General features: G+C 40.1%; 55 protein-coding genes (1 of these 55 running past the window's edge). 27 read left to right on the plus strand and 28 right to left on the minus strand.

The genetic code is table 11. The annotated features are described in order from the left end of the window. Nucleotides 1–42: 42 nt before the first annotated feature. The 4 genes from VB715_RS17255 to VB715_RS17270 all read right to left on the minus strand — a co-directional run bounded on the left by VB715_RS17255 (nt 43) and on the right by VB715_RS17270 (nt 3,634). Nucleotides 43–528: an AIM24 family protein gene (locus VB715_RS17255; protein ID WP_323302459.1), complete on the minus strand. Its 486-nt coding sequence runs from the start codon at nt 526–528 to the stop codon at nt 43–45. Nucleotides 529–535: 7 nt separating this feature from the next. Continuing rightward, nucleotides 536–1,195 (minus strand): TIGR00266 family protein, encoded by a 660-nt coding sequence (locus VB715_RS17260; protein ID WP_323302460.1) that lies wholly within the window; start codon nt 1,193–1,195, stop codon nt 536–538. A 111-nt stretch (nt 1,196–1,306) separates the two neighbouring features. Next, nucleotides 1,307–2,566, minus strand: coding sequence for a cell division protein FtsZ (ftsZ, locus tag VB715_RS17265; RefSeq protein WP_323302461.1), 1,260 nt, complete (start codon nt 2,564–2,566; stop codon nt 1,307–1,309). 264 nt (nt 2,567–2,830) lie between these two features. After that, nucleotides 2,831–3,634 (minus strand): cell division protein FtsQ/DivIB, encoded by an 804-nt coding sequence (locus VB715_RS17270; protein WP_323302462.1) that lies wholly within the window; start codon nt 3,632–3,634, stop codon nt 2,831–2,833. Nucleotides 3,635–3,832: 198 nt separating this feature from the next. Here VB715_RS17270 and ctpC point away from each other — a divergent pair, with 198 nt between their 5' ends. Then, complete coding sequence (gene ctpC, locus VB715_RS17275) at nt 3,833–5,125, plus strand: carboxyl-terminal processing protease CtpC (protein ID WP_323302463.1); 1,293 nt, start codon at nt 3,833–3,835, stop codon at nt 5,123–5,125. Nucleotides 5,126–5,238: 113 nt separating this feature from the next. Here the strand turns inward: ctpC and VB715_RS17280 are convergent, their stop codons facing one another. The 5 genes from VB715_RS17280 to VB715_RS17300 form a co-directional block, all read right to left on the minus strand. Further along, complete coding sequence (locus tag VB715_RS17280; protein ID WP_323302464.1) at nt 5,239–6,138, minus strand: J domain-containing protein; 900 nt, start codon at nt 6,136–6,138, stop codon at nt 5,239–5,241. Between the two features lie 294 nt (nt 6,139–6,432). Beyond that, nucleotides 6,433–7,263: an inositol monophosphatase family protein gene (locus tag VB715_RS17285; RefSeq protein WP_323302465.1), complete on the minus strand. Its 831-nt coding sequence runs from the start codon at nt 7,261–7,263 to the stop codon at nt 6,433–6,435. A gap of 82 nt (nt 7,264–7,345) precedes the next feature. Then, complete coding sequence (locus VB715_RS17290) at nt 7,346–7,714, minus strand: 2Fe-2S iron-sulfur cluster-binding protein (RefSeq protein ID WP_323302466.1); 369 nt, start codon at nt 7,712–7,714, stop codon at nt 7,346–7,348. 162 nt (nt 7,715–7,876) lie between these two features. After that, nucleotides 7,877–8,824 carry a 4-(cytidine 5'-diphospho)-2-C-methyl-D-erythritol kinase gene (ispE, locus tag VB715_RS17295; RefSeq protein WP_323302467.1) on the minus strand — a complete coding sequence of 316 codons (948 nt, stop codon included), beginning with the start codon at nt 8,822–8,824 and terminating at the stop codon, nt 7,877–7,879. A 48-nt stretch (nt 8,825–8,872) separates the two neighbouring features. Further along, nucleotides 8,873–10,144 carry an ankyrin repeat domain-containing protein gene (locus tag VB715_RS17300; RefSeq protein WP_323302468.1) on the minus strand — a complete coding sequence of 424 codons (1,272 nt, stop codon included), beginning with the start codon at nt 10,142–10,144 and terminating at the stop codon, nt 8,873–8,875. Between the two features lie 234 nt (nt 10,145–10,378). On the opposite strand from VB715_RS17300, the gene glgA reads away from it, so the two are divergent. Together glgA and VB715_RS17310 are read left to right on the plus strand one after the other, a co-directional pair. Further along, nucleotides 10,379–11,851 (plus strand): glycogen synthase GlgA, encoded by a 1,473-nt coding sequence (gene glgA / locus VB715_RS17305; protein WP_323302469.1) that lies wholly within the window; start codon nt 10,379–10,381, stop codon nt 11,849–11,851. A gap of 137 nt (nt 11,852–11,988) precedes the next feature. Further along, entirely contained in the window at nt 11,989–12,660 is a 672-nt protein-coding gene (locus VB715_RS17310; RefSeq protein WP_323302470.1) for a potassium channel family protein, read from the plus strand. A 48-nt stretch (nt 12,661–12,708) separates the two neighbouring features. On the opposite strand, the gene clcA is transcribed toward VB715_RS17310, so the two are convergent. The 4 genes from clcA to pgl all read right to left on the minus strand — a co-directional run bounded on the left by clcA (nt 12,709) and on the right by pgl (nt 16,987). After that, nucleotides 12,709–14,115 carry a H(+)/Cl(-) exchange transporter ClcA gene (gene clcA / locus VB715_RS17315; protein WP_323302471.1) on the minus strand — a complete coding sequence of 469 codons (1,407 nt, stop codon included), beginning with the start codon at nt 14,113–14,115 and terminating at the stop codon, nt 12,709–12,711. 52 nt (nt 14,116–14,167) lie between these two features. Beyond that, the gene (locus tag VB715_RS17320; protein WP_323302472.1) at nt 14,168–15,430 is read right to left on the minus strand and encodes a site-2 protease family protein; all 1,263 of its coding nucleotides are present in this window, start codon (nt 15,428–15,430) and stop codon (nt 14,168–14,170) included. A 49-nt stretch (nt 15,431–15,479) separates the two neighbouring features. Continuing rightward, nucleotides 15,480–16,193 carry an FHA domain-containing protein gene (locus tag VB715_RS17325; protein ID WP_323302473.1) on the minus strand — a complete coding sequence of 238 codons (714 nt, stop codon included), beginning with the start codon at nt 16,191–16,193 and terminating at the stop codon, nt 15,480–15,482. A 77-nt stretch (nt 16,194–16,270) separates the two neighbouring features. Beyond that, complete coding sequence (gene pgl / locus VB715_RS17330) at nt 16,271–16,987, minus strand: 6-phosphogluconolactonase (protein ID WP_323302474.1); 717 nt, start codon at nt 16,985–16,987, stop codon at nt 16,271–16,273. 287 nt (nt 16,988–17,274) lie between these two features. On the opposite strand from pgl, the gene VB715_RS17335 reads away from it, so the two are divergent. The 3 genes from VB715_RS17335 to nusB all read left to right on the plus strand — a co-directional run bounded on the left by VB715_RS17335 (nt 17,275) and on the right by nusB (nt 19,676). Further along, nucleotides 17,275–18,093 carry an HpsJ family protein gene (locus tag VB715_RS17335; protein WP_323302475.1) on the plus strand — a complete coding sequence of 273 codons (819 nt, stop codon included), beginning with the start codon at nt 17,275–17,277 and terminating at the stop codon, nt 18,091–18,093. Nucleotides 18,094–18,274: 181 nt separating this feature from the next. Beyond that, complete coding sequence (locus tag VB715_RS17340) at nt 18,275–19,033, plus strand: DUF502 domain-containing protein (protein ID WP_323302476.1); 759 nt, start codon at nt 18,275–18,277, stop codon at nt 19,031–19,033. Between the two features lie 10 nt (nt 19,034–19,043). Beyond that, the gene (nusB, locus tag VB715_RS17345; RefSeq protein WP_323302477.1) at nt 19,044–19,676 is read left to right on the plus strand and encodes a transcription antitermination factor NusB; all 633 of its coding nucleotides are present in this window, start codon (nt 19,044–19,046) and stop codon (nt 19,674–19,676) included. A 44-nt stretch (nt 19,677–19,720) separates the two neighbouring features. Here nusB and VB715_RS17350 read toward each other — a convergent pair whose 3' ends face one another. Further along, complete coding sequence (locus tag VB715_RS17350; protein ID WP_323302478.1) at nt 19,721–20,296, minus strand: REP-associated tyrosine transposase; 576 nt, start codon at nt 20,294–20,296, stop codon at nt 19,721–19,723. Nucleotides 20,297–20,780: 484 nt separating this feature from the next. Here VB715_RS17350 and bchB point away from each other — a divergent pair, with 484 nt between their 5' ends. The 8 genes from bchB (at nt 20,781) to VB715_RS17390 (ending at nt 31,854) form a co-directional block, all read left to right on the plus strand. Further along, nucleotides 20,781–22,307, plus strand: coding sequence for a ferredoxin:protochlorophyllide reductase (ATP-dependent) subunit B (gene bchB, locus VB715_RS17355; protein ID WP_323302479.1), 1,527 nt, complete (start codon nt 20,781–20,783; stop codon nt 22,305–22,307). Between the two features lie 575 nt (nt 22,308–22,882). Continuing rightward, nucleotides 22,883–26,098 carry an endonuclease gene (locus VB715_RS17360; RefSeq protein ID WP_323302480.1) on the plus strand — a complete coding sequence of 1,072 codons (3,216 nt, stop codon included), beginning with the start codon at nt 22,883–22,885 and terminating at the stop codon, nt 26,096–26,098. A gap of 94 nt (nt 26,099–26,192) precedes the next feature. After that, nucleotides 26,193–26,687: a PEP-CTERM sorting domain-containing protein gene (locus tag VB715_RS17365; protein ID WP_323302481.1), complete on the plus strand. Its 495-nt coding sequence runs from the start codon at nt 26,193–26,195 to the stop codon at nt 26,685–26,687. 102 nt (nt 26,688–26,789) lie between these two features. Beyond that, complete coding sequence (gene psb32 / locus VB715_RS17370; protein ID WP_323302482.1) at nt 26,790–27,482, plus strand: photosystem II repair protein Psb32; 693 nt, start codon at nt 26,790–26,792, stop codon at nt 27,480–27,482. 127 nt (nt 27,483–27,609) lie between these two features. After that, nucleotides 27,610–28,926, plus strand: a complete 1,317-nt coding sequence (locus VB715_RS17375; protein ID WP_323302483.1) for an ABC exporter membrane fusion protein — start codon at nt 27,610–27,612, stop codon at nt 28,924–28,926. 5 nt (nt 28,927–28,931) lie between these two features. Beyond that, complete coding sequence (gene devC / locus VB715_RS17380) at nt 28,932–30,083, plus strand: ABC transporter permease DevC (RefSeq protein ID WP_323302484.1); 1,152 nt, start codon at nt 28,932–28,934, stop codon at nt 30,081–30,083. A 10-nt stretch (nt 30,084–30,093) separates the two neighbouring features. Further along, nucleotides 30,094–30,792 (plus strand): DevA family ABC transporter ATP-binding protein, encoded by a 699-nt coding sequence (locus VB715_RS17385; RefSeq protein WP_323302485.1) that lies wholly within the window; start codon nt 30,094–30,096, stop codon nt 30,790–30,792. 63 nt (nt 30,793–30,855) lie between these two features. Next, entirely contained in the window at nt 30,856–31,854 is a 999-nt protein-coding gene (locus VB715_RS17390; protein ID WP_323302486.1) for a TIGR00341 family protein, read from the plus strand. A 70-nt stretch (nt 31,855–31,924) separates the two neighbouring features. Here VB715_RS17390 and VB715_RS17395 read toward each other — a convergent pair whose 3' ends face one another. Continuing rightward, complete coding sequence (locus VB715_RS17395) at nt 31,925–32,695, minus strand: nuclear transport factor 2 family protein (protein WP_323302487.1); 771 nt, start codon at nt 32,693–32,695, stop codon at nt 31,925–31,927. A 74-nt stretch (nt 32,696–32,769) separates the two neighbouring features. On the opposite strand from VB715_RS17395, the gene murG reads away from it, so the two are divergent. Beyond that, the gene (gene murG, locus VB715_RS17400) at nt 32,770–33,825 is read left to right on the plus strand and encodes an undecaprenyldiphospho-muramoylpentapeptide beta-N-acetylglucosaminyltransferase (protein WP_323302488.1); all 1,056 of its coding nucleotides are present in this window, start codon (nt 32,770–32,772) and stop codon (nt 33,823–33,825) included. Between the two features lie 82 nt (nt 33,826–33,907). Here murG and VB715_RS17405 read toward each other — a convergent pair whose 3' ends face one another. Continuing rightward, entirely contained in the window at nt 33,908–34,822 is a 915-nt protein-coding gene (locus VB715_RS17405) for a YihY/virulence factor BrkB family protein (protein ID WP_323302489.1), read from the minus strand. A gap of 158 nt (nt 34,823–34,980) precedes the next feature. Then, nucleotides 34,981–35,523: a pyridoxamine 5'-phosphate oxidase family protein gene (locus VB715_RS17410; RefSeq protein WP_323302490.1), complete on the minus strand. Its 543-nt coding sequence runs from the start codon at nt 35,521–35,523 to the stop codon at nt 34,981–34,983. 87 nt (nt 35,524–35,610) lie between these two features. Between VB715_RS17410 and VB715_RS17415 the strand changes: the two genes are divergently transcribed. From VB715_RS17415 to VB715_RS17425, 3 genes are all read left to right on the plus strand, one after another. Further along, nucleotides 35,611–36,387 (plus strand): ABC transporter ATP-binding protein, encoded by a 777-nt coding sequence (locus VB715_RS17415; RefSeq protein ID WP_323302491.1) that lies wholly within the window; start codon nt 35,611–35,613, stop codon nt 36,385–36,387. Nucleotides 36,388–36,613: 226 nt separating this feature from the next. Then, a complete protein-coding gene (locus VB715_RS17420) occupies nt 36,614–38,290 on the plus strand; it encodes an ABC1 kinase family protein (protein WP_416336955.1) in 1,677 nt (558 codons plus the stop codon). A gap of 27 nt (nt 38,291–38,317) precedes the next feature. Beyond that, nucleotides 38,318–38,680 (plus strand): hypothetical protein, encoded by a 363-nt coding sequence (locus VB715_RS17425; RefSeq protein ID WP_323302493.1) that lies wholly within the window; start codon nt 38,318–38,320, stop codon nt 38,678–38,680. Nucleotides 38,681–38,788: 108 nt separating this feature from the next. On the opposite strand, the gene VB715_RS17430 is transcribed toward VB715_RS17425, so the two are convergent. After that, on the minus strand, nt 38,789–39,130 hold the full coding sequence (locus VB715_RS17430; protein ID WP_323302494.1) for a histidine triad nucleotide-binding protein: 342 nt from the start codon (nt 39,128–39,130) through the stop codon (nt 38,789–38,791). A 184-nt stretch (nt 39,131–39,314) separates the two neighbouring features. On the opposite strand from VB715_RS17430, the gene VB715_RS17435 reads away from it, so the two are divergent. From VB715_RS17435 to VB715_RS17450, 4 genes are all read left to right on the plus strand, one after another. Beyond that, nucleotides 39,315–39,488 (plus strand): hypothetical protein, encoded by a 174-nt coding sequence (locus tag VB715_RS17435; protein WP_323302495.1) that lies wholly within the window; start codon nt 39,315–39,317, stop codon nt 39,486–39,488. Between the two features lie 124 nt (nt 39,489–39,612). Continuing rightward, nucleotides 39,613–42,642 carry an exonuclease subunit SbcC gene (gene sbcC, locus VB715_RS17440; RefSeq protein ID WP_323302496.1) on the plus strand — a complete coding sequence of 1,010 codons (3,030 nt, stop codon included), beginning with the start codon at nt 39,613–39,615 and terminating at the stop codon, nt 42,640–42,642. Between the two features lie 4 nt (nt 42,643–42,646). Next, on the plus strand, nt 42,647–43,015 hold the full coding sequence (locus VB715_RS17445) for a hypothetical protein (protein WP_323302497.1): 369 nt from the start codon (nt 42,647–42,649) through the stop codon (nt 43,013–43,015). 178 nt (nt 43,016–43,193) lie between these two features. Then, on the plus strand, nt 43,194–44,333 hold the full coding sequence (locus VB715_RS17450) for a DUF3747 domain-containing protein (RefSeq protein WP_323302498.1): 1,140 nt from the start codon (nt 43,194–43,196) through the stop codon (nt 44,331–44,333). Between the two features lie 130 nt (nt 44,334–44,463). Here the strand turns inward: VB715_RS17450 and gcvH are convergent, their stop codons facing one another. The 6 genes from gcvH to hypD all read right to left on the minus strand — a co-directional run bounded on the left by gcvH (nt 44,464) and on the right by hypD (nt 49,801). Further along, complete coding sequence (gcvH, locus tag VB715_RS17455; protein ID WP_323302499.1) at nt 44,464–44,859, minus strand: glycine cleavage system protein GcvH; 396 nt, start codon at nt 44,857–44,859, stop codon at nt 44,464–44,466. An 83-nt stretch (nt 44,860–44,942) separates the two neighbouring features. After that, nucleotides 44,943–46,775: a GspE/PulE family protein gene (locus VB715_RS17460; protein WP_323302500.1), complete on the minus strand. Its 1,833-nt coding sequence runs from the start codon at nt 46,773–46,775 to the stop codon at nt 44,943–44,945. A gap of 279 nt (nt 46,776–47,054) precedes the next feature. Beyond that, nucleotides 47,055–47,258, minus strand: a complete 204-nt coding sequence (locus VB715_RS17465) for a phycobilisome linker polypeptide (RefSeq protein WP_190670989.1) — start codon at nt 47,256–47,258, stop codon at nt 47,055–47,057. A 203-nt stretch (nt 47,259–47,461) separates the two neighbouring features. Continuing rightward, nucleotides 47,462–47,947 carry an allophycocyanin subunit beta gene (apcB, locus tag VB715_RS17470; RefSeq protein ID WP_323302501.1) on the minus strand — a complete coding sequence of 162 codons (486 nt, stop codon included), beginning with the start codon at nt 47,945–47,947 and terminating at the stop codon, nt 47,462–47,464. Between the two features lie 68 nt (nt 47,948–48,015). After that, nucleotides 48,016–48,501: an allophycocyanin gene (locus tag VB715_RS17475; RefSeq protein ID WP_323302502.1), complete on the minus strand. Its 486-nt coding sequence runs from the start codon at nt 48,499–48,501 to the stop codon at nt 48,016–48,018. 190 nt (nt 48,502–48,691) lie between these two features. After that, entirely contained in the window at nt 48,692–49,801 is a 1,110-nt protein-coding gene (gene hypD / locus VB715_RS17480; protein WP_323302503.1) for a hydrogenase formation protein HypD, read from the minus strand. A gap of 241 nt (nt 49,802–50,042) precedes the next feature. Between hypD and VB715_RS17485 the strand changes: the two genes are divergently transcribed. Continuing rightward, a complete protein-coding gene (locus tag VB715_RS17485) occupies nt 50,043–50,486 on the plus strand; it encodes a SufE family protein (RefSeq protein ID WP_323302504.1) in 444 nt (147 codons plus the stop codon). An 8-nt stretch (nt 50,487–50,494) separates the two neighbouring features. On the opposite strand, the gene VB715_RS17490 is transcribed toward VB715_RS17485, so the two are convergent. Next, nucleotides 50,495–51,031 (minus strand): transcriptional repressor, encoded by a 537-nt coding sequence (locus tag VB715_RS17490; protein ID WP_323302505.1) that lies wholly within the window; start codon nt 51,029–51,031, stop codon nt 50,495–50,497. A gap of 190 nt (nt 51,032–51,221) precedes the next feature. After that, nucleotides 51,222–52,106 (minus strand): D-alanyl-D-alanine carboxypeptidase, encoded by an 885-nt coding sequence (locus VB715_RS17495; protein ID WP_323302506.1) that lies wholly within the window; start codon nt 52,104–52,106, stop codon nt 51,222–51,224. A gap of 457 nt (nt 52,107–52,563) precedes the next feature. On the opposite strand from VB715_RS17495, the gene VB715_RS17500 reads away from it, so the two are divergent. Next, a complete protein-coding gene (locus VB715_RS17500) occupies nt 52,564–53,823 on the plus strand; it encodes a dihydroorotase (protein ID WP_323302507.1) in 1,260 nt (419 codons plus the stop codon). A 36-nt stretch (nt 53,824–53,859) separates the two neighbouring features. Here VB715_RS17500 and VB715_RS17505 read toward each other — a convergent pair whose 3' ends face one another. After that, nucleotides 53,860–55,569 carry a DnaJ domain-containing protein gene (locus VB715_RS17505; protein ID WP_323302508.1) on the minus strand — a complete coding sequence of 570 codons (1,710 nt, stop codon included), beginning with the start codon at nt 55,567–55,569 and terminating at the stop codon, nt 53,860–53,862. Between the two features lie 330 nt (nt 55,570–55,899). Here VB715_RS17505 and VB715_RS17510 point away from each other — a divergent pair, with 330 nt between their 5' ends. The 3 genes from VB715_RS17510 to VB715_RS17520 all read left to right on the plus strand — a co-directional run bounded on the left by VB715_RS17510 (nt 55,900) and on the right by VB715_RS17520 (nt 57,615). Continuing rightward, nucleotides 55,900–56,400 carry a L,D-transpeptidase gene (locus VB715_RS17510; protein WP_323302509.1) on the plus strand — a complete coding sequence of 167 codons (501 nt, stop codon included), beginning with the start codon at nt 55,900–55,902 and terminating at the stop codon, nt 56,398–56,400. A gap of 38 nt (nt 56,401–56,438) precedes the next feature. Then, the gene (locus VB715_RS17515; RefSeq protein WP_323302510.1) at nt 56,439–57,185 is read left to right on the plus strand and encodes a L,D-transpeptidase; all 747 of its coding nucleotides are present in this window, start codon (nt 56,439–56,441) and stop codon (nt 57,183–57,185) included. Between the two features lie 85 nt (nt 57,186–57,270). Continuing rightward, nucleotides 57,271–57,615, plus strand: a complete 345-nt coding sequence (locus VB715_RS17520; protein ID WP_323302511.1) for an SH3 domain-containing protein — start codon at nt 57,271–57,273, stop codon at nt 57,613–57,615. 12 nt (nt 57,616–57,627) lie between these two features. Here the strand turns inward: VB715_RS17520 and VB715_RS17525 are convergent, their stop codons facing one another. Beyond that, nucleotides 57,628–57,671 carry the end of an NADH-quinone oxidoreductase subunit M gene (locus VB715_RS17525; protein WP_323302568.1) on the minus strand. 1,435 nt of this gene lie beyond the right edge of the window, so only the last 44 of its 1,479 coding nucleotides appear in the window; its start codon lies off the right edge, out of view; it ends in the stop codon at nt 57,628–57,630.

The following is a 57,671-nucleotide window of genomic DNA, read 5'->3' on the forward strand; positions in this document are numbered from 1 at the left end:
AATTCCCTTAATGCTAATAGGGAGCTTCAGCAAAAAGTTCTCTTATTTTAATAGAGAATATAACTGAAAAATAAGTATCTTTTTCGAGATTTCTTTGATGCTACATTTTGAAGTGCGAAATGTGGGACTTAACAAAGTTAAAGTCTCATTTTTGCTCGGAAGCGTTACTTCTGGTAAACCTAAAAAAAGATCCATTGTTCCACTGGAAGCCAGATAATTAGAAACCAAGGCGATTAATTTGTAACTGGTGACTTGATGAACCAGAATATTCCCCATCATCGAAGGTGCTAACCAAACTTCATTTTGCTCCCCCATAGCTCGAAATTCCGTAATAAATAAAGACTCTGTGGCGATCGCATCTTGATTCCGTCGGTTACTTTTGCGACAACTCCGGCGTAAAGTCGTATTTAAGGAAACATTGCCCTTCATGGCGACGAGAGTTCCCCCTTGAGCCATCAATACCTCATCATTGTCGAGCATAACACGGGCCAGAGAATTTTCCCGTTCGTGTAAAATTTCAACTTTCATAAAACTTTTAAGCCAGGGAACGAAGATAGTCAATTAATCCTTGAAGATTGCGGGATTGACAATAAATGGGGTTCCCTTGAGTACGTTGATTCTTAGTTTTAGCGGCCCTAACTACAATATTAACGCTTTCTTCTTCCTGGTGATATTTTAGCCGTAGTTTGGGACTATGGGCTAATAAATTTCCTTGAGTGACGACAAAATCCCCATAAACCATTTTTTTGATAATACCGCCATAGCCCCCAATAAAGACCCGTCCTTTGCCTTTTAATTTCACTTTCCACAACCCATCTCCGGCCAACCAACTACCCAAACCGGCCCAATGGTTTTGAACCGTCACTCCTGATGTGTGAGCGAGATAAACCCCTGGTTGTAAACAAATAGACCCCTGAGACAAGTCGAGGCGAGCGATATCCCCCATAGTTGAATGGCCCAAAACCACTGTTAAAGACTTATTTGTGGTATTACTCAACTGATCCACCGATAATAATTCGCCCCCAAAACATTTCCGAAGAAGAGCAAGTAGGCGACCCCCACAAACTTGAGTTTTCAGACTAACGCCTGTGTCGAGGCTAACCATTGACCCTGCCCTGACTATGATACTTTCTCCTGGGTTTAAAGTGACAAATAGGGCAGCAAAAGCGGGACGACAACGAACTTTGTATAACACTGGTCAGAGGAAACAACAAAAGGCAATCTGGCCATCATCAATCTTAAGCCGATACAGCAGTTAACAGTCTTAAAATAACGGATAACCCTGGGGGAATTCCTGCTATTTTCCTTAACTACGGGGAAAACGCCGTCTTTGTAAAAAGTCAGGAATATCCAGACCCGCTGGTTTTGGGGTTGTGGGTTCCTCTTTGGGAGATGTGAGGGGAGGAGCAACAGGCCGGGAGGGAGTGGCAGTTATTTGAGGAGTCGATATATTCTCCGATTCTGCACTAAACCCCGTAGCAATCACTGTCACAATAACTTCCCCTTGAACTCGTTCATCAATCACCGCCCCAAAAATAATATTGGCATCGGGATCAACGACTTCAAAGATGGTTTCTGCGGCGGTATTGACCTCATGTAAGGTGAGATCTCTACCCCCTGTGATATTAAAGACAACCCCCTTCGCTCCCTTAATGGAATGCTCTAAGAGGGGGGAAGAAATGGCTAAAGAAGCGGCATCATTGGCCCGAGATTTTCCAGACCCTACCCCAATTCCCATCAGGGCAGAACCGGCATCAGCCATGACTGCTCGTACATCAGCAAAGTCCACATTGACCAGGCCAGGAATGGTAATAATATCGGAAATCCCTTGTACCCCTTGACGCAGCACATTGTCCGCCGCCAGAAATGCTTCTTGTAGGGGGGTTTCTGGGGAAATTACCTGTAGTAATTGGTTATTGGGAATGACAATTAGGGTGTCAACATTGCTTTGTAGTTGAGAGATCCCTTCTCCTGCTTGAGTGGTACGTCGTCGTCCTTCAAAGGTAAAGGGCCGAGTCACCACCCCAACGGTCAAACAACCTTTTTCCTTAGCAACTTCCGCCACAATGGGGGCTGCACCAGTTCCGGTTCCCCCTCCCATTCCTGCGGTAATAAACACCAAATCAGTGTCTTCTAGGGCTTCGGCAATTTCATCACGGGACTCTAGAGCCGCTTCTTTGCCGATGTTAGGGTTGCCCCCTGCACCTAGTCCACGGGTCAGTTTCTTGCCAATTTGTAAACGGTGAGGCGCAGCTGATTGAGTCAGAGCTTGGGCATCCGTATTCATCGTCCAAAACTCAATGCCTGTCAAGGCACTTTCAATCATGCGATCAACTGCATTACATCCGCCGCCACCAACACCAATGACTTTGATTTTAGCAACGTTATTCGGCACGATTTGGTTTCTCCTGCTTTCTTCCTTAGGCAGTTCTAGGGACTCATTGGTTGGCACAAAGGGTGAGGTACTACTCGGTCGGTGATAACTGTCCACGGCACTCGAAGACTCAGCAGATTCTGTATGATTTAGACTGGAATGATTAAGAGCTAACTTATCATTAAGGATCATTGTAATTGGCGGGGGTTAATTATTTTGTTTCAAGAGTTTAGGATAATCTGAATCTACCTAATCCACAGTATCATTAATTAATACCTAGATTAGCCATTTATTTATTTATCTATAGGGCATTACCATTTCCAAGCTTACTATCAATGTTGAATGATTTCACCTCATACTGCAAAATTCTTCCTTAAGTTAGGGAGTTGACTCAATCTGCGCCAAAATAACACAAATGTTGCTAAGTTAACATTTATTAACATGATTAAGTCCAGGTTAGGAACTGGGGGGCTTTTTGGGGGGATCTTTGAGGTGAACGGAAGGGGAATCAGGATTAGATAAATCAATATAGATAATACGTTCTTTGGGAACCTGGGAGGGTAGTTTCCGCAATTTCGCTAAGACGGAAAGTTGTTGGGAGAATTTATGATCATAAGTACCACAATGAACTGTTCCCAGGTCAGTTTTCAAAATAAGATTGCTCGGATCGCGCCAATCAACAATCATAATTTTGACAGGAGAACTGATCATCATAGGATACATTTGTTCCCAGTAAGTCTGGGACTGCCGATTAAGTCCCAAGATAGTTAACTGAGTCGCAGTAGCTATTTTAGCCCCTTGTGGGTAGAATTTTTGAGGAATCCAGACCCCTTCAGCATCGAGAAACCCTCCCTCTTTACCAAAAGAAGCCTTAGCCACAGGCTGTCTTTCCTTCACAGTCAAAGTAATTTGAGCCGGAAACAACTGACGGGTAATATGGATATCCTCAATAGGAGGTTGGGATTCGAGTTGTTCGGTCAATTGATGAATCGGTAGTTGCCAAATCGATTGCGGATAATTCATCTGAAGCATTTGTTGAATTTGCTCCAGATTTAGTAACTGATTTCCCGTAATCTTAACTTGAGATGACCCTCGAATCACCCAATCGGGCAAACCTAAGCTCCACACTAACCCCCCTGTCATGCCACAAAGGGCAGCAAAACGCCAAACTCCTTGCCAAGCTTTCAAGCGTCGCTGATGACTTAGGGTTTGACGCTGAGTTTTTAGGGCATCAGCCAAAACAACTGTACTATCTGTCATGGGATTACAATAACCATTACTCAGAAAATGTTATAACTAAAGGAGGCTACTCTACTTAAAATTAATTCACATATTATGAGGTTAATCAGCCAGGTAACTTGAGTCTAAGATACACTGATGTAAATATTCCCCGCAAGTTCCTGTGCTAGAGTCAGCATTCGGATGTTATAAAAGTTTCACTAACACACACTAGAGCTTATGGTCAATCACAAAAGAGGGCTTATTCTTGCTGCTACTGCTACCGTTCTTACTGCGGTGGCTGTTACCGGAGCGGGCCTTCGCCTTTCCCGCAGCCAAGCATTTTTTCAAGATAATCCCAAAGAATTAGTCGATGAAGTTTGGCAAATCATTGATCGCACTTACGTTGATGGAACCTTTAATCAACTTGATTGGCGTGCCGTTCGCACTAAATATCTAGGAAAATCCTACGCGAATAAGGAAGAAGCTTACAAAGCCATTCGAGAGATGCTAAAATCCCTCGGCGATCCCTACACGCGCTTCATGGACCCCGAAGAATTCAAAAATATGCAAATTGATACCTCTGGGGAATTAACAGGGGTCGGCATTCAACTTACCAAGGATGAAGAAACTAAGGAACTGGTAGTCGTTTCCCCCATTGAGGACACCCCTGCTTTTGAGGCGGGCATTCTTTCCAAAGATGTCATTACTAAAATTAATGGCAAAACAACTCAAGGCATGGAAGTAGAAGATGCCGTTAAATTGATTCGCGGTAAACCAGGAACGGATGTCACCTTAACCATTCGTCGTGCTGGTAAGGAAACTAATTACTCTATCGTCAGAGCGCGGATTGAACTCCACCCCGTGCGGGCCCGTGTCGAAGAAACTCCCTCTGGTAAAATTGGCTATATCCGTTTGACTCAGTTTAGCGCGCAAGCTGGGGAAGAAATGCGCGATGCTATTCAAGAAGCTGAAGCGGCTAAGGTTAACGGTTATATCCTAGATTTACGCTCTAATCCAGGCGGTTTGCTCTACGCGAGTGTGGAAATTGCTCGGATGTGGCTTGATGAAGGCAAAATTGTCTCTACCGTCAGTCGCACGGGAGAGACAGAGGTACAACGGGCTAATAAACGGGCCTTAACGAATAAACCGTTAGTTATTTTAGTGGATGGCGGTTCTGCGAGTGCCAGTGAAATTCTTTCGGGTGCCTTACAGGATAATGATCGGGCCGTCTTAGTGGGCAGTAAGACCTTTGGTAAAGGATTAGTACAGTCCGTCCGAGGGTTGGGAGATGGTTCAGGACTCGCTGTGACCATTGCTAAATATTTAACCCCTAGTGGTCGAGATATCAACAAACATGGGATTGATCCTGATGTGGTTCTAGAATTGACTGATGAGGAACGGAAAGCACTTCAGCAAGAACGGGACAAAATCGGGGCGTTTGGCGATCCCCAGTTTGATAAGGCGTTTGAGGTGCTAAAACAAGAAATTGCTACCTCTAAAGGATCAAATGCTCGTGCGACTAATCCCTAATCTTTGACCCTCATGCAAAAACCATAAGATCTTAAATATTAAGAGTAAGAGAGGAAACCAACCTAATTGGTCGGGTTTTCTCTCTTTTTTTTCTCCATCATCTTGATGGTTTTTTAGCGATTTTTACCAAATAAAGAACCAAATAGCCCAGTTTTTTGGGGTTTATCGGCAGACTTGGCTTTATTTTCTTCAGGAGAGACTTTATCTAATGCTTCTTTAGCTTCAATGACAATGGGATCTTGAGGGTTGACTTTACGGGCTTTATTGATATGAACCTTGGCCATTGTTAGCTGATTTTCTTTGATATAGGCTAATCCTAATAAGCCATGACAGCTACTATTATTCGGTTCTTTTTTCAGGATTTCTCGCAATTCGATGACGGCTTGAGAGGTGTTATTGCGCTTGATGTAATCTTGGGCCCGTTTTAAGGAAGTAGCAATGGCTGAAACTTGCTCTTTTTTTTCAGTCTTGGACTTGGCGGAGGGGGGGGTCTGGGATGGGGGTTTTGGTCTAGCTTTGGCTTTAATTTGTTCCCCTTGTTTGATCATTAAATAAATTAAATTCAATTCACTAATTTGGGCAATTTTATTAAAAACTTGTTCCAAATCATTGTATTGTGAAGCAATGATCGGTAACAATAATTTATGATAAGTTAGTTCGGCGTTGTGGCTGGTCTGCATCAGTTTTTGGGCTTCATCTGTCGCCAGGGTAATACTACTTAATTCCTTCGCTAAATTATGTCCCATTTGCGCTAAAACCAGTGAATATTCGTTGCGAGAACGATCTTTTGAAAGTTGTTCATAAGCAGGATTAACTAATTTTGATAAGATTTTATTGGCACGGTTTTTTTCTCTTTCTGTTTTGCCCCTAAAAGTATCGGGATGGAGAATATAAGCAATTTTTAAATATCGCTGACGAATCTGCCGACTATCAGCACCTAGGGGAACTCCCAAAACTGCATAATGATCGATTACATCATATTTAAAGAGTCCTTGTTGTACTGGAAAAGACATAGAATTTACAGCCTACCCCTAATCGCCAATGCCCTATTTTCAGTGGCTCTTCTCTGAAACTAGCACAAATAAACGTTTTACTTACTCCTTTTTTGAGAATATTTCCCCTCTGTTAATTAGGCAATATTCCTTAATTGACTGCTCAAACTTTTTCTTGACTCTCTATGGAGAGTATTTAAGCTTGGCTCGTCAATTTTACTTTTAATCGTTGTCTTCTTGGATCATATCATTTTCCTTCGATTTTCGCTAGTTTATATAACTTGAACTTTTACTTAGATGAAGGTTTTCGCTTGTTTAGGAATAGAATTTTTTTAACCAAGGTAATGCCTCATCTAATGCTTGACTCAAACCATGGTGAATCTCTCCATTCGTGGCTAAAAGTCTCCCTGACTCAATGATTAAAGGACTTTCGTCATAAGCGGTGACTTTGCCCCCTGCTTCTTCTAAAATGACAATACCAGCGGCAATGTCCCAAGGACTTAACCCCCTTTCCCAATAACCGTCTAAGCGTCCACAAGCGACATCAGTTAAATCAACGGATGCGGAGCCACTGCGCCGCACCCCTTGGGTAAGATGGGTAAGATAGCAAAATTCGGGATAATTTGTGTCTGGAGTTTCGCGGCGATCGTAAGCAAACCCTGTTACTAATAAACTTTTATTTAATTCCTTAGTTTTTGATACTTGAATAGGGCGATAATTGAGGGTGGCTCCTAATCCTTTTGCACCACGAAATAACTCTTGACGAAAGGGATTATAAACAGCACCAACTAGGGGAATACCCTTAAATAATAAGCCAATGGACACCGAAGAAGCTGGATAACCATGAGCATAATTTGTGGTACCATCAAGGGGATCAATGGCCCAAAGATAATCGCTCCCTTCGGTTCCTAATTTACCGGATTCTTCTGCCAAAATTTGATGAGAGGGAACCCGACTTTTTAAAATTTTTAAAACAGAGGATTCTGCTTTTTTATCGGCTTCCGTCACCAAGTCTCCTGGACGACCTTTTTCTTCAATTTTTTCCAATTGTCCAACGAGATCTTGTAAAATTATCCCCGCAGTCATGACAGATTCTGTGGCAATATCGAGAAATAGTTCTCGTTCCTTTTGACTTGGTAATTCCATGATGATTTAATCGATTCTCTGCTTCTATTATTGCTTAGTTTAGTAATGAAACCCTAACAAAAATTCCTAAAATCCTGAATCTCTAATCATCATCTAAGGGTAATCCTAATCTAACCTTGCCTTTACCAAAATATCGCCCAAATTGCAGTTCATAGACTTCATCTTCATCTTGGGTTTCCACTTCTAAATCTGATTGTGCATAGCTAACACATAATAGAGCATAGCCCTTTTCTTGTAATTCGGGAGAGAGTCCTACTGCTTCCGGTTGATCGACTTCTCCTGATAAAATACGCACAGCACAGGCGGTACAAGCACCATTACGACAGGAAAAGGGAAGTTCGTAACCTTGATCTTCTGCACTATGAAGAATGTAGCGATCATCAGGAACTTTTAGGGTGTATTCTTGAGCGATTTGACGGTGATGAATGCGAATTTGGTGATAACGAGTCATGAGTTAAGGCTTGGTTAATCAATTCCTATTATAAACCTTCTGTCCTAGGGAAGAAAGAATTACATCATCAAGATTTTATAATTTTAGTTCTCACAGTGAGTACATTAAACTCACAACACCTGTAGGGTGGGCAATGCCCACCCTACGTTTATTTATACGCATCTAAACAGAAGCAACTTGAATACCTGTACTTGATAGTTTAGTTACCCAAAATTCTAAGTCTGGATCTTTAATTTCTTGTCTAGCTTTTTGTTGAATTGTTTCTGCTTCTGCTTGAGAATTACACAATGTAAACACCGTTGGGCCCGATCCTGACATCATAGTTCCTAGTCCACCAGCTTGTTGTAAAATATTTCTTAATTGAGCAACTTGGGAATATTCAGGTAAGACAACGTTTTCTAAATCATTATGTAATAGCTTGCCAATTTTTTTTCTGTCTTTTTGACTAATTGCTTTTACTAAAGGGCCAGAATTAATTTGGGAGGTTCGAGATTCAATATTTTTTAAATCCTTAAGATAAGTCTCACCAAATTGTTTTTTGTAGGTTTGATAGGCCCAAGGGGTAGAAACAGAAAGATTTTGATATTTTGCTAACACAACCCATAAACTATCCAAGTCTGGAATGGGATCTAATTTTTCTCCTCTACCTGTGGCGATCGCTGTTCCTCCTGCCACACAAAACGGCACATCTGATCCCAATTTTTCCCCTAAACGTTGCAATTGGGGTAAGGTTAATCCTAATTCCCATAATAAATCTAACCCGACTAAAACTGCAGCCCCATCAGTTGAACCCCCTGCCAACCCCGCAGCAACAGGAATTTGTTTATCAATGGTAATATCAACCCCGCCATAATTGCCAAAAGCTTCAGGAAATTCTTGACTCATTAATTGAGCCGCACGATAGGCCAAATTTGTCTGATCTAAAGGGACAAGGGGATGATTACAATGTAACTGAATTCCTTGAATGCCATTGCAGCGAATTTCCAGACGATCAGCCAATTCAATCGTTTGTAAAATCATCACTAATTCATGATAACCATCGGGGCGATCTCCGATTATTTCGAGATATAAATTGATTTTAGCAGGAGCAATTAAAGTATAAGTTCGCATGGTTAGGTGTTAGGTGTTAGGGGTTAAGGAAAATTTTTTTAAAATGATTTATTTAGCACCTGCCTTTTTTAATAATTCCACAACTTCAGGATAATGATTATATTGAGCTAACATCAAAGCAGTATAGCCTCCCTGATTTCTTTCCTCTAAATTAACCTTTCCATTATCTAATAACACTTTAACCACATCAACATAACCGCGATGACTACCCCACATCAAGGCGGTGGCCCCTGTTGTATCCTTTAGCTGCACATCTGCCCCAGCTTTGAGTAGAAGACGTATTAAGGTAATATTGCCCTTGTCTGCTGCCTTCATTAACCCCGTTTGTCCATTGGGAAAGTGCGTATTAGGATCAGCCCCTGCGCTTAATAAAGCTTGAATCACTTCTAAATTGCCTTGGGCGATCGCCAAAGTCAAGGGAGTTTCACCATAATTCTGACGGTTGGGATTTGCCCCTCGTTGGAGTAATTCTTTGACAATCATCGGGTATCCTTGTACCACCGCCAAAATTAAAGCTGTGTCGCCAAATTGATTGGCCTGATGTACATTTGCGCCCCCTTCTAATAAGGCCTTGACTGCCTCTAAATGCCCCTCTACGGTAGCATAATGCAAGGGGGTTTCTCCGTCCTCATCTTTTCGATTTACCTCGGCTCCTGCGGCTAATAAAGCTTGGATAATGGCAGTTTTTCCTTCCGATGCTGCTAAGGATAACAGGGTTTCGCCTTCAGCATTGGGTTGATTAATATCTATTTGGGGATTTAAGAGAGCTTGAAACGTCTTTAAGCTACCAGCGCGAATAGCAACAATTAGGGCCTCTCGCTCATCATCAAGGGTTGCTCCCGTTTGGCGTAATATCTCAATAACTTGGGGATAATCCCCTTTAATAGCCAGCTTGAGGGCATCATCTCCATCTTTGTCTTGATGATTTATATTCGCCCCCGCAGCGATTAGAATTTTGACGATCTCTAAATAGCCTTTATAAGCGGCAATCATCAAAGCAGGGCTACCATCTTCATTAGTTTGATTAACGTTGGCCCCTGCCGCCATCAAATCTTTGATAATTTCAACTCGGTTAGCGGCCGCGGCTAACATTAAAGCACTGACCCCGGAAGGGATGCGTTTTTGGTTAACGTTGGCCCCTGCCTCCAAAAGACAACGCACGATATCCTGATGTCCTCGCTGTGCCGCATACATTAATGCACTGGTATTTTGTAAATCCGTTGCATTCACCTGCGCCCCTTTCATAAGCAATGTTTGCACTGTTGGACAGTCCCCTTGACGCGCCGCATTAACCAATTGAAAATCAACCGGTGAAACCATAGATCCCTTTCCCAAAAACTCATTATTATTATGGTTCAGATTAGGGTAACATGGGTCAACATCAAGTCAAAGTCAGAGCAAAAATAATTGTTACAACCCTTCCCAAGTCTACTCTCCAGACGGCACAACTTTCAAGACTATCAAAACCATGTCAGATTGACAGATTCCCTCTAGAATATTAAGAATTAATACAATAGCCCAAAAAAACCAAGAGGGATTAGATAAGAAACCACTATGTATATTGTCCAAATAGCCTCAGAATGCGCCCCCGTGATTAAAGCGGGTGGTTTAGGTGACGTGGTTTACGGGTTAAGTCGTGAACTTGAAAGCCGCGGTCATTGTGTTGAACTGATTCTCCCCATGTATGATTGTATGCGCTATGACCATATCTGGGGACTTCATGAAGCTTATCGGGATTTATTCGTACCTTGGTACGGTGGAACAATTCACTGTTCTGTCTTCTATGGGAAAGTACACGGGGTACAATGTTTCTTTATTCAACCCCACTCTGGTGATAACTTCTTTAATCGCGGTCATTATTATGGGGCGTTAGATGATCATTTTCGCTTTGCCTTTTTCAGTAAAGCAGCCTTAGAATTCTTACTTAAGAGTAATAAACGGCCTGATATTATCCACTGTCATGATTGGCAAACGGGACTCGTTCCGGTGATGTTATACGAGATGTATAAATTTCATGGCATGGATAGACAGCGAGTTTGTTATACCATTCATAACTTTAAACATCAAGGAATTTGCGGAATTGATATTTTATGGGCCACGGGGTTAAATAATGACCTTTATTACCTCAATTATGATCGCCTACAAGACAACTTTAATGGTAGTGCCATCAACTTGATGAAAGGGGGAATTGTTTACGCTAATTATGTTAATACTGTTTCTCCTCACCATGGTTGGGAAGCCCGTTTTGGTAACGAAGGCTATGGCTTAGGCCATACTTTAGAAATCCATCAACAAAAATTTGGCGGGATTCTTAATGGACTTGATTATACTATCTGGAGTTCCGAAGTTGATACCTATATTCCCACTCAATATGGGGTTGAAGATTTTGAATTAAAAGCACAGAATAAAAAAGCTTTACGGGAACGCTTATTACTTCGGGATGAAGACAAACCTCTAATTGCTTATATTGGTCGTTTAGACGATCAAAAAGGGGTTCATTTAGTGCATCATGCCATGTATTATGCTATGGCCCGTAACGCCCAATTTGTCTTATTAGGTTCAGCCACTGCCCCAGATATTAATAAGTGGTTCTGGCACGAAAAACACCACTTAAATAATAATCCTGATGTTCATTTAGAGCTTAGTTTTAATGAAGAATTATCCCACCTCATTTATGCCGGGGCAGATATGATCGTTGTTCCTAGTAATTATGAACCTTGTGGGTTAACCCAAATGATCGCCTTAAAATATGGCACTGTTCCCATTGTTCGTGGGGTTGGAGGATTAATTAATACTGTGTTTGATCGGGATTATGATGAGTTTCATCTCCCAGAAGAACGCAACGGTTATGTCTTCTTCCAAACTGATTCTAGTGCCTTAGAATCAGCCATGCACCGCGCCTTAGAATTGTGGTATACCGACCGTGAGGGCTTTTATCGATTAGCTCAACAAGGGATGAGATATGATTATTCTTGGAATAATCCAGGGGAAAAATATCTCAATATTTACGATTTTATTAAGGCTTAATCGTGTTTACCCTTGAGCTTTTTTAACAGTTGTATATAGAGACGTTATATAGATAGAACGTCTCTATTTTTATTGAATAATATTTAAAAAAAATAACTTAATTTTACTGATAAATAACTACTTGATGAGGGTATTTTATGCTAGACAGATTGACTGACTCTTATTTGATTTTGATGTTGACTGTGGTTAGTATTATTATTGCTATTATTAGTGAAAACACGGTACAGTTTTTATGTGTAAATATTCTCTTTCTCTTCACGATGTCTTTAATTAGCTTTAGGGGCGTTTATAAACATAATCATGTTTATTCTCACCGAAGTCTTAAGGTTTTATTATTGTTGATTTTAACAGCTTTTTTAGCTGATTTATTTTTGTATTTTAATTGGATTCCTACTTTTAAAACTTTCTTTTTAGTTTATGCTGGATTAATTAGAGTTGGAATTTTTGCATACGGTTGGCTAACTACTGTGAAGATACTCGCCCACCGGTCAAAAGTAACGAATCAAACCATTATTTTAGCCATCACTGCTTATCTTTTTATCGGAATTATCTGGTCATTTATCTATTTTATGATTTGGCAAATTGATCCCCAGGCTTTTCATATTAATGAGCAAAGGGAATATGAACTAAAACCTTGGAATTTGGCAATGTATTTCAGCTTAATCACCTTAACAACTGTTGGTTACGGAGATATTTTTCCCGTTGGAAAATGGGTCATGGTTTTGGCTAATTTTGAAGCCATGGCAGGGGCAATTTATTTGACGGTAATTGTTGCCAGATTAGTGTCTTTATATAGTACCCCCGACTAAATATTGATTTAATCGGGGAAAAAGCAGCCATCAGATATTAGGAAATATTCAAGAATCAATTTGGGTGCTTATCTTATTGCGGCTCAAGTTTCGCTTCAAAAGCACACTGTAAATCGGTTCTCCACCCAGGGCATGGGCTGTAATGGTAGAAGTTAAACAGGTTACTAAAAGGGGAAGAATTAGCAAATAGTTGTCTGTCATCTCAATGGTGAGTACAATGGCCGTCAAAGGGGCGCGTACAGTGGCAGCCACCAAAGCACCCATTCCGGCTACAGCAAAGGCATCTGGTTCGGGAAGCAGAAAAGGGAACTGAAACCAATCATGGACTTGCTGAGTACCACCCATACTAAAAGTCGTCGCTAAGGCAAGCATGGGGGCAAAAATGCCGCCAGGGGCCCCGCAACCGTAGCTGAACATCGTTAATGCGAAACGCAGCAAAAACAGCGACAGGAGGACATAGCTTGGTGCTTCATTCCTAAAAGCCCAAAAAATTGTCTCGTCACCCCCTCCAGTAATGGGAGGATAGAGCCAACTTAGAAAACCGATAGCAGCACCAACATATAAGCCAGTTAGAACATAGGCCATACCCTGTAGGTTAGAGAACCAGTCAAGAGTGCGAAAAAGACAGAGATTGAAAAAATAACCAATTACTCCCAAACAGATGCCTAAAATTGCAAAGCCTAAAAGTGACTCTAATGGTGGAGCCTCAAACTTAGTAATTTTGATGTCGGCACCTTGACCAAGAAAAATTCCAACGACAATGGTTGCCATAACTGAAGCAAGGGTCACAGCCCGATAGGAACTAATTCGGTCTTCAAAGTTAGGACGCATCTCCTCGCTCACAAATAAGATGCCGGCCAGAGGTGCATTAAAAGCACTGGCTAGTCCTGCTCCTGCCCCTGCGGCTACTAAAGTTTTGACTTGTTCTCCCGAAGACCGAAAGTAACTCCCCACCATCTTACCGATACTCCCGCCCATTTGTATCGTCGGGCCCTCTCGCCCTAATACCATACCGCTACCCAGGGCCAATAGTCCGCCCAAAAACTTAACTGGGAGAACTATCTGCCATCGTATCGGAAGGAGTCCATTGAGAAACCCCTCGATTTGGGGAATACCACTGCCCCCAGTTTCAGGGGCAACCTGACGCATTAACAGAAACGCGAAATAGACCATTACCGCCGAAAGAACTGTTGGCACTAACCAATTCAGGACAGTATAATTTTTGACCAACTCAATTAACTGTTCTCTTCCGAGTATGACTTGATGGACTGCTACTTGGAATAAAGTGCCGACTCCTCCGGTTAAAATACCCACTAATGATGCCCACAAAAGGAGTCTAGTCTTAAGCTTTTGTTTGGCTTCCAATAAAGCTTTGGGCATGAGCTTCGATAGTGATTTTCCCTCTGGCTGAGGAGCCGAAGAATCATTAGATTCTCCCGTGGGATGGTTATTCATGGGCAATTTTTAATTAAAGAAAGAAATGGAGCCAAACAGCCAAACATATTACCTAATCGCTTTCTTGTTCAAGAGTTTTAGCGATCGCAACTAATGGTAAATAATTGGGATAAGTTCCCTCAGTTTTTACTCGTTTGATTTCACTCTCAGGAATAGGTAACTTATTATAATCCGCGATCGCCCTCACCACATCTCCCCGGTCAATAATCCCGGCCACGGCCCCGGCGGGAGACAAGACGGTAAGATAACGTTCAGAAACCGCTTCTAATTGCTCAATCACCTTAAAAAGAGGGGTTTTTTCTTCAACGGAAGGAATGTCCTGCAAAGAATAGGCAATATCCCACAAAGTTATTTTGTCCCAAGCACTCCGTTCAATAGTTTGTAAATCTCGAATCTGAATCAGCCCCCGATAGCGTCCTTCTGAAGCGGCAAAATAGACCATCGGGTCATAACTTTCCCTGAGAATATATTCCTGGGCAAATTGCGCTAAACTTAGACGAGCATTGACCACGCGAAACTCACGGGTCATCACCTGACTGGCCTGAATATTTAAAAGACTTTGTTGTAATTCCGTAATCCGATCATAATTGTCTGCATTCCGTCGGATAAACCATCCCACTAAAACCAACCATAACCCGCTTAAACTCCCTGTCAAGAGGATAAAAAAGAGTCCTAAACAGATCCCAAACCATCCCACCAATTTACCACTAGCCGCCGCCCAACGAACTCCCGTCAAGCGATCGCCTTTCAATTTCCACACTATCGCTTTTAACACCTGTCCCCCATCTAAGGGTAGGCCCGGAATTAAATTAAAAATACCCAGAACTAAATTAATTCGTGCCAAATCCACCATCATATAGATTAATAATTGGGGAATTTTGCTGAAATTACCGGACATTCCTGAGAATAAATGAAGGGAAGACAAGCCATAAATCAGACTAAAAAAGAGAGCAGATAGACTAAAACTCACCAAAGGGCCAGCGATCGCCACCCAAAAGGCACCGGCCGGGGTTTTTGATTCTCGTTCGATCGCCGCGACTCCTCCAAATAAAAAGAGGGTGATAGAATTTACCGTAATTCCTTGAGAGCGGGCCATCAAACTATGGCCCAACTCATGGAGTAAGACCGAGACAAACAGTAATAAAGCCATGATCAGGCCCGCTATCCACCCTAACCATAGCCAATCTCCCGCCAATCCCTGACCATTAATATCCTCAGCATTAACTAACGTCACCAACCCTAGGATTAAAAACCAAGAAGGATCAAGATAGAGAGGAATGCCTAATAAAGAGCCGATTTGCCATTTTCCGTCCATGATTTCTGGGTTGTTTCTGGGTGATTGAAGGTGAGCAGCTAAGTTTGACTTATGACAATTGAAAAATAAACGTTACCAAGTCACCTTTCCCTAGGGAAATGCGATCGCCTGGCCGTAGTCGATGACGATTACCTGGGGGTAACGCCCTGTGATTAATATAGGTTCCATTAGAACTGCCCACATCTTCAATATAAAAGATATCGCCTTCAACCCGAATATCCGCATGAATCCGAGACACCACATCAGAATCAGGAAATCCTGAAACATCAAGATCAGGAGGGATGTGTTCATTGGGTTTGCCAAGATGAATGACCTCTAATCCTTGGGGTAATTCATATTTGGTTTGGGTTTGGAGATGGAGCAGACTAGCAGCGAATACTTGAAGTTGGGTTGACCCACTGAGACTTTTTACCGGAGGGGGTGATTCCTCGATGACGGGAGCAGCGATGGGTGGGGGAGGGGGCATAATCTGCGCTGCGGCAGGTGGAGGAGGTGGGAATGAGGATGAAATATCCGGGGGAAAGGGTGGGGGAGTAATCGGAGGTGTTTCTAAACTTGGTGGCGGTGGGGGAAGAGTCTCTTGGGTTTCTTCTAGCATTTCAAAGGGGGATTGAATGCCACATTGACCACAAAATGTCGCATTGCTTAATAAAGGTGTGCCACAGTTTCGACAATTGGCCATTTGGGGCAAAGGCGTATAACAAGCCTCACATTGCATGGCCCCATCTGGGTTATGATGCTCGCAATTGGGACAAATAATCATCAGTTCACTTCAACTTAGTCGTCTTATCAGGAGTGAGGGAGTGAGGAGAAAAATTACCCCATCACCCCATTACCCCATTACTTCAGTTCCGCCCCCGCCGCTTCATCGAGCAACCACCAAAGTTCTCCTTGGGGTTGAACCGATCTAGCAGGATACATGGTTTCATCGGCTTCAGGGGCAAAAATTTGGGCTAAGGCGGGACGTTTATTTTCTCCTGCTACTAAAAAGATGACACAACGGGCCTGATTGAGCAAAGGAAGGGTAAAAGTTAAGCGAGGTTGACCGTCTTTATTGCCTACTGTAATTAAGCGATCGCTCACCTTGAGGGCCTCTGTCTGAGGAAATAAAGAGGCAGTATGGCCATCATCTCCCATTCCTAGCAAAATAACATCAAAAACGGGAACCTCTCCAGGAGCGACATGAAAAAACTGTTGCAATTGAGTTTCATGAGTTTGAGCATCAAGGGCGGGATCACCGCTTCCTGTGGGCATGGGGTGAATATTTTCCGAGGGAAATGGCACCCGATCTAACCAAGCTTGACGGGCCATCCCTTCATTACTATCAGGATGGTTGGCTGGGACATAACGTTCGTCTCCCCAAAAAATATGAATCTTTTCCCAAGGCAAAGATTGCTGAGAAAGAGCTTCATATAAAGGTTTTGGGGTACTTCCTCCCGCTAAAACCAGGGTACATAATCCCCGTTCTTCTAGGGCTATTTTGATTTTTTCCATCACACAAGACAGAGCTTGAGTGAGCAGCGCAGTTTTATCCGGTAATACTTGAATTTGTTTCATTTGCCTTGAATCTTATAGAGGGCAGTTTTCCCACAGCCTGATTGACATTCATTTATTATTATATTGACCGGACTTTTACCCCTTGCGGATTCGTCCTAAATCTTTTAAGCTCATATCTCAGGTTAGGATTTTGCTTTGGCTAACTCCCCTTGATTTAAGTAAAATCCTCGGAAAAAACTGATAAGGTAGTTAATTAAACCCTACTGTTGAATTCTAAAGTAAGTAATGTCCCTAAACTTTCTTAGTTCTCTCCTAAGTAACTGATACCCAAAACCTGATAAAAAACCATGAATTATCAAGCATTTACCTCTCTCGCGCTCAAACTCATTGGAGTGATTTTTATCCTTTCTTCTCTATTGGATTACATCACCCTGGCAGTTCCCTTAAACTGGGAAAATCCTCAGTGGCAAATTGGCCTCGTCACCAGTATTGTTGATCGGGGGGTTGTTCCTTTAGTGGGTATGGGATTTATTTTAGTCGGCTATTGGATTGATAGTTTAGTTGATACTTCTCCCCTCAAAAAATCTGGGTTTGATCTGCGATTACCTGTTTTTATCCTTTCGGCTGTTTTGGGACTTGTCTTTTTGTTGATGGTTCCTCTACACCTCAATAACCTTAATTTAGCCAAAACTAACGCCTTAGAGCAAATTCAACAAGGGGCTGGTCAAGGGGCCCAACAAATCCAGGCCTTCTTAACTCAGGTCGATTCCCTGTCGAAAAATCCTCAACGACTCACTGGACAACTCCAAACACTCAATCAAGCGATTGAAACAGGTCAAGTTCAAGGACAACAACTCAATGCTCAACAATTAGAGGCCGCTCGTCAACAGAGGGATCAATTACAAGGTTTACGGGAACTAGCGAAAAATCCCGCCGAATACAAGAAAAGAACCGATGAGTTGAAAAAACAATTAGAAACCCAATTAGTCACTCGTCGCAAACAAGCTGAAGATCAAGCGAAAACTCAAGCTCTTAAGCAAAGTTTACGGATTGGTCTAAGTAGTTTAATGCTGGCAATTGTTTATTTTGTGATTGGTGTGTTTGGCTTACGCATCTCCATGAGCGGCCCCAAAATGGCCCCTCGTCAGAAAGCTCCCAAACGCTAAGCAATTTCTTGCTCAAGTGGGTCGGAGGGGGAGGGAGAAAGCCTTAACTTTTCCCTCCTCTCTAAGAAGGGGACTTCTGCCAAAATTTCTGTTAAAATAATAATCTATGATGCTATGCCAAAACACCCTAAACCTTAGTGTTTTGGATTGTCAGTTTTATTGTATGGAGAGTTGGTACTCTGTGCTACAACGCTTCAAACAGGATTTAAAAAACGATCTCATTGCGGGTTTATTAGTTGTCATTCCCTTGGCGACAACAATCTGGTTAACGATTACAATCGCTACCTGGGTGATCAATCTTCTAACCCAAATTCCCAAGCAACTCAACCCTTTTGATGGACTCGATCCGATTTTGAGTTCCTGTCTCAATTTAACCGTGGGATTTGCAGTTCCGTTGCTGTGTATTTTAATTATTGGTTTGATGGCCCGTAATATTGCGGGTCGATGGCTCTTAGATTTAGGAGAGCGGATTTTACAATCCATTCCCCTCGCCGGGGCCGTGTATAAAACCTTACAACAAATTTTAGAAACCCTTTTCAAAGATTCTAAAACCAAATTTCGTCGCGTCGTCATGGTTGAATATCCCAGACGCGGGGTTTGGAGTATTGGTTTTGTCACAGGAACCCTTAGCCCTTCTCTACAAGCTCATCTTGACGAACCGATGTTGAGTGTTTTTATCCCGACGACTCCTAATCCGACATCGGGATGGTACGCGATTATTGCTAACAATGATGTGATTAACGTGCCTATTTCTATTGAAGATGCTTTCAAAGTGCTAATTTCTGGTGGTATTGTCAGTCCCAATAACCCTGCAACGATTCCACTGTCTTTATCCCAACCGAATAAGACTCCCCAAGTTGTTCTGGATAATTCCCTAATCCCAGAAGAAAATCACCCTATCGCCCTAGAAGAAGAGTCTTCAACCCTTAACCCTGATTGATCATTAAATTATGCCCCCTCGTCAGCAACCGCGCCGCATTGCCCGTGAACTTGCTTTATTAAGTCTCAGTCAAATTAAGGGAAATGCTGAAAAAATGGAGCAAGTTGCTCTCAATAACCTTGTTTTAGCTGCGATTCGTACCCTCACCAGTGAAGTTCAAGACAGCCTAGAAACGGCCTCAGCAGAGGTAACGAGAGGCCATGATCAGCTTTTTAAATACGAAACCCGCGCCACCACTCTCGAAAGTGCTAAGGCGATGATCCAAGATGCTTTAACTTTAACTCAAGGGGCGATTAATCGTCTGGCCACTGCGGTAGAATTTCCCGAAATGATTCAATTATCAAGTCAATATGAAGTGCGAGAATATGCCTTAGAAATTATTGGGGCAGTCCATCGACGACGCAAAGAAATTGATGAACAAATTGAGGCGGTTTTACAAGATTGGCAGTTGCGTCGTTTAGCGAAAATTGACCAAGATATTTTACGTCTTGCTGTGGCTGAAATGTTATTTCTTGAAGTTCCGCAAAAAGTAGCGATTAATGAAGCAGTAGAATTAGCCAAACGTTATTCGGATGATGATGGTTATCGTTTTATTAATGGGGTTTTAAGACGGTTTACAGAGCAGATGAGAAAGGTTAATTAGACTTGATTTCTCCAATTAATCGTAGGCCGATGCACTGCCCACCATTATTCCCCCACATAATTTTTAATCTTATCAAAATAATAAATCTTATCGAATTTTCCCTGACAAACACATCCCCAATTAGATGAATATCCGTCTTTTTGAACCCAAGTATGAAAACTTGAATATAACCATGAATGGGGACAAGAAACTAAACCATGTTTAACTGGATTATAATGAATATAATTCAAATAAGTTTCTAATTCTGATTCATCTTTTAGGCTGTGTTCCCAAAAACGTCGTTGCCAAACATCACTTTCACGATGTTTTTGTCGAGAAATAGAAACCGTATCAGGTAAAGTGTTATTGCCTCGGAATGATTTAGTAAATATTGTTTTAATTCGTCCAATGCGTTTAGAATAGTTTTGATCTTCAGGGGGTAATGTCCAAAGAAAATGAAGATGATCCGGTAAAATTACTGCACCAATAATATTAAAAGGCATTTCTTGTTTTACAGTAGCTACCGCTTCACGAAGTTTGTTAACATTATCAGAATTAGCAAAGTAAGGGTTTCTTTGATAAGTAACAATTGTAAAAAAATAGGTTCCAGCAGGAACATACAGACGACGATAATTAGACATATTTTTTTTTGTTAATTTGATATTAGTTTAGACATAGTTTTTTTTGTTAATTTGATATTAGTAAGGTGGGCAATGCCCACCCTACGATTAAGATTGTTCAGGTAAGTATAGTTTCATTCTGAAGTCGGTAAGGTAGGTAATGCTAAGCCTATAATTATTTCCATTATTCGTCGTTTAACTACGATTATTCCTTATACTAATATTCCCCTATTCTCTGTATATTTTCTAAACTCCTTCAATTGTAGGGTGGGCATTGCCCACCGATAAATCTAAACTAACAACATTAAGATTCATTAAAATTAAACAACCCAAACGTTGCTAAAATCCCCATCAAACCCAGTCAAAATAAGCAATAGAGGGCATTTTTGCTTATGTAACATTATTTAAGCAAACACTCAATAAACGCGACAACTTTGAGACAATCAAAAACAGCTTAAACTCGTGTCATCATCACGTCTTATTTCAACATATAAAGGAGAACTCTATGAAACTCGCTTATTGGATGTATGCTGGCCCTGCACACATTGGAACCCTACGCATTGCTAGTTCCTTCAAAAACGTCCATGCGATTATGCACGCACCCCTTGGCGATGATTATTTTAACGTAATGCGGTCAATGTTGGAAAGGGAAAGAAATTTCACCCCTGTTACTGCCAGTATTGTAGATCGTAACGTTTTAGCGCGGGGTTCTCAAGAGAAAGTTATCGATAATATTGTTCGTAAAGATGGGGAAGAAAACCCTGATTTAATTGTCTTAACGCCTACTTGTACCTCTAGTATTTTACAAGAAGATTTAGCCAATTTTGTAGACCGCGCACAAATGGATGCTAAAGGGGATGTCATGTTAGCGGATGTTAATCATTATCGCTACAATGAGTTACAAGCAGCCGACAGAACTTTGCATCAAATTGTTAAATTTTACCTGGAAAAAGCTCGTAAAAAAGGAGAGTTACCGGAAGGAAAAACCGCGAATCCTTCGGTTAATATTATCGGTATTTCTACCCTGGGTTTCCATAATCAACATGACTGTACAGAATTAAAACGGTTAATGAAAGATTTGGGAATTGAAGTTAATGAAGTGATTCCTGAAGGTGCATCAGTTCATAACTTAAAGAACTTACCTAAAGCTTGGTTTAATTTGACTCCTTATCGGGAATTAGGGTTAATGTCAGCCCAATATTTACAGGAAGAATTTGGGATGCCTTATGTGGATATTACCCCGATGGGAGTGGTAGAAACAGCGCGGTGTATTCGGAAGATTCAACAGGTAATTAATGCTCAAGGTGCTAATGTTGATTATGAAAATTATATCAACGAACAGACCTTATATGTGTCTCAAGCTGCTTGGTTTTCTCGGTCGATTGACTGTCAGAATTTAACGGGTAAAAAAGCGGTTGTCTTTGGGGATAATACCCATGCTGCTGCGATTACTAAAATTCTCGCACGGGAGATGGGAATTCATGTGGTTTTAGCGGGAACTTATTGTAAATATGATGCAGAATGGTTCAAGGAACAAGTTAGCGAATATTGCGATGAAGTGTTAATTAGTGATGATAATGGGGCCATTGGTGATGCGATCGCACGCATTGAACCTTCTGCTATTTTTGGCACCCAAATGGAACGTCATGTCGGGAAAAGATTAGACATTCCTTGTGGGGTTATTGCCGCACCAATTCACATTCAAAACTTCCCCATTGGTTACAAACCTTTCTGTGGTTATGAAGGCACAAATCAGATTGCAGATTTAGTGTACAATTCCTTTACTTTGGGGATGGAAGATCACCTCTTAGAAATCTTTGGGGGACATGATACTAAGGAGGTAATTACGAAAGGAATTTCGGCTGATTCTGATTTGAATTGGAACAAAGAAGCACAAGGAGAATTGAATAAGGTTCCTGGTTTTGTACGGGGTAAAGTGAAACGAAATACTGAAAAGTTTGCCCGTGAACGAGGATTCTCTGAGATTACTCTTGAGGTAATGTATGCAGCGAAAGAAGCGGTAGGTGCTTAATTAATGTAGGGTGGGCAATGCCCACCTTACTATAAACTCTCAGAAGAAGACAATGATCCAACTGAGGAATTATTAGAAATTGAAGGATTTAAAGAAGTATTTACTAAAGCACAAAAAAATGTTATAGAAGGTAAGGTGATTTCTGTTGAGCAACTCAAACGAAAATATTAAATATACAGTTTTAATTAGTGTTGATGCTCAATCTTTTTTTGAGTCTGCTTCCGGTTCATTACAAAAAAAATAGATCGAAGCAAGATTTATGAGTAACTCTTTAAAATAAAAAACTTTCAATCTTAACCAATAATTAATTTAATTTTAATTACTTTATGATAAAATTTTTGAACTAAAAATCATCAAGGTTTTGTATAACTTAAGTTACTATTCATGAGCAAATAAGTTATACATTATTGCTAACATTTTTATGGAATTCATCGATTACAATGACTCTGGATTAGCTCTAAAAAACTAATAAGGATTGCCAGAAAACATCTTTGACAGGCAATTTAAACCTTTCATTTTCTTGTGTTTACCTTACCTTAACCTAATTCATTTTCAGAGAAAAAATCGAGGTTTTTATGCCAACTAATGTCTTTATCAACGAAATCCATTACGATAATATCGGCACTGATACGGGTGAAGCGATTGAAATAGCAGGACTAGGAGGACTAGATCTATTTGGATGGAGTTTAGTTCTTTATAATGGTGCAAATGGACTGGTATATAATACAATTTCCTTAACGGGTACGATTCCCAATCAAAATAATGGTTTCGGAACCGCTTCCTTTAGCTTTCCGACCAATGGGATTCAAAATGGTTCTCCTGATGGGATTGCTTTAGTCGATAATAATAATAATGTTGTACAATTCCTCAGTTATGAGGGGACATTTACCGCTTTAGATGGCCCTGCTATTGGCCTAACCAGTACAGATATTGGGGTAACTGAAACAAGTTCAACTCCCGTAGGTGAATCCTTACAACTAACAGGAACGGGAACCACCGCAGAAGATTTCACTTGGACTGTCTCTACAGATGATAGTTTTGGTACTGTCAACAGTGGTCAATCTTTCACTAACAATAGTAGCCCAACTATCAATATTAATGAAATTCGGATTGACCAACCCAGTACAGATAACGATGAATATTTTGAGTTAACCGGAACCCCAGGAACTTCTCTCAACGGATTCACTTATATTGTCATTGGTGATGGTACAGGAGGTAGCGGTGTTATTGAAGCAGTGGTTAACTTAGACGGAAGTTTTATCAATAGTAATGGGTTTTTTGTTGCTGCGGAAAATACCTTTACCCTGGGAACTGCTGATCTGATCACCTCCTTAAACTTTGAAAATAGTGATAACGTTACCCATTTATTAGTAGAAGGGTTTACCGGAACCAATGGTCAAGACTTAGACACCAACGATGATGGAGTTTTAGATATTACTCCTTGGACAACGGTACTTGATTCTGTCGCGTTACTTAACAGTGTTGGAAGTGGCGATCTCGTTTACAGTCAAACCACCATTGGCCCGGATGGTTCCTCTGTTCCTGGTCATGTGTTTCGCAGTCCTGATGGTACGGGAAACTTCCAGATTGGTAATTTTGATCCTAATGGGGGAGATGATACTCCTGGTGCAGAAAATGACGGAGGAGTAAACCCTCCCCCTAATACCATTACTCGTATTTACGATATCCAAGGTGAGGGTCATATTTCTAGTTTTAATGGTCAAACCGTCGTTACAACAGGAATTGTGACCGCAGTTGATACCAATGGTTTCTATCTCCAAGATGAGACTGGAGACGGGAATGTTAATACCTCAGACGGAATTTTTGTCTTTACCAGTTCCCTCCCTACTGTTGCGATAGGAGATGAATTAGAAGTTCAAGGAACCGTCAGTGAGTTTACCCCTGGTGGAACAAGTACGGGGAATCTTTCGGTCACTCAAATTGGTAATGCAACCATTACCACCCTTTCGACGGGAAATGCGTTACCTACTGCGACTATTATTGGGTCAAGTGGTCGTATTCCTCCCACCCAAATCATTGATAATGATAATTTTGCCACCTTTGACCCCCAACAGGACGGAATTGACTTCTACGAAACCTTAGAAGGAATGCTGGTAACGGTAGAAGATGCAATATCTGTTAGTCCTACGAATCGATTTTCTGAGATTTTCGTCACCCCCAACCAAGGAACTGCGGCCACAGGGTTGAACAGTAATGGGGGACTTACTCTTACTGATACCGATCCGAATATCACCCCAACCACCCTAACGGACATTGATTTTAACCCAGAACGCATTCAAATCGATGATTTACGCGATCCTGGTGTAATTCCCCCTGTTACCACTGGAACCCTCTTAGGAGACATTACAGGGGTCGTTAGCTACAATTTCGGTAACTATGAGGTCTTAGTTGATACATCCCTTAACCTCGTTGCAGGAACCGGAATTCAACAGGGAGAAACCACAACGGTTGTGGGGAGTTCCGATCGCCTAACCGTTGCGAGTTACAATCTCCTAAATCTTGATCCTAATGATGCAGATGGGGATACAGATGTTGCTGATGGTCGCTTTACTGCGATCGCCACTCAAATTGTTAATAATCTCCAAACCCCTGATATCATCGGGTTACAAGAGGTTCAAGATAATGATGGATCGGTTAATTCTAATATTACCTCTGCCAGTACCACCTTACAAATGCTGGTAGATGCGATCGCCGCAGCAGGGGGTCCACAATATCAGTTTATCGATAATCCTTTTATTGGGGATGATACGAACGGGGGACAACCAGGGGGTAACATTCGTACTGCCTATTTATATAACCCCAACCGTGTTAATTTTGTTCAAGGTTCTCTACAAACTACCACCGATCCTAACGATCAACAAACGAATTCTAACAACCCTTTCTTTGCCAGTCGTTTACCTCTTGCTGCTACCTTTAGCTTTAATGGGGAAAATGTCACCGTTGTTAATAATCATTTTTCCTCGCGGGGAGGTAGTGATCCTTTAGTTGGTACAAATCAACCGCCAACCATTGGGGGAGAACAAGACAGATTAAATCAAGCACAATCTGTTCAAGATTTTACCAATAACCTATTAACAAATGATCCTAATACTAATGTGGTGGTTTTAGGAGATTTGAATGGGTTTCAGTTTGAAACCTATCAAAAAGACGTTTTAGGGTCACAACTCACCAATTTAACCAATACCCTCGATCCGGTTGAAGCTTATACCTACATTTTTGAGGGGAATTCTCAAGCGTTAGATCACATTTTTGTCAGTGATAGTTTACTGAATAATGTACAGTATGATGCTGTTCATATTAACGCAGATTTTGTCGAAAATTCTCAACAAGCAAGCGATCATGATGGGGTAGTTGCAGGGTTATTTATTCCTACCCCAGAAAACATTATTAATGGGACGACAGGACAAGATATCTTAACGGGAACTAACGGTAATGATGTCATTACTGGATTCCAAAGTCGAGACAGGATTACAACAGGAAATGGTAGCGATCACCTTGTTTATAACAGTGTGGTTGATGGGGGTGATATTATTACTGACTTTTCTGTTGGTAATGATAAATTTGTCTTCACTCAACTGTTAGATAGTGTGGGATATAACGGGTCTAATCCTATCACAGATGGTTATGTTCGGTTCTTAGCACAAGGTAGTAATACCATGGTTCAATTTGATCCTGACGGGTTAAATGGATCAGGACTTTCTCGGTCTTTTATCTTAGTTCAAAATGTGTCGATTAGTGCTTTGAATGACGTTAATAACTTCGTGTTTTAACCTATCCGTAGTGGCAATTCATGAATTGCCACTACAAAAATACTTTAGGAATTCATTGTCCTTACAAAACCTTACTAATCTATCAGGAGATATCATGACTTACTCAGTTGCTAAATTTTACTTAACTGCTGTTGCGATCGCTGCTACTTCTTCTCTCATTCCGACTTCTTTTGTTCAAGCAGCAACCGTTAGTTACATCTTTACGGGAACCCTTGATTCTGGTTCATTAAATGGTGAAACTTATTCTGGTTCTTTGAGTTTTGATGATTTATCTCTTGATGTCATTGATTTTAATTTTAGTTTTTTAGGATCAACTTTTACCATTGCTGATGCTGATACAACTCCTAGGGTTTTATTTGATAATGGACAATTTTTAGGACTTGATTATGTTGTCAGTAATTTCAATCCTTCTTTCTCTTTTATTCCAGGATTTTTTAGTATTGATGAAGCCTATTTTGCTTATGATTCGGGTAATAGTGGTGCAGGATTTGGTAGTATCAATTATTATGCTGTTCCTGAACCTTTAACCATTTTAGGAAGCTTGACAGCCCTAGGATTTGGCGCATTTTTTAAGCGTAAATTATCTTAAAACCTGTAGGGTGGGCATTGCCCACCTTACTTTTAAAATTAGTGCAATCATCTTTTATAATGGTTTGAAATTCAGCTATTATCCCCATTCAAACAAACTACCATGAAACCCTTAAAATACCTGATCGGACTGATCTTGTCCTTGGCGATCGCCATTACCCTAGTTGTCCCCCCGGCAACCGCAACAGGAGTCTATGATCTCCCTGTGTTGAATGCAGGATCATCAATTTGGGTGGTAGATCAAGCGAATACGATTAGTTTATCTAATGAAAACGAATTAAGTAATCAGTTAAGCAAATTAGCAGAAAACACCGGAAATGAAGTTAGACTAATTGCTGTGCGTCGCTTAGACTATGACACCACGATCAAAAGCTTAGCGGATGATATTTTTGGCAAATGGTATCCCACCCCAGAAACACAAGCAAACCAGATCATCTTAGTAGTTGATACCTTCACTAATAATACTGCTCTACGTCAAGGAGAAGGGACTAAGGGCCTCTTAACGGATGATATTGCTACGAGTATTATTAAAGAAACCGTTGCCATTCCATTGCGAGATGGAGCAAAATATAATCAGGCATTTTTAGACGCAAGCGATCGCTTAGTTGCTGTCTTATCAGGTAATCCAGATCCCGGCCCCCCAGCGACTCAGGAAATTAACATCGAAAGCACTTTTACCAGTGCAGAAGACACCGACGACGCAAATGCGACTACTTGGGTGATTGTTTTATTAGTGTTAGCCACTGCCATTCCTATGGCCACCTATTTTTGGTATATCGGTCTTCCTGGAAGATAACTTAATTTTAATTCTGTAAGGGTTAACGGCCGTTAACCCTTACAACCATAATGACAGATTCAAAAAAAACGCTATAATCAAACCGTACAGTCTAGTATAACCTTGACAGGAATTTTGGTAAACACAGATGGGACAAGCAACAGAGTTGAAAAAATCCCTTTTCCCGAAACAGGGCAAACCTTGGATAATTGCCCTTTCTCTCCTAGGATTATGCTTAATTGGAACAACGGCCATTTATACCCTGAAAATCAGCCGTAATGAGTCCCCAGAGTCATCTGTTACCACAGAGGTTAACCCCCCCAAAAAACAAGCCATTTCAGCATTAGGAAGACTCGAACCCTACGGAGAAGTGATCAAACTCGCACCACCACCCACCCAAGGAGGGGCCAAAATTAAACAATTATTAGTCAAAGAAGGGGATAAGGTAAAAGTAGGAGAAACCATTGCCATTTTAGATACGATTAACCAAAAACAAGCCGCCTTCAATGCAGCAAAAGAACAGGTAAAAGTTGCCCAAGCAAACTTAAATATTATTCAAGCAGGGGCCAAAACTGGAGAAATTGAAGCCCAAGCAGCCACTATTAAACAATTAGAGGCTGAATTAAGTGGAAAAATGGCAACAAATCAAGCAACAATTGCTCAATTAGAAAGGGAATTAGAGGGAGAAAAACAACAGCAAAGAGCGACAATTGAACGCTTAGAAGCAGAATTAAAAGATGCTCAAAGGGACTATCAAAGATATGAAAATTTAGCCCAAGATGGGGTAATTTCTCAATCAGACTTAGATCAGCGTCAACTCAAATTAGAACAATCGGAAAAAAGTTTACTAGAAGGGCAAGAAAAGCTGAAGAAAACTGTCAATACTTTAACGGAACAAATTATTGCAGAAAAAGCCAGTTCTCGTCAAGATATTAATACTTTAACCCAAGAAATTTCCTCGGCGAAAGCAACCTTAAATCGTATTGCTGAAGTGCGTCCAGTTGATGTGCAAAAAGCCCAAGCAGAAGTGGATCAAGCGATGGCAAAATTACAAGAATCCAAAGCTGATTTAGACTTAGTTTATATTAAGTCTCCCCTCGCTGGACAAATCTTGAAAATCAATACTTATCCAGGGGAAAAAGCTGACGATACTAACGGCATTGTGGAACTAGGAAAAACCGAGCAAATGATGGTCATTGCCGAGGTATATGAAAGCGAAATTAATCAGGTTAAAATTGGGCAAAAAGCCCTCATAAAAAGTGATAATAATAGCTTTGCAGGGCAATTAGAAGGAACCGTTAATAATATAGGTTTACAAATTGGGAAAAAAGATGTTTTAGATACTGATCCTGCTGCTGATGTTGATGTCAGAGTAGTTGAAGTAAAAATCCTATTAACCCCAGAAGCAAGTCAAAAAGTTTCGGGATTAACTTATGCCAAAGTTATCACAGAAATTCAGTTATAATTATCATGAAAACACCCCTTTCTTGGTTACAATTAACCCATGAAAAAACCCGCTTATTAGTTGCCTTAGCGGGAATTGGATTTGCTGATGTTTTAATGTTTATGCAGTTAGGGTTTAGGGATGCTTTATTTAATAGTTCTGTGCGACTGCATGAAAGTTTACAAGGTGATATTTTTATCCTCAATTCTAAAACCGATAGTCTAACGGGAATTAGAAGTTTTTCCCAACGAAGATTATATGATGTTTTGGGTGTTGATAAAGTCCAAAATGTTACTCCAATATATATTGGTCTTTCACCTTGGAAAAATCCCATAGAAAGGAAAACTCGCACTGTTTTTGTTGTCGGCTTAAATCCTGATAAAAATGTTATTCAATTGCCAGGAATTACCGAAAATATATCCTTGACAAAACAACAGGATACGGTTTTATTTGATCGGCTTTCTCGGAAAGAGTTTGGCCCTATTCCTGAGTTATTTAATTCAGGAAAAACAGTCAAAGTTGAAGTAGGAAACAGACAGATAAAAGTGGGAGAACTCTTTGCTGTGGGGACTTCTTTTGGTGCTGATGGAACTATTGTCACCAGTGATATTAATTTTTTGCGCTTATTTCCTGAGCGAGAAAAGGGCTTAATTGATATTGGGGTAATTGAATTAAAACCGGATGGAAATATAGCAGAAGTATTACAGTTTTTGCGAACAAATTTTGCTAGTGAAGACATTACTTTTTATACAAAAAAAGAATTTATTCAACATGAGAAAAGTTACTGGAAAAATCGGACAGCAATTGGCTTTATTTTCACCCTAGGAACCATTATGGGTTTTGTGGTAGGGACAGTGATTGTTTATCAGATTTTGTATACAGATGTCGCCGATCATTTACCAGAATATGCCACCTTAAAAGCCATGGGATACACCGATTTTTATCTTTTAACGGTTGTATTTCAAGAAGCCATTATCTTAGGATTAGTTGGCTTTCTTCCCGGTTTATCTTTTTCGATGTTACTATATTATAATGCGGCTAAAGCCACCGGATTACCAATCATGATGGTAACATCTAGGGCGATTACAGTTTTAATTTTAACAATTATTATGTGTTGTGTCTCAGGAATGATTGCTGTGGGTAAATTACGGGCGGCTGATCCAGCAGATATCTTTTAAACTATAAATTATGAATAACAAACCTGTGATTGAGATTCAAAATTTAGATCATTATTTTGGAAAAGGAGAACTCAGAAAACAAATTCTTTTTCAGATTAATTTGACCCTGAAATCAGGAGATGTTGTCATTTTAAAAGGGCCATCAGGTTCAGGAAAAACCACCTTATTAACCTTAATGGGAGGCTTACGATCTGCCCAAACGGGAAGTCTTAAAGTCTTAGGACAAGAAATAGTAGGCGCGAAGAAAAATCAGTTAGTAAAAATTCGCCGTAATATTGGTTACATTTTCCAATCTCATAATCTTTTAGAATGCTTAACAGCGAGACAAAATGTCCAAATGTCCTTAGAATTACACCCCCAATATTCCAGGGCAGAAATTAAACAAAAATCCATCGAAATGTTACAAGCTGTAGGATTAAGCGATCGCCTTAACTATTATCCGCAAAATCTTTCAGGGGGACAAAAACAAAGAGTTGCGATCGCCCGCGCTTTAGTGAGTCATCCTCAGCTAGTATTAGCAGATGAACCGACGGCATCTCTTGATAGTAAATCCGGTCATGATGTGGTCAATATTATGCAAAAATTAGCCAAAGAACAGGGATGCACCATTTTAATTGTTACCCATGATAACCGCATTTTAGATGTAGCTGATCGGATAGTTGAATTGGAAGATGGCCACCTTAAGCAAACTGTATTAACCATGAATTAGACTGATGATTTTAATAACATTTAGAATAAGTTAAAGCTTATTCATTTAAACCCAAAAATATATATGAAAAGAAGCTGGGAAATCATTAAAAAAATGGGGTTAGGAGCAATTCCTATCCTGCAACTTAGAGAATCATTATTTCAAGAATCCCAATTAACCCAAAATTATTTAATTCTCAGTCTTGGTTCCTGTTTAATTGCTACTTTGGGATTAATTATTAATAGTGCAGCCGTGATTATTGGGGCGATGATTATTGCTCCATTAATGTTACCATTACGGGGTTTTTCCTTTGCTACCTTAGAAGGAGATATTGAGCTATTACGTCGTAGTTTTAATGCTATTTTTATCGGGACTTTTTTATCTATTGTTTGTTCTTGGATTGTTGGTTTAATTGTCTCTATTCCTGAGTTTGGCGGAGAAATTTTGTCGAGAACACAACCAACCTTAATTGACTTATTAATTGCGATTTTCGCGGGGGGAGTTAGTGGTTATGCGAAGATTCGTCCTTCTGTTGGAGATGCGATTCCTGGTACAGCAATCGCCGTTGCTTTAATGCCACCTCTTTGTGTTGTTGGCCTCGCGTTAGCTCAAGGAGAATGGCAAATTGCATCAGGGGCCGGCCTACTTTATTTAACTAATTTAATTGGCATTAATTTAGCCTGTGTTATTATCTATTTTTTAGGAGGATATGCCAAAAGTAATGAGTTAGCCAGAACCTTATCTTGGGGGGTTTCGCTAATTTTAATTATGCTGTTAGCCATCCCTTTAGGGATTAGTTTTTGGCAATTAATTAGTAAAGCAAAAATTCATGATTCCATTGAAGAAATTTTAGTCACACGCTCCCTAGTCAATCGGCGAGATGTTAAAGTTTTTAATGTGAGTATTAACTGGCGTAAACAGCCTCCTGTTGTGTTAGTTAAGGTGCGATCAGTTGATCCGATTGAACCCAATGAAGTCAAAATAGTAGAAACACGCTTAAAAAATGAATTAGAACATTCTTTTGAAGTGATTTTTGAAGTCACCCCAACTCAAATCATAAAAACATCAGATCAAGATAAATAAGGGAGGCAAAATGACATAACTTAATGGGGTTTTGCCTTTTTCCTACTGCTTGATCTGATCGATTATAATGTTAAGGAATAACACGAACCCGACGAGTAATTAAGACAATGCCATCACTGCGGACTAAAATAGCAGAAAGCCAACGATTTTGGGCTTTATCTTCCGCCGGAACTCGTTTAAATAGTCCCCCAGATTGTAATAATTCTAATTCCATTTTTGACGGTTCTAAATAGCGATCAGAATCAATTTTTTCAGCCATGGCCATACCCGCTAATAATTCATCGGTCAAAGGTTCATCTACAATGACATCAAAATCAAAAGCTTCCCCAAGTTTTACCGTTTCTGGTACGTTTACCATAACTTTTGGCGGATGTTCACCAGAGGTAAGTTTAGTTTCTTCTGAGAGAATTTCTTGACGAATCAGTTTGTCATCCTGAAAGGTTTGACGGGATTTAATTTTTGCCTCTAATTGAACCTTTCTCGCATTTTTTTCACTGGTTCCTGTAACCATTGTGACAGTTTCAACAACCCAACCTTTGCCATCTTTTTCCCAGGACAAAAGTTCAGTTTTATATTCCAAATTGGGATAATCTTTCCACAGCTTTTGTAACCCTTGGGAAAATTCGCCTAACATCAACCCATCAGCCGTGACATACTGATCGCTATACAAAGATTTTATCCGTTCCATGTCCTGTCGATTGGCCGCTGCATCAATTTGGGTGATGAGGGACTTTAATTCAATGGGGGCCTTGTCAGGACTCTCCGCACGGAGTGCGGAATGACCCCCTAAGCTCAATCCAAAACCGAGTACAATCGAGAGGAACCAACGTCGATACATCATCCGTCTACCTTGTTTGGGGTATCCTGGTTTACAATACAGGATTTCTGGCTTATTGTAACGAAAATTTTGTGCTTATGGTTCGTTTATTAATTGCTGCGAGTGGGACAGGGGGCCATGTATTTCCGGCCCTTGCTGTTGCAGAAAATTTACCGGATTACCAGATTGAATGGTTGGGGGTTCCTGACCGTCTGGAACAAACTTTAGTCGGCGATCGCTATCCCTTACATACTATCTCAGTCGAAGGCTTTCAAACTCGTTCTCCCCTTAAAAAGTTACAGATTGTTTTCGGGTTAATTGGGTCAATTTTTCAAGTCAGAAAGTTGATAAAACAGCAGCAAATTGACTTAGTATTTACCACAGGGGGATATATTGCTAGTCCTGCTATTTTAGCCGCCCGTTTAGCAGGAATTCCCGCAATTCTTCATGAATCTAATTTTATTCCTGGTAAGGTAACAAAGCTTTTAAGTCGTTTTTGTGACACGGTTGCTTTGGGGTTTGAAGGAACAGCAAAATATTTGCCCCAGACTCCGACAATTTGGGTTAGTACCCCTGTGCGATCGCAATTTTATACACCCCAACAACCTTTAGACTTAAATATCCCTGAAAATGCCCCTTTAATTGTGGTTGTAGGTGGTTCTCAAGGGGCCGTATCCGTCAATCAATTGGTGCGTCAATCTGTTCCTGCTTGGTTAGAATTGGGGGCTTATGTGGTACATTTAACGGGAAATAATGACCCTGATGTTGATAGTTTTACCCATGCTCAATACATTTCTTTGCCTTTTTATGAGAATATGGCGGGACTTTTACAACGGGCAAATTTGGCGGTAAGTCGTGCGGGTTCAGGGACATTAACTGAGTTAGCGATTACTCACACTCCTGCTATTTTAATTCCCTATCCTTTTGCAGCAGAAGATCATCAATCTTACAATGCTAAGGTGTTTGTTGAAGCAGGAGCAGCTTATGTTTATGCTCAGCAAGAATTAACTGCTGAAAAATTAACCGAATCGGTGTTAGATTTATTAAAAAACAAAGATAAGCTACAAGAAATGTCACAAAAATCTGAAAGTTTAGCAGTGATAGATAGCGCACAAAAATTAGCGAAATTAATTAAAAGCTATGGAGGAAGTTAGATTTTTCTAAATTTATCAACTATAGTTTAAATCTAGTTCTTATGATCGTGAAAATATGTCTTGATGGCAGACACTTTATTAGTTATTTATGACGACGACTGCCAAATAAATGAGTATAAACATAGGTGAATTCACACCCTAAAAAAAAGATTTGACAAATTATATAAATCCAAAATAATAATACCATAAACCCCCCAATTACCCCATAAGCTTGGAATTGTTCACCAATACGAATTACGCCACTTCCAACTAAACCCTGAAGCAAGGAAAATAAGCTAACAGTAATTAAAGCACCTAACCAAATATCGCCCCATTTGACTCTTGGAGAAGGCAGAGTCTTAAATAATACCATAACGACTAACGTTAAAAGCAAAAATGTAACGCCAACTTGTAAAGTATTCCAAAGTAATGCTTCATCTACTTTAAACCAGCTAACCATTTGTTCTACATCTTTGAGGAGTTTTAAAATTATTTTTAAAGCAATATTAGACAATAGGGAAATTAAGATTAAAGCGGTTGTACTTAGTACCAGTAAGAAAGCCACAATTTGATTTTTAATAAAGTCAATGACTTGCCAAATCCAACCATCACGAATAATTCTATTTTCATGAACTTTCCAAATTTTATCTACGGCTCGATTTAAGGCATTAAAAATACGACTTGCCGTAATAAATAAAATAGCAAAACCAATTAATCCCGCCCCTAAACTGCTCTCATTGAGGTGGACTAAGGTACTTTCTACTATTTTATACGCTTCCAGAGGTAAAGCCCCTTTAGCAAAGGTTAAAATCTGACTATAAGCACTGGTATAGGGGCCGAGAATTAACCCTGTAATACTGAGAATAACCAGTAAGATAGGGAAGAGGGAAAAGATAGCATAATAAGATAGTGCTGCTCCCATCTCTAAGCATTCGTCTCGTTGCCATTTGATGATAGTACGGGTAAATAATTGTACTATTTTGGATGAAAGTAGGCGAGTTTGCACAAATTCAATCACGATGAGTTATTGATCAAGAATGGTCATAAATAATTAAATTTTAATTGATTAATTGTTGATTAGCATTAAACGGTTAAATAAGTTTTAGTTACATTATTGAGTACATTTGATCGCCCAAAGATAGTCCCCTTCCTCTCCCCGATATTGGTGAAGAAGAATTAGCTTAATAACTTAGTTGGTAAACCATCAATACTCTGTTGATTTTTCTTTGCCCAATAATCATAAATTCCATTTTTTCCTTTTTTCTCCGCCCATTCCATTAATAATTCTCTGGTTTCTTGATATTCATAAATTGGTACACCAAACCCACAGGAAGTCTGCACAGAATTAAGGGTTAATAAGATAATTTGTCGTTGTCCATGAAAAGAAGAAAAATAACCCGAAAAATTGTCCCAGGCTTCATCTCTGGGACGAATAACTCGGCCATTACCATAGAGACGAAGAATTAAAGGTTTATCCGAAAAACTACAAAACATGATCGTCATGCGTCCATTTTCTTCGAGATGAGCAGAGGTTTCATTACCACTCCCTGTTAAGTCAAGATAACCCACAGTTTGCTCATCTAAACAGCGAAAAGTATCAATTCCTTTCGGAGATAAATTAATCCTTCCCTCCGTGGGTGCTGTCGCTGTAAAGAAGATTTTTTGTTCCTCAATAAACTGCATTAATTCCGGGGTTAAGTTAGGATAAAATTTAGACATTTTCTGCAAGATAATAGTGAATAGTTAACCAACAAAAATCAAGAATTTATGTTATCATAAAAAGACAACAAAGTCCTCAAGATCATCATGACTTCAGACAGTCTTTCCCTAACCCAAAACAGTCCCCAAACGAACAAACCCTCTCCCCTTTATCATCCCATTATTATTCGCCTCGAAAAAATCACAAAAGTCTATGGGAGTGGTAATACCATCGTGCAGGCCCTAGATAACATTAATCTAAGCATCGAAAAAGGGGAATACTGCACCATTATGGGGGCATCAGGCTCAGGAAAATCTACTTTGATGAATATTATTGGCTGTCTTGACCGCCCCACATCAGGAAGCTATTATTTAGATAATCTGGACGTATCTCGGTTGCCTGACTCGGAACTCGCCGCCATCCGTAACGGGAAAATTGGCTTTGTTTTTCAACAATTCCATCTCTTGTCCCAAATGACAGCCCTAGAAAACGTCATTTTGCCGATGATCTACGCGGGCATTCCTCCTCAACAACGCCGCGATCGCGCCCTAGAAGCCCTAGAAAAAGTGGGATTAGGGAATCGTATTAACAATAAGCCTAATCAACTCTCAGGGGGGCAACAACAACGGGTGGCTATTGCCCGCGCTATTGTTAACGATCCCATTTTACTCCTAGCCGATGAACCAACAGGGGCCCTAGACTCTCGCACAACTGACGAAATCTTAGAGATTTTTGAGGAACTCAATCAGCTAAACATTACCATTGTCGTCGTCACCCATGAAGCAGAAGTGGCTCGCCATTCTCAACGGGTGATCTGGTTTCGAGATGGCCAGGTAGTTCATGCCAATCTTAACCCCAATCAGCTACATTCCGTTACCCAGTAGGGGCGTTTTTTCCCCGCAAAAACCCATGATTCTCAGCAAGATCTTGGATTCTTGATTAAGAAATATTGCGAAGACAAGGGAAATCAGTCATAATAAAAAGTTAAGATATTTATATTTTTGTATATCAATCTTTAAGATCTCTTTTTTTCCATCCTTTCGAGTTCAGAGGCATTAGTTAAAGCTTGTGAATTGGCAACAACCAGAACTATCAAAATCTAGTTCCAACATCCAACAATTGAAAAAGTATAACCCTGCGGCCATCGCCCGTTATTACAGTTTTCGCCCTTGGTACGTCATCTGGCGGGCCGTAACCATTATCTGGTCTTTCGGTTGGTTTCTGATCCATCTCCAGTGGCATCACTGGTTTAGTGCCGACAAAGACAATAAACAGAAATGTGCCGCCGAATTGCGGGAAATTCTCACCCGTCTCGGCCCCACTTTTATCAAAGTCGGTCAAGCACTGTCAACCCGTCCTGACTTGATCCGTCCCGACTTTTTAGGGGAACTGATCAAGCTTCAAGATCAGCTCCCGCCCTTTGATAATGATACCGCTTTCGCCATCATTAAGAAATCCCTGGGAACCAGCATTGATGAAGCTTATCGAGAAATTTCACCCCATCCTGTAGCCGCGGCCAGTTTAGGTCAAGTTTATCGGGCTGTCTTACACACAGGGGAAGAAGTAGCCGTGAAGGTACAACGGCCCAACTTACGACCGACTTTAACCCGCGATCTCTTTTTAATGCGTTGGTCTGCTTGTCAATTTGGTCGCTTTTTACCCCTTAATTTAGGCCATGATTTAACCCTGATTATTGATGAATTTGGCATCAAGCTGTTTGAAGAAATTGACTATGTTAATGAGGGAAAAAATGCCGAGAAATTTGCGGCAAACTTCCGAAATGATAAAGATGTTAAAGTCCCCAAAATCTACTGGCAATATAGTGGCGATCGCGTCTTAACCTTAGAGTGGATTCAAGGGTATAAATTAACCGATACGGCACAAATTAAAGCCGCCGGAGTTGACCCCTACGAAATTGTTAAAATCGGTGTTACTTCAGGTCTAAAACAACTGCTAGAACATGGATTTTTCCATGCCGATCCTCACCCTGGAAACTTATTTGCCACCCTAGATGGACGTATGGCTTATATTGATTTTGGCATGATGGATCAGTTAGAAGAAGATACCAAAGAAACCATTGCCAGTTCAGTTGTTCAACTCATTAATCAAGATTATGATGCCTTAGCGCAAGACTTTGTTAATCTTGGTTTTTTAACCCCAGATACAGATATTAAGCCCATTATTCCTGCCTTAGAAAAGGTTTTAGGCAATGCGATCGGCCAAAGTGTAGGGGATTTTAACTTCAAAACCATCACCGATGATTTTTCGGCATTGATGTATGAATATCCCTTCCGAGTTCCCGCAAAATTTGCTCTAATTATTCGATCTTTAATCACTCAAGAGGGGTTAGCACTCAGTTTAGATCCTGATTTCAAAATTGTTGAAGTTGCCTATCCTTATGTGGCAAGACGTTTATTAACGGGAGAGTCTCCCCAACTAAGAAAACGGTTACTAGAAGTCTTATTTAAAGACGGTAAATTCCAATGGCAACGATTAGAAAATATGATCGCCATTGCCCGTTCTGATCAACAATTTGACTTGTTACCAACGGCACAATTAGGATTACAATATATCTTGTCTGATGAAGGAAGATATTTGCGTCATCAATTATTGTTGGCCTTAACAGAAGATGATCGATTACACACAGAAGAAGTTCAACGAATTTGGGCTTTAATTAGCGATGATCTTAAGCCACAACATTTATTTGATGCTGCAATTAATGCCCTGCGAGAACTGTCTACAGTCGGTGTAGCGGCGATTCTCCCCAATACAACTAACAGCCACTAAATTAGTTTAATTCACGACCTGCCTTTTATGTACTACTTACCTGAACCGCCTTATTTTTTGTTAATTGTTGGCTTGTTTACGGGACTAACCTGTGGTTTAGCCTTTGAAGCCACCCTAAAAATGAATGTCAAAGAATTGTTGAAAAAACCAGCTAATCAGATGTTAAAAGGTTCGGGTTTACAGTTACCTTTTCTTGGAATTTGTGTAGGAATTTGTGTCTTTTTATCCGCAGGATTAGAGATTTTTCTCTTTGATCGTTGGCTTTCCTATTCTATTGCTTTACCCATGACCATTTTTATTGCTGCTTTAGTTTGGATTCAACTAGAAAGCTTATTAAAGCAGATAAAAATTGGGGGTTCCAAAGCCATAGATTTAGATGTGTTTTACTAGGTTAAAACCGATTAATATTGAGACATAAGCCCGCCTTTGCGGGCTTTGTTTATCTAGCCTAACCCTTGAGGGTTTAGGGCTGAAAAAATAAATATTTCAAAATGGTTTCTAACCAGGAGGCCAAGTCATAAAACGACCCGCTAAAATATGCAAATGGAGATGATAAACGGTTTGTCCCCCATCTTCCCCATTATTAATGACAACGCGATAGCCTTTTTTTAAGCCGACTTGTTTTGCCACTTTATTAACAGTTAATAGCAAATGTCCTAAAAGGTTTTGATCTGCTTGCGTTGCGTCTTCTAGCTTAGGAATAGGCTGTTTAGGAATGACTAAAATATGAGTAGGGGCTTGCGGATTAATATCGGTAAACGCTAGGGCCAAATCATCTTCATAGATAATATTAGCAGGAATTTCTCGACGAATAATTTTACTGAATATTGTCTCAGTCATTCGTTAATTAAATTACTTCGGTTTGTTAGCATAACCATTCTAACATTTAACGCTCTTTTTATAAGCATACTTCGACAAGCTGTTATTGAGGGAATTGAATATAGCACCAGTCTTACTTGTTACAGCCTAGAAGGCTGTGTTACTGTAGATATTAACCCATTTAATCCGAGGAAAAAAATAACTAATGAATCAAGGTAAATTTGTCGCCATTATTACTGGAGCGATTTCTATTTTTTTAGCCGTTGCTTATCTCGTTATTGTCCAATTACTAGATTTTCGTGGTGAGATGATTCCTGCCCCAACCTTTGACATAATAATACCCCTATTTTTTCACATCTATCAGGTAAGACTTTTCTAGATTATAAATAATTGTAACAGTTTAAAGAGAAAGACTAGAATTATGGAGAGAAATCTAGTTAAACTAAATAACAGTACGTTGGCACTACGATAATTAGGTAGCTATTTTTACTTGACTAGCTAACATGATTCCTTTGCAACTTAGCCTCAAAAATTTTCTTAGTTATCGGGATGCTATCCTTGATTTTCGGGGGTTACATACCGCCTGTATTTGTGGTGCAAATGGGGCAGGAAAATCTTCTCTACTTGAAGCTATTACCTGGGTGATTTGGGGTAAAAGTCGGGCAGTTACAGAGGAGGATATTATCCATACCGGGGTCGATTATGTGCGGGTTGATTTTGAGTTTATTAGTAATCAACAAATTTATCGAATTATTCGCAGTCGTCAACGGGGAAAAAGTAATAGTTCTTTAGATTTTCAAATTGAAAGTGCCGGAGATTTCTTATCATTAACTGCCAAGGGAATTAGAGCAACTCAAGAGAAAATTATTTCTACTTTGAAATTAGATTATGATACTTTTATTAATTCAGCCTATTTACGACAGGGAAGGGCTGATGAATTTATGTTACGTCCCCCTACACAAAGAAAGCAGATTTTAGCGGATTTATTAAAGCTTGAACAATATGAAGAATTAGCGAGTAAAGCGAAGGATTTATCAAAACAATATAAGGGACAATCTGAACAAATTGAGATAAATTTATCGGGAATAAAACAGCAAATTTCTCAAGAAAAAGAAATTGAAAAACAACAAAAAATCTTGGTAAAAGAATTAGAAAGTTTGCAAATTTTACAAGCAGAAGAACGTCAAAAATTACAACTATTACAACAGGAAGAAAGTCAGCGTAAAACTTGGGAAGAACAATTAGGGTGGCAACAAAATAAACAGCGAAGTTTACAACAAGATGAAAAAAGACTGACTCAAGAAAAATTAGAATTAACGAACCAATGGACTAAACAAAAACAATTTCTCGATCAAGAAGGAGAAATTAACCATAAATATCAAGAATTGCTGCAATTTCAGAGGGAAGAAGAAAGCTTATCTCAGCAATTCCAATTATATCAAGATTTACAACAAAAAAGACAAGAACTAGAACAAGACATTTTAAGACAAAATAATCAGCTACAATTACAAATAAGACAAATACAAACCCGTTTAGAACATTTAGCAGAACAAGAAAAAGATCTACAGCAAATTCTAAATCGTTCAGAAGAAGTACAATCAGCCTTAAAGAAATTATATCACCATCGTCAACGATTACAACAATTAGATCAATTACAACATAAAGTAACTCCTTTACTGAAACAAAAACAAACCTTAGAGACTGAACTTGAAAAAATCAAAGCCAATTTAACTGCAAAGTTGGAACAACTTGAAATCCTAGAAAAGCAGTATTTAGAAGAACTTAAGAAAATCCCTGCTAAACGAGAACTTGCCATTAATATTGATACTAAAATTCAAGAAATTGATAAAAAGAAAGTTTATCAAAAACGGGTGCAAGAAAAAACACAAGAAAGACAGGTTTTGCAAGAGAGATTAAAAGTAAATCAACGTAGTTATGAAGAAAAAATAGAAGAATTACAACAGAAATTAAATCTATTAGAAATTCCTGAATCAGCTTGTCCCCTTTGCGAACAAGAATTAGACGAACATCACCGTCATCATGTGATTGGAAAAACTCACAAACAACAGCAAGAAATTCAAGACCAAATTTGGCTGTTGCGGGAACAAATGTCCGTGAGTAAAAGAGAAATTCAGTCCTTACAAATTGAATATCAACAATTAGAAAAAGAAGTAAAATCCTCTGTAAGATTACAGCAAGAATTTGGACAAATAGAAGCACAACTTGATCAAGCGGGGGAAGTAAAAATAAAGTTAAGGAAAGTTCAACAAGAAAAAGGGAAGATTGAGAAATTTATTACTTTAGAAACCTACGGATTAGAATTACAATCAGAACTCAAAATAATCACTCAAAAATCACAGCAACTTAACTATGATGAGCAAACTCATGGGTTAACAAGAGGAGAAGTGGAACGATGGCGATGGGCAGAAATTAAGCAAGCTAAAATTGAGGAAGCAATCCGGAATCAAGGGATTATTAATCAGCAAAAACCAAGGTTAATTAAACAACTTTCTCAGTTACAAACTCAGCTTAAACAATTAGATTCTGATTCAGAAGTCAGACAAAAAATTAATCAAGTTGAACAAGCTCTTCAAGAATTAGGTTATGATAGATCTCATCATCAAAAACTATCTAACTATATTCGTCAATCTCAATGTTTGGTGATTAGTTATCAAAAATTACAGGAAGCTAAACAGCAATATCCTAAATTACAAGAACAGCTAAACATTATTGAAAATAGATTACAAACAAATCGAAAATATCAAGGAAAAATACAACAAGAAATTAAGCAATTATCCGAAAATTTTGAAAAGATTAAAGATAATCGTCAGGAAATTATAACCCTAGAGAAAAAGATTCAGACTCAGCGACAAAATTTAGATGAATTATTAGCCCAAAAAGGAAGATTAGAACAATCTTTATCTCAATTAGATACCCTGAAACAACAATCTCAGGAACAAACACAACAACTTAAAGAAGTTCGTAAACAATATAGAATTTATCAAGAATTAACTAAAGCCTTTGGGAAAAATGGCATTCAAGCTTTAATGATTGAAAATGTTTTACCCCAATTGGAAGCAGAAACCAACCAAGTTTTATCCCGTTTAACAGGCAATCAACTCCATATACAATTTATCACACAAAGGGCAGGAAAAGGTAGCAATTCTCGTCAAAAATCTGCTAAACTAATAGATACTTTAGATATTATTATTGCTGATGTAAAAGGAACCCGTGCCTATGAAACTTATTCCGGTGGTGAAGCTTTTCGGATTAATTTTTCGGTTCGTTTAGCCTTAGCTAAATTATTAGCACAACGGGCAGGAACTTCTTTACAAATGTTGATTATTGATGAAGGATTTGGAACCCAAGATACAGAAGGTTGTGAGCGTTTAGTGGCAGCAATTAATGCGATCGCGGCTGATTTTTCCTGTATTCTAGCTGTTACCCATATGCCTCAATTTAAGGAGGCATTTCAACATCGAATCGAAGTGTATAAAACCAATCAAGGATCACAATTAAGTTTAGTAAGTTAGTATCATGAAACCATTAAAAATTGCCACCTTAAGCATTATATCAACCTTTTTAATCAGTCAGTCTGCTTATGCAGATCAATGTTCTTATGTTGAAAAAGAACAAGGGTTAAAAGCTATCTCATTTTTAAACCTAAATCAACAAATTTATCTTTTTTGTGAACCCTGTGGTGACAAAGTTCCTCAAGCTGTTATGATTGAATCAGTCGGTATAGGAACCGTCGGTTATCAAGATTTTTGGCAAGTTTCTGTTAATGGGAAAGGTGTAGATTTAGCTTATACTTATGTTCCTTCTAGTCTCGATAGAAAACCAATTAATTTAGCCGCACTTTCGGGATGTTCTGCTAGTGATGTGAGTCCTTTTATTAATTTTTAATTATTGTTTTTTTAGGCTATTTATCCGTACATCTAACTTCTTCTTGCAAATAGTAGACAAAATTTCCACTGTCCCCCCTTAGCAACATTCTCCCCATAAGCTACGTCAAGATCGCAGACATTAACGCGCTTTACTCGCGCCAAACTTTTAATGTTTTCAAGCTGTCATCATAAGGACTATGAAACTCACACTCATTGGCAAATTAGCCACTGTTACCACCTTTGCACTTATTAATATAATTCCTCATTTTCCCGCTCAAGCATCACCCTTTGAGCAACAAGAAGTAAACCAAGATGAATTTATTGCTATTACTAGACCTTATGGAGAAAATAAATACGATCTATTGATTGTGCGTCAAATTCCAGGACAACGACAATGTTGGAGTGAAAATGGTTCTAATCCCATTACAGTCGAGCCATTACTCCTCAACTTTAACTTTACCGGAAGTTGTGAACGCAGTACCGATAGCAACGGTTATTCAATCAGAGTCGATGGAGAAGATTACGGATTAGACTACCTGTTAAGAATTGTCGAACGGAACGGAGAATTAGTTTTAGTGGGAACTCATCGCACCAACCTGAGTCAACCCGAAATAGTCATCGGGAGAACCCACGGTATAGCATCAGGATTTCTAAAAATAGATCTTGATCCCGCTTGGCGATTTACTAAACGCGCTTATGGGGGTCAAGTCTTAGGCCATGTCTATTTAACTGGGGATAGTGCCGCGATCCAATCTCAACCCCCTTCAATGGCGAATAATAACTCTCCATTGACGATTAGTAACACTGAAACCGAATCCAGTCAACCCCTTCAACAACTCACCTTTACCGCAGAAAACGAACCCCCTACCTCATCGGTTTCCCCTCAACCTCTTCCCCCTTCCATCCCCTCCCGCAATACCTTACCGCCGCCCCCCAACTCCCAAACTTCCAGTGAACCCCCTCCTTTACCGGCTTTTTCCGATCTCCCACCCCTAACCCCTCCCCCTGTCAAAACTACCAGTGGGGTTGTACCGCCTCCCCCACCCAACGCCACGAATTCAGGACGGAATAACCTGTCTAATGTTGTCGGTTCTCTCTCTCGCTCCACCCCAACCGGAACACCAAAAACCGTCGCCGTCCAAGGATATAGAGTCATTGTGGCCGCGAATAATAATAGTGAGCAATCTCGCGTGCGATCGCTTTATCCTGATGCCTTTGCTACGTCTTACAAGGGACGTTCAATGTTACAAGTTGGCCTTTTTAGTAGTAAAGAGAATGCCGAAAAAGCCTATCAAAGTTTAGAAAATGCCGGATTAAACGCCATGATCATCCCTTAGTAGGACTGAGTAAGTAGGTGTTAGGGGTTGAGGGTTAGGTGTTAAGAAGTCATTGCTTTTCCCTATCCCCTATCCCCTATCCCCTAGATCAAAGAGTAAAATTTATTCACAAGCACCTCAATTAATATTCTTATTCCTCCCCTTCTACCTGAGCGCGATATTCTGTCGCCGTTAAGGTATCATCCAATTCATCATCAGGATTTTCCACCCGAACTTTGAGTAACCATCCATCTCCATAGGGATCATCGGCGATTAGTTCTGGCTCATCAATCATCGCTTCATTGCGTTCAATTACCGTTCCTGAAACCGGGGGGTAGAGATCTTCTACCGCTTTGACAGATTCGATGTGTCCAAAGCTTTCCCCAATTTCTAGGGAATCTCCGACTTCCGGCAATTCTAAAAAGACCAGATCACCCAGTTGATCAATGGCATATTCACTAATGCCAATGGTGGCAATTTCTCCATCTAACCGAACATATTCGTGGGAGTCTAAGTATCGAAGATCTTCAGGATATTCTAGTTCCATGACACATACTTAAATTTGCAGCAAAGTCAGTTTACACTGTCTTGGCTAAGGGGGATAGAGCTATGAGGACAAATGTCACTCATTCAAGACCAAGGATCGGGGATAGATCTAAACGGATTATTTCCTTCCCCCATGGCTAAGTCTTGATCGGGAGAAAAATCCGCCGCAATGGTTTCTTTATTGGGGTCTAATTCTCGTTTGAGTGCCTCCCAGTCTCCTGGATCTGTTAATTCTTCATAAAAACTAACCCCAGAGGTAATCGTTTTTTGGCAAAGATCAATCTCTTGGGGCAAATCTATCGGGATCTCAGTTTCTTTGAAAGCTTCCGCTTGATCCAGGGGTTTCATGGTTGACGGGGTTTCCGGGGAAATGGTTGGGTTTAATGCTTGTTTGAGTTGATGGAATTCTTGGGTCAAAGTCATTAACAGTTGTTCTACCGTTGCTAATCGCTGAGTGACATCTCCGGGTAACATCATCCCCCCTTCATCGGGGAGAGAAGCTCGAAGATAATCAGGAAATAATCGCGTTAATTCTGCCAAGGTTGTTTGTCCCTGATAGACTAACCCTAACCCTGCTTCTAGGGGCGATGTTTCCTGATTTGATAAGGCAACTTGTTTGAGGACTTCTCGTTCTGCTCCTTGGGCGATCGCCGTTCTTAGGGCTGGGGTGCTTTGAAATAGTTCGTAGAGTTGAATTTCCCCGTGATAGCCTTTCCCGTTACATTGTCGGCACAGTCGCCCCTTTTCTCTGGCTTGTTCAACCTCTGTCTCATTTAAGCTACGAGCTTGATAAAAGGTGATTTGGGCTTGTTTCTCTGGGGGAATTCTCCAGTGCGCGAATTCCTCGGCACTGGGTTGATGAACGGTGCGACAGGTCGGACAGAGACAACGGACGGAATGTTGATGAATCACCCCAATTAGGGTATCGGCCAACAAGCTAGGCGTTACCATCTGACTTAACAAGGCGATCGCAGTAATGCCATCCTCCGCCCTTAAACTGGTTAACATAAAATGGTCATTACGGGCCATTTCTGCTACCATCCGAGCCACAGAGGGATCGGGGAGCCGATCTACCATAATTCGCTGTTTATCCTGTCCTACCAAGGATTGCAGCACATCGGCATAGTCTTGTTCTGTGTCAGGATTCACTTCAATTTGCTTAATTCCTGGCAGAATATAACTCATGGATTCTTCCACCGTAGCGATGGCTTTGGGATTGCGATTTTCCTCCCAAAGCAACCCATAAAGCAGGACAGACGGATCGCTTTTATGAGGACTGGTGACTAATAATAATCCGGAGGAACGATGATTCACGGGTTGAAAGGATTTTCTGATTACCTGATCAGGAATGAGTTGAGATAAGCTCAAAGGCTGAATCGCGCTATCTAAGACGCGGATGAGAACTTTTTCCCCATAGAAACTGGGTTGGGTTTGAACCGAAAAATGAATGGTTCGTCCGCCCCCTCGTTTACGAATTCGACCTTTTTGGTGGGTTTGGTGTTGAGTAATATCCAATTCTGCCATGAGTTTTAAGCGTGAGATAATGGCAGAGGTGAACTTTTTCGGTAATGGATCTATCAGGGGTTTAAAACTCTCTCCTTGACGATAGCGAATACTGAGAAAGTTTTCTTCGGGTTCAATCTGGAGGTGGGTAGCCTGTTTTTCGACGGCTTTGGCGAGAATTTTATTAACCAGGGTGACAACAACAGCAGATTGGGCTTCATTTAACTTGATGAGATCTGAGGATGGGGTTTCCTCAAAACTATGGGGTATTTCTTGCCTGTTTTCTGTCCCAATGATGGTGGCCTCGAAATTGGGTGATTCTTCGCCGACAATGGTGACATCAAAGTCAGACTGTTGTTGGCCTATCATGGTGGCCTCGAAATCAAGGGGTTGTGTTTTGGGATTGTTTGACATTTGTTTCTTGAATATATAGTTGAATTAAACAGTCATAATTTTTTCGGGTTAACCCTCCCCATCAAAAGACGGGGTTAAGGGTTATATAGGGTTATATAAGGATAAATCAGGAGCTACAACAAATGGCGTTGCTTCAACAGCCTATTCTTTCTAAGGATTCCCAAATTTATTGTTGTAGTTAACATCCTTATTAGGAATTTTTAGCCAAGCAAAAAGAGGCCACAATTGACCTCCTTTTGGTTGAGTTGAAAACTCACAATTTCTGATACTAGCTGATTTCTACAGTAAGCCAGCGTTGGTGCCAGGCTTACCAGTGGCTAGTTGTACCTTGATGATTTTACCGCCCATTTTCATGATGCGTTGTTGTTCCCGAAACCAGTTATCATAGGGAACTAATTTGGTGAAGTAAGTATTTTGTAATTCCCGCTGAGTCCGAATTCTGGTTTGACTAGGGACACAAGCAGTCACTTTAAACATTCTCATGGGTTGAATTCTCCGAATTTTCGTCAAAAATTTTTGTTGACTGTTGTCTGAATACAACAAAGTTCGGGAGTCAGGAGTCAATACTAGTTCGTCAAAACTCATCTTTAGCAGCAAAGATTAAGCCTTTAACCAGCTAGCACTCACTCTAGACTTCCCGAACCTCCAATGGACAACCTTTTAATCGGTTGTGATCATCAGTTGTTCTAGCTTAAGCCAGAGCAAATGTGGTCAAAATAAACACCCATTTCTTTCCCTGCATCAGCACCAACCAAGCTAGCAGTTACTTCTTTCATGGCTTGAATTGCTTGTACTGTGCTGGAGACGGGAACACCTAAAGAGTTGTAGGTTTCTTTTAATCCGTTGAGTACACGCTCATCAAGGATAGAAGTATCGCCAGCTAACATGGCATAGGTCGCATAGCGGAGATAGTAGTCGAGGTCACGAATACAAGCCGCATAACGACGGGTGGTGTACATATTGCCACCGGGACGGGTGACATCAGAGTACAGTAAGGATTTGGCGACAGCGTTTTTGACGATCGCAGCCGCATTGGCACTGATGACACTAGCTGCGCGCACGCGGAGTTCTCCACTGGCGAAGTAGGTCTTCAATTTGTCCATAGCAGAGCCGTCAAGGTATTTCCCTTGAACGTCGGCGGAATTAATGACAGAGGTAATTGCGTCTTGCATAGTTTTGCTTCCTTAATCTTGCCTAGTCTTCAACAGTCTTACAAATATTGGGTAATGGCTAACTCGTTTTAGCCCATTGCACCGATAACATAATCGAAGTAAGAACCAGCTTCAGCCGCATCATCAGCAGACATCATTCCTGTGGCAACTTCTTTCATTTCACGAACGCTTTGAGCAACGGCACCCACGTCGGTTCCCAAGGATTTGTACATTTCCCGGACACCAACTAAGCCGATTTCTTCGATGGGGGTCACGTCACCGGAAACCACTCCATAGGTGATTAAACGAAGATAGTAGTCCATGTCCCGTAAACAGGTTGCGGTCATTTCTTCGCCGTAAGCGTTTCCACCAGGAGAAACGATGTCAGGACGCTTTTGGAAGAGGCGATCGCCAGCTTGCTTAACAATGCTTTCACGGGCTCCGGTTAAGGTTTCTGCAATGCGTAAGCGAGCAGCACCACCGGTGACGAATGCCTTGATTCTATCTAGTTCGCCAGGGCTGAGGTAGCGGGCTTCCGCATCAGCATTCACGATTGATTTCGTGACGATACTCATTGATGGATTCCTCCCAATAAAATGAATTAGATGCTCTTAAGCTGACATCTTATACGAAAAAGGGTTGCTGATTGGTGTTTCAACTTTATATGTTGCCAAGCAACCTGACCCAATTATTTTCTGGCATTGTGTTGACATTCACTATTGTTTCTTAATATTTTGTAATATTTCCTTCAGCAATCCTGGGTGATCACAGGGATGGTTTTTGGTGATGGCGATAGCGGTAATAGGCGGCACAAGCCCCTTCCGAGGATACCATAGGGGCCCCTAATGGCTTTTCTGGGGTACATTGAGTCCCAAAGGCGGGACAATGATGAGGCTTTTTGTAACCCTGCATGATTTCCCCGCTAATACAGGGGGTTGGGTCAGTTGATGGGGTAAGGTCAGCTAAGGCACCTGAAAATCGCTTTAAGGCATCATAGGCGGCATATTCTGTTCGTAATCCTAAGCCACTTTCTGCAATTTCTCCAATGCCTCGCCAGGAACGGGGAACAACTTCAAAAATTTCTTGGATTAATTGTTGGGCTAAGGAGTTTCCTTGGGGTTGTACTGACCGGATATATTGATTTTCACAGTAGACTTTTCCCGCTTCTAATTGTTGAATACAGAGGTAAATTCCTTGGAGAATATCAATGGGTTCAAACCCCGTTACAACAATAGGAACTTGATATTTTTGGGCAATGGGTTCGTAGGCTTGATAGCCCATGACGGTACAAACATGACCCGCAGCTAAAAATCCTTGAACAACACAATTAGGAGATGATAATAAGGCTTCCATGGCGGGGGGAACTAAAACATGGGACACCAATAACGAAAAGTTCTTAATTCCTTGTTTTGCTCCTTGATAAACTGCCATAGCGGTTGCTGGCGTGGTGGTTTCAAAGCCAACGGCAAAAAATACGACCTGTTTGTTCGGATTCTCTTGAGCAATTTTAAGGCTATCTAAGGGTGAATAAACAATGCGAACATCGCCCCCTGCTGCTTTAATTGTGAGTAAATCTTTTTGGGTTCCAGGGACTCGTAACATATCCCCAAAGGAACAAAAAATAACATCCGTTAGACTCGCTATTATTAGGGCACAATCAATTAACTCAATGGGGGTGACACAAACAGGACAACCTGGGCCATGAATTAAGGTAATTTCTTTCGGTAATAAGGTATCAATTCCATATTTCACAATGGAATGGGTTTGTCCGCCACAAATTTCCATGATTTTCCAGGGTTTGCTGGTAATCTTGGCGATTTTTTGGGCATATTGTTGGGCTAAAGTCCCACTGCGGTATTCATCAACAAATTTCATAATAATTGATCACGGTGTAATTAATCATTCGGTTTAGTTAAGATTAATTTGACTGAGAATTTTAGAATATTAAGCAAAAAACAAATTGATAGCTCAATCTTAATTGTTTTCTGTTTTATCTATGGATAAATTTATTTTTTTTTAACAGTCATGAATTATATTATTCTTGATTACTCTTGATAGAAGTCCGTTAACTTTGCTAGGATAAGGATAGATTATCAAATAATTTGAGAGTTTGTTTATGCCTGGTGATGCTTCTTCTTTACCCCCTAACTTAGCCCAGATTGTTGAACGGTTCAAAAAACGGTCTGACCCCAAAAAACGTTATGAACAATTACTCTGGTATGCCAAAAAATTAGAGCCGATGCCTGAAGAGAGTAAGCTGGAAGAAAATAAGGTTCAAGGCTGCGTTTCTCAAGTGTATATTACCGCCGATTTGAAAGATGGTAAAATTTGGTATCAGGGAGATTCTGATGCTCAATTAGTGAAAGGATTAGTGGCTTTCTTAATTGAGGGATTAAACGGGTTAACTCCCAGTGAAATTTTAGAAGTAACCCCTGATTTTATTGAAGAAACTGGTCTTAAAGTCAGTTTAACCCCTTCTCGTGCTAATGGATTTTACAACATTTTTCAACTAATGAAAAAGAAAGCATTAGGGTTTCAGTTAGGAATGTCTGCTTCATAATTTCCTAACTATTCTTCTGATTCAAAATCCAAAGAATGATGATGATCACCATCAGAAATAGCACGGGTACAAGACCAATTACTGGGAAGAGAAGAAGGCCAACCCATGCGAATGGCTTCAGGACAAATTGTCATAACGGTAAGTTGACAGTCAATGAGTTGAAATCCTTCTTTTTCAGATTGCTTAAGGCTGTGTTTTAAGATAGAATCATTTTTAAATTCAGTGGTTCTGTTACATTGAATACAAACCATGTGATGATGATGGTTAGGATAGGGATGATTAAGTTCATAGTGCTTGTGGCCTTCCGCTAGTTCTAATTCTCGTAAAATTCCCATCCGAGACATCAATTTAACACTACGATAAATCGTTGAGAGACTAATGGTTTCTCCTCGCTGTTCAAGAAGTTCATAAAGTTCTTCAGCACTGAGATGATTACCTCTAGAAAGGTTTTGAAAAACGTGTAAAATTTTTTCTCGTTGTGGAGTTAAACGCCAACCTCTGGCATTGAGTTCAGCTTTTAGGGAATTGGCAGTGTAGGGAGGCATAATAACTTGCTCTCACAAAATTCTATTAATTGACAATGATAGTCCTTCTTAAGAGCTATTTGCAACAGTCTTAATTTATTGATAAAACTTAGGCACTATTTCGGTGATGGGGTAATGGGGTGATGGGAGCATTAAGACAATTTTTCTCCTCATATCCTCACCTCCTCACTCCCTCACCCCCTCATTCCCGTTAATCACAAGGGCGAACGGTACTCAATTGTAGAACAATTTTATCAATAGAACCGATCAGAGCAGAACCAGAGACACTAAAATTGTTGGCCAGAATACTAAATACCACCATTCCAAAGTAAGGATGATTCATATAACCTGAGAGGGCGCGAACCCCCTTTAATGTGCCTGTCTTGGCGTGAACAGCCCCCTGGGCGGGTGTGCTTTTCATGCGGTTTCTTAGGGTTCCTGTTACGCCAGCAACAGGTAAGGATGTGTAAAATACGTCCCTGGCAGGGGTGTAATACATAGCCCGTAGGGTGGTTACTAAAGCCCTAGGAGTGGCAACATTGCGTCGAGATAAGCCGGAGCCATCTACTTGACTAAAACTGCTAGGATTAACACCAAGTTGAGTCAAGGCCTTTTTGGCAGCTTGTGGCCCTCCAATATGACGCAATAGGGTGTCAGCGTAATAATTATTACTTCTGACGTTGGTAACATTAACCCACTCTCGTAAGGATTTTGAACCAACTTTTGATTGGGGACTTAACAAGGATAAAGCTGCTGCTGTGGTAAAGATTTTGTTATTAGATGCGGGGATAAATTTTTGATCAGGGTTATGGCTATATAAAAGGGTTCCGTCTTCTAATTTTTCGACTAAAATTCCCCAGTTATTTTGATAGCGACCAATGATACTATCAAGAGCGGGTTCAATAACGGCAGAACAAGTTCCAGCAGTGTTATTTTCTGGGACGGGAACCTCAATTTCAATGGGTTCTTCTTCTTGAAAATATTCGGTGTCAACGGTGTTTGTGTTGACTTCATTGGCCAAACTAGGAGTTGTCCAAGCAACGGATGCCAGGGCAAAAATTGCTAGGGGTTGGAGCCAAAAATGGGTGAATTTCATGATTTTAATGTTTCCTTCACTACCTCGCTTTGTTACTCAAAGGTTTAGCAAGCAATTAAGAAACGTGCTAAAAGGAGTAAGACAATTTACAGAGCAAACTTTATCTTATATGTTCTGATAAGTCAAGTTAGTTGATAGTTGATCGTTGCTAGAGGTTGATTAGAGATCACTCAAACTCAATTACTACGGATTTCAAAACTATAATTAGAATGATGAATCCTATCGAGTTATCTTCTCAATAACTGGTGATTTAACTCTCGCTTTTTTAAATCCGAATTAAAACTATTTTTATATTCTTAATGAATTTTCTTTAGGGGTCAAAAACTTGATATAATCGCCAACAGTAACTAAAAAATTTAGAATCAACTAATTCTCGATATTGTACTAACTAAATCTCATAACTTCTAACCTCTGTACGGACGAACGGCCGTTCGTCTCTTCGACTTGTGACTTCATTATGACAACCTCTTCCCCTACCCTTATTCGACAAATTCGAGTTTTAGATCCTGTTACCAATACTAATACTATCAGTGATATCTTATTAGGATCAGGAATTATCCAAGCAATTGAACCTCATCTTGATAATATTGCCCCAAAAACCAAGATTATTGACGGAAAGAACCTGATTATTGGCCCTGGTTTAATGGATCTATATAGTTATAGCGGGGAACCTGGCCACGAAGACAGAGAAACCCTCAACAGTTTGATCCAGTCTGCGATCGCCGGAGGGTTTACCCGTCTGGCAATTCTCCCCCAAACTATCCCGCCTATTGATAATTTAGCCACTCTATCCTATTTACAACAACAGGCCCAAAGTTTGCCACCATCGATAAAACTCGACTTTTGGGGAAACCTTACCCTTAAAGGAGAGGGACAACAGATGACGGAATTGGGAGAATTAGCGGCTGCAGGGGTAATAGGATTTACAGATAACCAAGGAATCGAGAATTTAGGGTTATTAAGACGAATTTTGGAATATCTTAAACCCATCAAAAAACCGATCGCAATGGTTGCAGAATTTGCTTCTCTCAAAGGTAATGGGGTGATGCGAGAGGGGTATTCATCCATTAATTATGGCTTACCTGGCAATCCTACCATGACAGAAGCCACCGCAGTCGCCACGATCTTAGAAATGGTAGCCGTAACCCAAACCCCGGTGCATTTGATGCGAATTTCCACCCGTCGCGCAGTAGAATTAATTGCTTGGGGAAAAGCGAGAGGTATTCCCATCACCGCCAGTACCACCTGGATGCACTTGTTATTAGATACAGAGGCGATCGCTAGTTATCATCCCAGTTTACGATTAGATCCCCCCTTAGGCAACCCAGAGGATCGTCTTGCTTTAATTGACGGTGTTTCTCAGGGGATCATTGATGCGATCGCGGTAGATCATCATGGTTATACTTATGAGGAAAAGACTGTTCCTTTTGCAGAAGCACCTCCTGGGGCGATCGGGTTACAATTAGCCTTGCCCTTATTGTGGCAAGAATTGGTTGAAAAAGGTCAATTGACGGAGTTACAATTGTGGAAAGCCTTAAGTTGTTACCCTCGCCAATGTTTAGGGGAAAAATCAACCCCTTTAACCCCAGGGCAACCCGCAGAATTGATTATTTTTGATCCACAAAAATCCTGGAAGGTGACACCATTAACCCTTAAATCTTTAGATAGTAATACCCCTTGGTTGGGACAAGAAATTAAGGGGCAGGTGATTAGTTAAAAACAATTTTTACAAATTAAGTTGACTTTGTTACTGCTAGGATTTTAAGTTTAAAAATTGCTCATAAGCTTGATTAATGATTTGCATTTTTTGAATCGCTTCAGGAGAAGAATTAAGATCGGGATGATATTGTCTAGCTAATTGATGATAAGACGATTTAACTTCGGCTGCATCAGCGTTTTGTATTACGTTTAAAATCTCCCACCATTCTGTTGACAAAATACAATTATACGTTGATTCTTGAGTCCAAATTTTTAGAGTTCCCTTACTACCACCACTAATTAATAATTTTCCATCATTACTAAAAAGAATAGGGTGAGATCCTTTGAGAGTTTCTAGTTTTTTTCTTGAGGGTAAATGCCATAGTATTACTTCTTGATGACTCGCACTTACTAAAATGTTGCCATCAGGACTAATTGTCAGTCCTAAAACTCCTTTTGTATGACCAATTAATGTATCAATTAATTGTCCTGTTGATAGTTGCCATAGTTTGATAGTTTTATCGGTACTACCACTCACTAAATACTGACCATCAGGACTAATTTTTATTGTGTTAACACTGGCTAAATGTCCTGTCAAAATAGCCAAAGCTTGTGAATGATTAAAATGCCATAATCGAATGGTTTTATCTGCGCTTCCACTGGCAATAATTTGAGCATTAGAATTAATAGTGATTGACCATACAATATCAGAATGACCGTTAAATGTTCTTTCAAAATTTCCGTTATAACCATTCCATAAGCGGAGGGTATGATCGCCGCTACTACTAACTAAATATTTTCTATCCGATGTAAAATCAAGGGAAAAAATAGCCCCTTTATGACCAAAAGAATAACGAGATTTGGAAAGTGCAGAATTAAGTGTTTTGTCTTGTAAATTCCAAGCACTGATATTATTATCAAAATCACCAGTAACTAGAAGTTTATTGTCAGGACTAATGATAACAGATTGAACTTCTGCGGTTAATCCAAAAAATGTATAAACATGATTTTTCTGGTTTAAATCATACAATTTAACTGTGCGATCTGAACTACCACTAACTAACCAATAATTATCAGAACTAATGGCAATAGAATTAATCGGTGCGGTATGTTCATAAAGAATTTTTGTACATTTCCAGGTTACAGTTTCTGATTGATTTTCCTTCGGATTATTTTCAGGTATTTTTCCAGTAGAATTTTGAGAATTTTGAGCATTATTTTTTTGATTTTTGGTCGATGATGATACTTCTTCTTTGAGTTTTTTAAATTCTTCCTCTATACTATCTTTTGATTCAAATTCTCTCCAGATTTGTTCTTGCTCATATTCTCTTGTTATATCTTCCAAAAATTGTATATTTTCATAATATTTATTGTCATTATTAATGTCTAGAAATGGCTTAGTTAATCCATAAATCCCTAATCCTATCACTCCACCCGTGACGGCCATTGTTCCCATACCAATACCGATAGCTGTTCCCCCAAAACTTAAGCCCATCCCTCCAACCATTGCTGATAAGCTAGTACCTGAAACCACTCCTAACCCAATGAAGCTTAATGCTATGGTATCCCCTTCTTCAACAGCATTTAAACCACTATAAATGGCTGAACCTGTTACCATCCCTATCGTAGTCATTGTGCCTAGTCCTAGGCCAATTGCTCCAAATCCTCCAACTAATCCCATACTGCCTATTGTAGAATAAATACTAGCTCCTGTTACTGCACCAGTCCCGATAAAACCGATGCTTTGCGCTAAATTATTGGTCATATTTGATAAATGAATGAGAGGCTATAATCATAATAATAAGATTCCCAAAATAGTTAGAAAACATAACACTTAGTAATCAATTAGAATTAAGACATTAAGAGAACGGGGAAAAAGCCAGATATTAAAAAATATAAAAAAAATGAAATTCTTAACCATTTTTCAAAATACTAAGCTATATTGGAGTTATAAGCATCCAATTAGTCGATGTTAATAAGTTGCCCTAACTAACTTAACTTTAAAAAACAAGATTATTTAACAAAATTAAAGGTTCAAATCATCATGAATTCCTGGGGACTTTTTTTGCTCACAATAGGATTTTTATTACCTTTAATGGCAATCAAAGAGCCTACCTTAGCAGCAGAAACAAAACAGACAAATTATCAGATAAATCAAGAATGTCAGACTTGTTTGCGGTTAATTCCATCGGGAATAATCAATCAACAAAAGAATCCCATTTACTTATTAGAAGTGTATCATCAGGGACAACATTTATATACCTTTGAAACCGTAAGCGGTAGAAATTATACCCAAAACCGAAATCGTCACCAATCGGGAACAGAAGCCCCTTTACCCGATGGAAAATATACCATTAGTTCCCGTAGTATACCAGGAACAATTGTGGAAGCAGGGGGAAGATTTATCCCAGTTAAAGCGCAATTTCGGACAGGAAGAAGTGCTTTGGGAATTCATTATGATCCCAGTTATAATAAAAATAATGGAGAAGATGGCACATCGGGCTGTATTGGCTTAACAACCAGAACCAATTTTGAAACCTTGCGACAATTTATTGAAACCTATCGCCCTCAATTATTGATAGTGGATATTCAATAAAAGTCACGGATATTGCTAGTTTAAATTAGGAATTATTTATGCGTTTAAAACTCATATTAGCCTTTTTAACCTGTTTAGGTGTCTTTGCTTATATCACTGCTGCTAAAGAACAGCAAATCCAGGGGTTAGAGGAATTAGAAAAGGAAAAAAATGTTCAACTAACAGCCAATGAGTTATCGACTCGCAAACAACAGCAATGGCAAGAATTCCGTCAAGCATCAGAACCTCCCTTAGAAACCAAACCCCCCATTCCCCTCAATGGTTATCGTTCATCACCTCAACCCTTAGAACCTCAAGTTAAACAACAACCTCAAAATCCTGTACCAGAGGTTATTGCTCCTGTTGTTCAAGAAAATTATATGACCCTAACCCCCACGAATACCACTAATATTTTAGGAAACCCGATTTATGAATTGAGACTTTATGCCAAGGGTCAGTTAATCGCTAATTATGCCACTGTTACTGGAAAAGCGACCACACAAGACAAAAATCGTCACCAAGAAGGAACAGAGGCCCCCTTACCTGACGGAAGATATGCGGTAGCGAATACTGCCGTTGCGGGGACTGAACCGGAAGTGGGAGGACTATTTTTGCCCATTCAACCTTTATTCTCGACGGGACGTACAGCATTAGGCATTCATTATGACCCCTCCTTTCAGAAAACCAATGGAGAAGATGGAACCCATGGCTGTATTGCTTTAACCCAAAAACAAGACCTTGAGCAAGTATTGCATTACATCTACACCTATCAACCTCGATATCTTGAGGTGACAATTCAATCTTAAGACTTGTTGCAGAATTCGGGAATAAGGAACAGGAAACAGGATTAATTTTTTACTTCTTACTTCTCACTCACCGGAGGATAGAACCATGTTAAAAACCCTGATAACTAGCGCAATTTTGTTAAGTCTTGCCGTTTTACCCAGTCAAGCACAATTTGGCCCAGCCTGTGGCCCCAGTGATGGTGCTTGTCGGCCGGGTACTGGGGGAGAAAACCCCTATGGTCGAGTTTGTACTAATCAGAGGAATGGCCGTCTTTCCATGAGAACAGGCCCAGGACAAAACTATCGTAAAGTAACCGAAATTCCTAACGGCAATTATGTGGCACTCTCCGAGGGAGAATATGGCCCTGATGGAATTTATTGGTGGCGGGCTAACTATAATGGCCAAGGTGGCTGGGTACGCTCAGATTTCGTTTGTAATGACCCCCAATAAACCATAAGATAATTATTTCAAGACAGCGACTTCTGGCCTTCCGGTTAATAAGAGTC

This window comes from Crocosphaera sp. UHCC 0190 (genome assembly GCF_034932065.1).
GTDB lineage: Bacteria > Cyanobacteriota > Cyanobacteriia > Cyanobacteriales > Microcystaceae > UHCC-0190.

Coding starts and splice junctions, on each gene's coding strand:
- VB715_RS17255 (WP_323302459.1), bottom strand. CDS start 528: ATGAAAGTTGAAATTTTACACGAACGGGAAAATTCTCTGGCCCGTGTT.
- ftsZ (WP_323302461.1), bottom strand. CDS start 2,566: ATGATCCTTAATGATAAGTTAGCTCTTAATCATTCCAGTCTAAATCAT.
- VB715_RS17270 (WP_323302462.1), bottom strand. CDS start 3,634: ATGACAGATAGTACAGTTGTTTTGGCTGATGCCCTAAAAACTCAGCGT.
- ctpC (WP_323302463.1), top strand. CDS start 3,833: ATGGTCAATCACAAAAGAGGGCTTATTCTTGCTGCTACTGCTACCGTT.
- VB715_RS17280 (WP_323302464.1), bottom strand. CDS start 6,138: ATGTCTTTTCCAGTACAACAAGGACTCTTTAAATATGATGTAATCGAT.
- VB715_RS17285 (WP_323302465.1), bottom strand. CDS start 7,263: ATGGAATTACCAAGTCAAAAGGAACGAGAACTATTTCTCGATATTGCC.
- VB715_RS17290 (WP_323302466.1), bottom strand. CDS start 7,714: ATGACTCGTTATCACCAAATTCGCATTCATCACCGTCAAATCGCTCAA.
- ispE (WP_323302467.1), bottom strand. CDS start 8,824: ATGCGAACTTATACTTTAATTGCTCCTGCTAAAATCAATTTATATCTC.
- VB715_RS17300 (WP_323302468.1), bottom strand. CDS start 10,144: ATGGTTTCACCGGTTGATTTTCAATTGGTTAATGCGGCGCGTCAAGGG.
- glgA (WP_323302469.1), top strand. CDS start 10,379: ATGTATATTGTCCAAATAGCCTCAGAATGCGCCCCCGTGATTAAAGCG.
- VB715_RS17310 (WP_323302470.1), top strand. CDS start 11,989: ATGCTAGACAGATTGACTGACTCTTATTTGATTTTGATGTTGACTGTG.
- clcA (WP_323302471.1), bottom strand. CDS start 14,115: ATGAATAACCATCCCACGGGAGAATCTAATGATTCTTCGGCTCCTCAG.
- VB715_RS17320 (WP_323302472.1), bottom strand. CDS start 15,430: ATGGACGGAAAATGGCAAATCGGCTCTTTATTAGGCATTCCTCTCTAT.
- VB715_RS17325 (WP_323302473.1), bottom strand. CDS start 16,193: ATGATTATTTGTCCCAATTGCGAGCATCATAACCCAGATGGGGCCATG.
- pgl (WP_323302474.1), bottom strand. CDS start 16,987: ATGAAACAAATTCAAGTATTACCGGATAAAACTGCGCTGCTCACTCAA.
- VB715_RS17335 (WP_323302475.1), top strand. CDS start 17,275: ATGAATTATCAAGCATTTACCTCTCTCGCGCTCAAACTCATTGGAGTG.
- nusB (WP_323302477.1), top strand. CDS start 19,044: ATGCCCCCTCGTCAGCAACCGCGCCGCATTGCCCGTGAACTTGCTTTA.
- VB715_RS17350 (WP_323302478.1), bottom strand. CDS start 20,296: ATGTCTAATTATCGTCGTCTGTATGTTCCTGCTGGAACCTATTTTTTT.
- bchB (WP_323302479.1), top strand. CDS start 20,781: ATGAAACTCGCTTATTGGATGTATGCTGGCCCTGCACACATTGGAACC.
- VB715_RS17360 (WP_323302480.1), top strand. CDS start 22,883: ATGCCAACTAATGTCTTTATCAACGAAATCCATTACGATAATATCGGC.
- VB715_RS17365 (WP_323302481.1), top strand. CDS start 26,193: ATGACTTACTCAGTTGCTAAATTTTACTTAACTGCTGTTGCGATCGCT.
- psb32 (WP_323302482.1), top strand. CDS start 26,790: ATGAAACCCTTAAAATACCTGATCGGACTGATCTTGTCCTTGGCGATC.
- VB715_RS17375 (WP_323302483.1), top strand. CDS start 27,610: ATGGGACAAGCAACAGAGTTGAAAAAATCCCTTTTCCCGAAACAGGGC.
- devC (WP_323302484.1), top strand. CDS start 28,932: ATGAAAACACCCCTTTCTTGGTTACAATTAACCCATGAAAAAACCCGC.
- VB715_RS17385 (WP_323302485.1), top strand. CDS start 30,094: ATGAATAACAAACCTGTGATTGAGATTCAAAATTTAGATCATTATTTT.
- VB715_RS17390 (WP_323302486.1), top strand. CDS start 30,856: ATGAAAAGAAGCTGGGAAATCATTAAAAAAATGGGGTTAGGAGCAATT.
- VB715_RS17395 (WP_323302487.1), bottom strand. CDS start 32,695: ATGATGTATCGACGTTGGTTCCTCTCGATTGTACTCGGTTTTGGATTG.
- murG (WP_323302488.1), top strand. CDS start 32,770: ATGGTTCGTTTATTAATTGCTGCGAGTGGGACAGGGGGCCATGTATTT.
- VB715_RS17410 (WP_323302490.1), bottom strand. CDS start 35,523: ATGTCTAAATTTTATCCTAACTTAACCCCGGAATTAATGCAGTTTATT.
- VB715_RS17415 (WP_323302491.1), top strand. CDS start 35,611: ATGACTTCAGACAGTCTTTCCCTAACCCAAAACAGTCCCCAAACGAAC.
- VB715_RS17425 (WP_323302493.1), top strand. CDS start 38,318: ATGTACTACTTACCTGAACCGCCTTATTTTTTGTTAATTGTTGGCTTG.
- VB715_RS17430 (WP_323302494.1), bottom strand. CDS start 39,130: ATGACTGAGACAATATTCAGTAAAATTATTCGTCGAGAAATTCCTGCT.
- VB715_RS17435 (WP_323302495.1), top strand. CDS start 39,315: ATGAATCAAGGTAAATTTGTCGCCATTATTACTGGAGCGATTTCTATT.
- sbcC (WP_323302496.1), top strand. CDS start 39,613: ATGATTCCTTTGCAACTTAGCCTCAAAAATTTTCTTAGTTATCGGGAT.
- VB715_RS17445 (WP_323302497.1), top strand. CDS start 42,647: ATGAAACCATTAAAAATTGCCACCTTAAGCATTATATCAACCTTTTTA.
- VB715_RS17450 (WP_323302498.1), top strand. CDS start 43,194: ATGAAACTCACACTCATTGGCAAATTAGCCACTGTTACCACCTTTGCA.
- gcvH (WP_323302499.1), bottom strand. CDS start 44,859: ATGGAACTAGAATATCCTGAAGATCTTCGATACTTAGACTCCCACGAA.
- VB715_RS17460 (WP_323302500.1), bottom strand. CDS start 46,775: ATGTCAAACAATCCCAAAACACAACCCCTTGATTTCGAGGCCACCATG.
- VB715_RS17465 (WP_190670989.1), bottom strand. CDS start 47,258: ATGAGAATGTTTAAAGTGACTGCTTGTGTCCCTAGTCAAACCAGAATT.
- apcB (WP_323302501.1), bottom strand. CDS start 47,947: ATGCAAGACGCAATTACCTCTGTCATTAATTCCGCCGACGTTCAAGGG.
- VB715_RS17475 (WP_323302502.1), bottom strand. CDS start 48,501: ATGAGTATCGTCACGAAATCAATCGTGAATGCTGATGCGGAAGCCCGC.
- hypD (WP_323302503.1), bottom strand. CDS start 49,801: ATGAAATTTGTTGATGAATACCGCAGTGGGACTTTAGCCCAACAATAT.
- VB715_RS17485 (WP_323302504.1), top strand. CDS start 50,043: ATGCCTGGTGATGCTTCTTCTTTACCCCCTAACTTAGCCCAGATTGTT.
- VB715_RS17490 (WP_323302505.1), bottom strand. CDS start 51,031: ATGCCTCCCTACACTGCCAATTCCCTAAAAGCTGAACTCAATGCCAGA.
- VB715_RS17495 (WP_323302506.1), bottom strand. CDS start 52,106: ATGAAATTCACCCATTTTTGGCTCCAACCCCTAGCAATTTTTGCCCTG.
- VB715_RS17500 (WP_323302507.1), top strand. CDS start 52,564: ATGACAACCTCTTCCCCTACCCTTATTCGACAAATTCGAGTTTTAGAT.
- VB715_RS17505 (WP_323302508.1), bottom strand. CDS start 55,569: ATGACCAATAATTTAGCGCAAAGCATCGGTTTTATCGGGACTGGTGCA.
- VB715_RS17510 (WP_323302509.1), top strand. CDS start 55,900: ATGGCAATCAAAGAGCCTACCTTAGCAGCAGAAACAAAACAGACAAAT.
- VB715_RS17515 (WP_323302510.1), top strand. CDS start 56,439: ATGCGTTTAAAACTCATATTAGCCTTTTTAACCTGTTTAGGTGTCTTT.
- VB715_RS17520 (WP_323302511.1), top strand. CDS start 57,271: ATGTTAAAAACCCTGATAACTAGCGCAATTTTGTTAAGTCTTGCCGTT.